The sequence below is a fragment of the Cryobacterium sp. Y29 genome, assembly GCF_002929825.1.
GTDB lineage: Bacteria > Actinomycetota > Actinomycetes > Actinomycetales > Microbacteriaceae > Cryobacterium.
On the sequence record NZ_PJJN01000036.1, the window covers coordinates 226,016 to 283,686 of the forward strand.

Genomic DNA, 57,671 nt, shown 5'->3' on the forward strand with positions numbered 1-57,671 from the left:
GACGAACGGCTTCGGTCATTCCCGCATGATGGCCTCTTTTGCACTTCTTCGTGCAGATTCTCCACAGGGCTTGTTTTTTTCTCCTCTGAACAGCAAAAAATGATCGCCTCCGTTTTAGCGGGCCGACCAGCCGCCATCCATCGTGTAGCTCGACCCGGTGACCATGGCGGCGTCATCCGAGGCGAGCCAGGCCACGAGCGAGCCGACCTCGGCCGGTTCAATTAGGCGTTTGATCGCGCTCTCGGTGAGCATGATCGTGCTCAACACCTCGGACACCGGAATGCCGTGCACGAGTGCCTGATCGGTGATCTGCTTCTCGACCAAGGGCGTGCGCACGTAGCCGGGAGCGACGCAATTGCTCGTCACTCCGTGCGCGCCGCCCTCGAGCGCGGTCACCTTGGACAGGCCTTCGAGTCCGTGCTTGGCCGACACATAGGCGCTTTTGTACGGCGAGGCCCGAATGCCGTGCACCGACGACACATTGATGATGCGCCCGAAGTTCGCCGCATACATCTGCGGCAGCACGGCCCGAATCAGCAGGAACGGTGCCTCCAGCATGAGGGTGAGGATGTTGTGGAAGTCGGCTGGCTTGAAGTCCTGGATCGGGTTGATGCGTTGAATGCCAGCATTGTTGACCAGGATGTCGACCCCCGCGAGCGCGGACGCGAGCGCAGCATCGGTGAGGGCGGCGGTATCCATGAGGTTCACGATCCAGATTGACCCACCGACCTCCTCGGCCAGGGCGGTGGCACCAGCGGTGTCGATATCGGCGACGACGACGTGCGCGCCGCGGGCAGCGAGCGCCCGAACGACGGCGGCGCCGATGCCGCTCGCACCACCCGTGACGAGAGCGCGACGCCCGGCGAGGGGCTGCGCACTGGTGCGAACGGGAGCGGCGGTGACACGGTCGGCGTTGGTGTCGGTGTCGGTGTCGGTGAGATCAGTCATGATGTTCCTTTGGTTGCGCGATCACTGCATGGGCCGGTCTTCGGGAGGCGAGGCCCCACCGGTGCGTCGCCTCGCTGGCCCCGTTGCTGCCTGGCCCGGTTGCTTCCTAACCCAATGGTTCGGGCGGGGTCAGTTACCGGTGGCGACCGGCTCGAGCCCGTGTTTGCGGGCGTCGACAGCGTCGACCTCGCGCAACGACGCTCCCGCGGTCTCCTTGAGGGTGACCACGGCGACCACCGTGATGGCGCAGGCGATCATGATGTAGATCGCGACCGGAACCCAGCTGTTGTATTGCTGCAAAAGCGCGGAGGCGACGATCGGCGCCATCGAGCCGGCCAGAATCGAGGTGACCTGGTAGCCGAGGGACACCCCGGAGTAGCGCATCCGGGTCGGGAACATTTCGCTCATGATCGCGGGCTGGCCCGCATACATGAGGGCATGGAAGCAGAGCCCGACAGTGACGGCCAGAATGATCAGCACCGGGTTGAGGGTGTCGAACAGGGGGAAGGCGAAGAACGCCCAGGAAGCACCGAGCACGGCGCCGGCCAGATAGACGGGCTTGCGGCCCACTCGGTCGGAGAGACGACCAACCTGGGGAATGACGATGAAGTGCACGACGTGCGCGATGAGCAGGGCGATCAGCAACTGGCCGGTGTCGTATTCATGCACGGTCTTCAGGTAGACGATCGTGAAGCTCACGATGATGTAGTACAAAATATTTTCGGCGAACCGCAGGCCCATGGCTCCGAGGATGCCCTTGGGGTACTTGCGTACGACCTCGAGCACGCCGTAGTTGACGGCCTTCTCGGCTTCGACCTGCGCGCGGGCCTCGAGAAAGATCGGAGCTTCACTGACGTGGGTGCGAATGTAGTAGCCGATGACGACGATGATCGCGGAGAGCCAGAAGGCCACACGCCAGCCCCAGCTGAGGAACTGCTCGGGCGAAAGGAGCCACGTCATGGTGAGCAACACCACAGTGGCGAGCAGGTTGCCCATCGGCACGGCGGCCTGCGGCCAGCTCGACCAGAAGCCACGGGACTGGTTCGGGCTGTGCTCGGCGACGAGCAGAACGGCGCCGCCCCATTCGCCACCAACAGCGAAACCCTGAATGAAGCGGAGGGCCACGAGCAAGGCGGGTGCCCAGTAACCGATGGTGTCGAAGCCGGGCAGACAGCCCATGAGGAAGGTGGCGGCACCCACCATGATGATCGTCACCTGCAGGGTGTGCTTGCGCCCGAGTTTGTCACCGATCTGGCCGAACACGATGCCACCGAGCGGCCGGGCGATGAATCCCACGGCATAGGTGAGGAAGGCGGCGATGATGCCGTCGAGTTCGCTGCCGGCGTTCGGAAAGAAGACCGTACCGAAGACCAGGCTCGCGGCGGTGGCATACAAGAAGAATTCGTACCACTCCACGACCGTTCCCACCATGGAGGCGGCGACGATCTTCTTGAGGCCGGATTTTTCGGTTTCGCTGCCAGCGGGGCGTGCGGCCTGACCGGAATTGGCAGCCCCCACGCGTTGATTGACACTCATTGTCTGTCTCCTTTGTGTCGTCGATGACACGTACTTGGCCGCAGCGGCGTGCGGTGAAGAATCGGTCGCCTTCACAAAAGTACGACGTGTTTGAGTCTTCACGCACAACGGGCGGGTAACAAGAACCAAAAAGACAGAGCGGATGTGCATAATCGCAGATCATGACTCGGCGGGGTGTCCGTCCCGAATTTACTCAGGCGCTGCACGGCCAGTTCATCTGCGATTCCTAAGAATTCACTCACTGTTTACTCATCCGTACCTCACGCGCAGGCCGGACTCTGATCTCACGACCACGAGGGTCGACGCCCGGGAGGAATGCCATGGTCACCAGGATTGTTTTGTACTCGCACGATTCGATCGGGCTGGGACACGTACGGCGGAACCTCGCCATTGCGCACGCACTGTCGATGTACCTTCCGTCCATCATCCACGAACCGGTGAGCGGACTTCTGGTCACCGGACAAAGTGCCGCAACGTCCTTCCCCACTCCCGCCGGTTGGGACTGGTTGGTGCTGCCCGGCATCACCACCGGTGTTGACGGCTACCGCCCGCGTCATCTCACACTGGGAATCGACACCATGACGTCGATTCGTGCCAGCATTCTGCGCGTCGCCCTGCGCGAGTTCGCCCCTGACCTGTTGATCGTTGATCGGCACGCACTCGGCGCTCGCCGAGAACTCGAAAGCGCCCTGGTGAGCCTGCGCGCAACCCGGCCCGAGTGCGCCATCGTGCTTGGTCTTCGTGAGGTGCTCGACCGTCCCGCTGTGGCCCTCGCCGAGTGGCGGGCTATCGGCGGCGCCACCGCCATCCGGCGGTTGTTCGATGCGCTCTGGGTGTACGGCGACCCGCGCGTGCACAACGCCTTCGAGACCGGGGAAATCCCGTCCTCGCTACTCAACCTCGCGGTACATACCGGCTACCTCGCCAACGGACGGCCGATCGGGCACGTAACGAGTGACAGCGAGCCCTTCATCCTCACCACCGTTGGCGGCGGTTCCGACGGTCATCGTCTCGCCTCGGCTGCAGCCCGTGCGATCGCGCCACCCGGGTACCGACATTTGGTCGTGACGGGCCCACAGATGCCCGACGCCCATCATGCCGAGATCACGTCCGTGGCACGCGAGGGCACGAGCATCCTGCGCTCGGTTCCAGATGCCCTCGCCTTGCTCCGCCGGGCTGCCGCCGTCGTGTGTATGGGCGGGTACAACTCGATCAGCGAAGTGATGACGACCGCTGCGCCCACCTTGGTCGTACCGCGCGAGGCCCGCCGGCAGGAGCAGACGATTCGCGCCGCAGCACTGGCCCGCCGCGGACTCGTCGAGACCGTGACGGCAGACACCGCGACTCCGGCCTTCCTATCGGCCTGGTTCGCAGCGAACGTCGGCCGGGTCGTTCCGCGAAGCACAGTGAACCTCGACGGCCTGGAGACAGTCGCCGTACTCGCGGCAGCACTACTCAATTCCAAACAGCGGGTTCGCGAACCCGCGGAGGTGCAACATGCTGTCTGACCATTCCCGATCCCCTCGGATCGGGTACGTGCTCAAAATGTACCCTCGGCTCTCGGAGACGTTCGTCGTGTCCGAGATCCTCGCCCGCGAGGCCGCCGGTGAGAATCTGGTCATCTTCTCCCTGCGTCCGCCGGTCGATTCTCGCTTTCATGCGGAACTGGCCCGCGTGGCCGCGCCGGTCGTCTATATCGACCGGCCGTGGAAGACCTCCCTGCTCTGGGCGGAATTTCAGTCCACGGCCAAGACCGGCGTCGGATCGGCAATGTCCGCCTGTCTCGACGAGCTGCTGCTGGCCGATGTCGACGACGCGGTGCAGGCGGTCAGCCTGGCCCGCGCCGTCAGGGAATACGGCATCACCCATCTGCACGCCCACTTCGCCTCGGTCGCCACAACGGTGGCCCGCCTGGCGTCGCTGCTCACGGGGGTGCCGTACTCATTCACGGCTCATGCCAAAGATCTCTTCCACGAGTCAGTGGACCCGGCGGACCTGGCTGTGAAACTGGCCGGGGCCCATCATGCCGTGACGGTGAGCGAGTACAACTTTGATTATCTGCGTCGCCGGTTCCCGGCCGAGACCTTACGACTGCACCGGGTTTACAACGGACTAGAACTCGCCCGTTTTCCATTCACCGAGCACCGACCACCCAGTGGCCCCCTCGCGGTGGTCACTGTCGGTCGCCTGGTCGAGAAAAAGGGCTTCAGCCTGCTGGTCGATGCGGCGCACGCACTGCACCATAGCGGTGTCGCGCTGACCGTGGACATCGTGGGCGGGGGCGAACTGACCGGGGCTTTGAGCGAACAGATCCATCGTCTCGGACTGTTCGGTATCGTGCGGCTGCACGGCCCGGTGTCGCAGACCGAGGTGGCCCTGCGGCTGGCCGCCGCTGACCTGTTCGTCGCGCCCTGCATCGTCGGCGGCGATGGGAACGCCGATGGGCTTCCCACCTCCATCCTCGAGGCGATGGCCCTCGGCGTTCCCTGCATTTCAACGGATGTGACGGGTATCCCCGAGATCGTCCGCGCGGGCGAAACCGGAATCCTGTGCCGCTCCGGCAGTCTTGACGACCTGGTGGCTGCCATGCGCGGAGCCGCTGATCCCGCCGCGAACCTCGGTCGGCTCGCCCGGAACGCCCGCCGGGTGGTCGAGGAGTCGTTCGATTCTGCCCGCCAGGCCCGAGTACTGGGCGAGTTGTGTGCCCACACCGACTCCGATGCGAGCCGACCGGCGTCACTCGAACCGATGGCGGTGGCCTGATGCGCGTCGCCTATCTGTGTGTCGACCCCGGTGTTCCCGTCTTCGGCACGAAGGGCTCCTCGGTGCACGTGCAGGAAGTGGTGCGCGCCTTCCGGGAACGCGATATGCCCGTGACCGTGTACTGCACCCGGCGTGGCAGCGACGTACCGGCTGACCTGCACGACCTCCCCGTCGTCGTGCGCACGGTAGCGGCCACCGAGTCACCAGCCGAACGGGAACGCGCCATCGCCAGCGCCGCGCAGAGCCTTGCCGACGCCGCGATCGAAGACGGATGCGACCTCGTCTACGAGCGCTACTCCTTGTTCAGCACAGCCTCGGCCGCCATCGCCCGCGCGACGGGGTCCCCCGTGATCCTCGAAGTCAACGCCCCGCTCATCGATGAACAGCGCACGCATCGTACCCTCGTCGACGAAGCCGGCGCCCGTGCCGACACCAGGCGGGTGGTGACGGCCGCAGCCGTTGTCGTGTGCGTCTCTGAGCCTGTCGCCGCCTGGATTCGACCCTTCACAACATCGCCTCGACGCATCACGGTCGTTGCGAATGGCGTGAACACCCGGCGTATCGTGCCCCCAGCACACTCGTCGGTGACGACCGGGTTCACCGTGGGCTTCATCGGCACCTTGAAACCGTGGCACGGCGTCGATGTACTGATCCGCGCCACCGCCCGGGCTGAATCTGCCGCACGCGCAAACTCCGGTCGGCTCGCCGCCGAACCACCCTGGCGCCTGCGCATCGTGGGCGATGGGCCAGAACGGGCGGCGCTGCGCCAGCTGGCTTCGAATTACCCACTCGACGTGGAGTTCACCGGGGCCGTGGCGCCGGAACGGGTGCCCGAGCTGCTGGCCGGCTTCGACGTGGCCGCCGCACCGTATCCGGCCGGCCAGGATCAGTACTTCTCCCCCCTCAAACTCTACGAGTACCTCTCCGCGGGACTCCCCGTGGTCGCTTCGGCGGTGGGCCAGATTCCCACCGTCATCGTCGACGACTGCACCGGGCTGCTCGTGCCGCCCGGCGATGAGGTAGCCCTCGCAAATGCACTCGGCCGGGTGAGCGAAGATCGTGCCCTGCGAGTGCGGCTGGGCCGCGCCGCACGCGCACTCGCCGTCGAGCGGCATGACTGGTGGGCTGTAGTGGGCCGGATCCTCGACCACCTCAGCGCGGCTGACCAGGCGCAGCTGAGAGCCGCCGCCTCGTTCGCACCGCAACCCGCGCTGCTGATCGGTGGCCGACGATGACGCGCTCACGCGAGCCCAGTGCCCTGCGCCAAAGCCTGCGCATCGTCCGCCCCCATATCGGACGGCATTGGAAACTGGTCACCGGCGGCCTCATCGCGCTGCTGATCGAGGTCGCGCTGTGCGTTCTCGAACCGTGGCCGGTGAAATTCGTGATCGATTCGGTCACGGCCAGCCTCGGCGCCACCCTTCCGCCCGGCTCAACCACGCCGCAGGCGACCATTGGGCTCCTGCTCGCCTGCGGAGCACTCGTGGTCGCACTGACGGCGGGGCGCGCGGCGAGCAGCTATCTGAGCACGGTGGCGTTTGCCCTCGTCGGGTCTCGCGTCGCGACCGACCTGCGTACGCGGGTGTTCACCCACGTTCAGGAACTCTCCCTGCGCTACCACGCCGCCGCCAGGTCCGGCGACACGGTGCAACGCCTGGTCGGAGACATCGGCCGGTTGCAGGAAGTCGCCGTCACGGCCGGACTTCCGCTTTTCGGCAACGTGCTGACATTCTTCGTCCTCGCGATCGTCATGGTTGTGTTGGATCCGCTCCTCGCCCTGGTCATTGTGGGCGCGGCCGTAGCGTACCTGTTGTCGTCGCGACGCAGTTCACGTGCCATCACCTCCGCTTCCCGCACCACCAGGAAGGGCGAAGGATCACTCGCTAATACCGCGGCCGAAACGCTCGATGCTATCCGGGTGGTACAGGCATACGGTCTAGAGCACACCGTCTCCGGAGCCTTCCGCAGCGGCAATGAGACCGCGCTGCGCGAGGGGATCAAAAGTCGCCGGCTGGCTGCCGGGCTCGAACGCCGAACCGACATCATCGTCGGAGTCGCGACCGCGCTCGTGCTCGCCGGAGGCGGATGGCGCGTCATCGACGGGCAGATGACTCTGGGCGAACTGGTCATGTTCATGATGTATCTCAAGATCGCCATGAAACCGCTGCGCGACCTGGCCAAGTACACCGGGCGCATCGCGCGGGCCACCGCCTCGGGCGAACGCATCGCCGAACTCCTCGACGAACCCATCGAGGTATTCGATTCGCCGACCGCTCGGCCACTCGACCACAGCATGGGCCGGTTGACGTTCCAGGACGTGCACGCCCCGGACGGCTACGGCCGGCCGTTGTTCGCCGGCCTGTCGCTCGAGATTCCGGCCGGGCAGAACGTGTGCTTGCTCGGTCCGTCCGGCTCGGGCAAGTCCACCCTGGTCGGTCTGATCCTGCGCATGGTCGACCCGTCCTCCGGCAGCGTGCGCATTGACGGCACCGACGTGCGGGAGGTGACGCTGCGCAGCCTGCGCGGGCAGGTGTCGATCCTGCTGCAGGACTCCGTGCTGTTCGCCACGACCGTGCGGGAGAACATCCGCTACGGTCGCCTGGACGCGACCGACGCCGAAGTCGAAGATGCGGCCCGAATTGCGAATGCCGAGGAATTCATCACCGCCCTTCCGAGCGGCTTTGAGACGATACTCGGCGGTCGTGGCAACACCTTGTCAGGCGGCCAACGCCAGCGCATCGCCATCGCTCGTGCAGTCCTGCGCGATGCCCCCATCGTCATCCTCGACGAGGCAACGACCGGTCTCGACCCCAGCGGTCGCAGCGTCGTCGAAGCCTCGATGGAAACCCTTACTCGGGGTCGAACGGTCATTACGATCACCCACGCTTCCCACGCCGTGCATCGCGCGGACCGGGTGCTGTGGCTCGAAGACGGTCGGATCGTCGAAGACGGGTCCCCGGCAGAACTTCTCAAATCACCCGGCAGTCGGCTGTCAAACTGGCTGGCCGAGCAGGAGACGACCGTTCGGATCCGGTCATGACGATCGCGGCCGGCACCAGCCCGCTGCCAAATGACCGCGTCACAGCGAGGTCTCACGCCGCTGAGCAGGATCTGATCTCTCGGGATCCCCGCGTGGCGGCGCTCCGAGTGGTTTTCAACGACGACGAGGAGCTGTCCGCTGCACTCAATCGCCCGGCACACGTCACCCGCATCCGCTACAAGCCAGCATCGAGCGTGGTGATCACCTATTCCAGTGACCGTTTCGCCGCACCGCACGACCGGTGGGGTGACCACGGCTGGCTCGCCAGCTATGTCGACGACAGCAAGGTGAGCAAGAGTCTGGTGAAGGCGCGACGCGGCAACGCCGCTGCCGCACGAGTGGGGGGCATCCGGGGAACCGTGCACGGCGCGGCATCAGCTGACCGCAGGCTCACCGGCACTCTCGCCCGGCTCGATCAGGCATGCCCTCAACTGACCGAAACAGCGACCCTGCTCCGGCACAACCCGCACCGGCGGTTGCTCCTGCGCACGTCGGGGGCGACCGATCTCGTCGTCAAGGTCACGCCGCGCACCCACCGCGCAAGTGCCGACCCGAAATTCCGTCAGGTTGAATTCCTTGATCACCTCACTTCCGAGGGGATCCCGGTCGTTCGGTTATGGCATCCCGGAGGCCTGCGTGATGTCGTCGCCGGTCAGTGGTGGGGTACCGGTGACCTCGCCGCCGTCCAAAGCACGGATGCGGCGGGTGCGGCCGGGGAGGCGCTGGCAGCGCTGCATTCCCTCCGCCTGGCACCCGGCCAGTTTGCGATCGGCGCCCGCAACGCCGACCAGGCGCTGGCCGGCTCCGAATCCGAATCCGGGCGCGCTGCGGGCGCCATTGCGGTCGTCCTGCCCGAATTCGCCCAGCGCGCGCACCGACTGGCCCAGGCGATCAACGATCGCCGTGCTGCATCGGACCGGCCCAGCGATCCAGTTCTCACCCACGGTGACTTCTCGCCCGATCAGGTGCTCGTCGGACCCGGCGGGATCCGCTTGATCGATTTTGATCGGGTCGGCTGGTCGGATCCGGAACGCGACCTCGGTTCGTTCGCCGCGGCCGCCATCATCCTCAGGAGCCCGGACCTCGCCGTGGCCCTGTTTGACGGCTACGTCGGGGCGGGCGGCGAACTGCACCCGGATGCGATCAACGACTGGCTGGCTCACGCGCTGCTCAGCCGCGCCATCGATCCGTTCCGGTATCGGGCCCCAGACTGGGTCGGTGACGTCGAACGCATTCTCACCGCCGCCGAACAGGTGCTGGAACGATGATGTTCTCACTGCCCCCCAGCGCCGACGACGACGGAACCACCTGGCAGATTGAACGCGCCTGGCCTGATCGTCGCAGCGGAGCGACCTTCGAGGCGCGGGCCGGACACGACGGTCAGGTACGCGGTGGCCGTTGGACACCGTCAAGCGGAGCCGTCCTCGGCCGCTTCGGCCACGATGACCAGCTCCCAGACCTCGCCGCTACCGCCCGATCGGGTTGGATTGTGGTACACCGCCCCGGCCGTCGCGCCGTCGTGCGTTCTGCAGATGGCTCGAATTACGCGAAGGTCTTTCGGCCCGGTCGCGCGGCCGCTGCAGTGGCGGGCATGCACAACGTCGAGGGGCTGGCATCCGCTTTCCTCCGGCCGCGCATCGTGGCGGTGACGAGAGATGTCGTCACCTGCACCACTGTTCCCGGGCGCTCACTGCATGATCTCGGAGCGGATCCGGCCGCTGGCCTCGAGTGGATTCGCGCCTGGTTTGCCTGGCGCAGCGCGTGGGTGGATTCGATCGGCTCCGCGCCGGCAGATCCGTCACTTCCCACACACGATGCGTTCGCCGAAGCGGCCATCGTACGGTCGTGGGCGGCGAAACTGACCAGTTTCAACCCGTCACCCGCGTCGCCTCGCCTCGTGCAGGTCGCAGATCGAGTTGCCGCCGGGCTGGTCGCTGGAACAGCCGACGCAGTGCGCCCAGCCCATCGAGACCTGCACGACAAGCAGATTCTGTGGGATTCCTTGCACGGTAGCGGTCTGATCGACTTCGACACCGCGGCGAATGCGGAGCCCGCTCTCGACCTGGGCAACTTGCGCGCGCACCTGGCGCTTCGCGAGCGCCAGGGGCTTCTCAGCTCCGCGCGCCGCACGCACGCCGCGGGCTTGATCGATTCGGTCGCCGACGAGCTTCACGTCGCCCCCGAACGCGTCAACGCATACGAAGCTGCAGCGTGGTTTCGTCTGGGCTGCCTCTACGCCTTCCGACCCCGATGGGCAGCCCTCGCCGCGGTGCTGCGCGCCGAGATCTGCCGGTAGCCGGGAGCCTAGGCATAATGGCGTATGACCTTTCCGCCGGCTGGCACCGCTCCCACTCCCGATGATCTCCTCATTTTTCTCGCGGTCGCACGCACCGGCCGATTCACCACCGCGGCTGAGAGCCTGGGCCTGAACCACACCACGGTGTCCCGGCGTATCACCGCCCTCGAAAAGGCCCTCGACGGCCGTCTCCTGGCCCGCGCCGTGGGCGGCTGGGAGCTGACCGAGCTCGGAGAACGCGCACGCACCGCGGCTGAGGGGGTGGAAACTGCGGTCAGCCTACTGCGTGGTTCCGACGCCGAACCCCAACAGATCTCCGGGGTGGTGCGCATGTCGGCGACGGACGGCTTCAGCGCCTATATCGCTGCCCCGGCCGTGGCCATACTGCAGCGCCGGCATCCGCTCCTGCGCGTCGAAATCGTCACCGTCACCCGGCGGGCCCTGCAGCACCGTTCGGGACTGGACATCGAAGTCGTCGTGGGTGAACCACAGGTGCACCGGGCGGAGTCGATTCTGCTCGGGTATTACAGCCTCGGAATGTACGCCTCGCGGCGCTACCTCAAGGCCCACGGCACACCGACCACCATTGCCGAGCTGACCGAGCATCCCCTCGTGTATTTCGTGGATTCCATGCTTCAGGTCGACGACCTCGATGCCCCCCGGCGGCTCGTGCCGCAGATGCGGGAGTCGCTCAGCTCCACCAACGTGTTCGTGCACGTCGAGGGAACCCGGGCCGGCGCCGGAATTGGATTTCTGCCCTGCTTCATGGCCGATCAGCATGCAGACCTGGTGCGCCTTCTTCCAGAAGATTTTCAGGAACGCCTGCCGTACTGGATGGTTTTGCGCACCGAGTCATTGCGGCTGCCGGCCGTCGCGGCGCTCGTCGCGGCGCTCCGCGCGCAAATGGAATCCTATGCGCCGGCGCTGCTCGGCCGTAACGTTATTGCAGGGACGGACATAGCCAACTAGACCCAGCCGCGCAGCTGGACAACTACACTAGGAAGGCGCCAGCGGGAGTGGTGGAATTGGCAGACACGCAGGATTTAGGATCCTGTGCTTTCGAGCGTGGGGGTTCAAGTCCCCTCTCCCGCACATGGTTCACTCTTCAGCCCTCTACTGCACATCGAACAACACGCTCCCCCACGGGGATACCGCTGGCTCCTTTCGGGTCAGGTGAGGGCCTGATTGTCGCCGTAAGGGCGTTTTCGCAGGGGCGTTCAGCACGGGTATCCTGCGCGGATGCCGCAGCCCGCAACCTCGACCAGCCCCACAACTGGCTGACGAGCCCCCTGTTTCAGGGGTCGGCGGCCCGGCGTTCTCTCACCATTTGACGCTACCGTGTGACTCGGCACCCGCCGTCGCTACCCGAACGTCTGCCCTTCGCCGACTGGAGTTCCCCGCGTGATTCACACCGCATTGATTCCCTGGCTCGACCCGACGCTTATCATTGAGTCGGCTGGTCCCTGGGCTTTGCTCGTCGTCTGCGCGATCGTCTTTGCCGAGACCGGTCTGCTGGTCGGGTTCCTTCTTCCGGGCGATACCCTGCTGATCATCACCGGCCTGCTCGCGTTCCCCGCCGCCGGAGTCATCCGGATTGACATCTGGTGGGTCGCCCTGGCCATAGGATTTGCCGCGTTCCTGGGTGGTGAAATCGGCTACCTCATCGGACATAAATTCGGTCCGCGCGTCTTTGAACGCAAGGAGTCGGGCCTATTCAGCATCAAAAACGTCGACCGCACGAATGCGTTCTTCGTGCGATTCGGCGGTGTCGCCGTCATCGTCGCCCGGTTCGTGCCGATCGTGCGCACCTTCGCACCGGTCGCGGCGGGCGTCGGCCACATGGACTACCGCAAGTACACGCTGTACAACCTGATCGGCGCGCTGCTCTGGGGAACCGGCCTGACCTTCGGCGGGTACTTTCTCGGCTACATTCCGCCGGTGGCCGAATTCGTCACGACGTACATCGACCTGATCTTGCTCAGCGCGGTGGTCATCACCCTCATTCCCACGGTATACCACTACGTGCAGTCAATCGTGAAAGCCCGCCGACTGCGCGCCCAGCCCACCACTGTCACGGGCAGTCACCTGCTCGACCCCGAAACGTTCAAGACCAACCACGCCGGCCGCCATGAGAACTGAGGCCGTCACCATCTGATTCGTTCAGCGGTGCTGGTGGCCTTCATGCTCAGCGTGCTCGGTCGGTTCCAGCTGAAAGGTTGAGTGAGCGACGTCGAAATGCTTGCTGAGGCATCCCGACAGCTCATCGAGCAAAGCGTCGGTGCCGTGTGCAAGCACGGTCGCCTCCACGACGATATGCGCGGTGAACACGTGCGCACCGCTGGTAATGGCCCAGACGTGCACATCGTGCACGTCGACCACGCCATCCGTGCCGAGCAGATGGCGCCGAATCTCGGAAATATCGGTGTCGGCCGGCGTGGACTGGCTGAACACGCGCACGACGTCACGTAACAGCACGAAAGCGCGCGGAACGATCATGGCGGCAATGACGAGCGAGGCGATGGCATCCGCTTGGGCAAAACCGGTTATCAGAATACTGATGGCGGCCACGATCACGGCAACGGATCCGAGGGCGTCGCCGAGCACCTCGAGGTAGGCGCCGCGCATGTTGATCGACCCGGCAGCCGCCGGACGAAGCAGCAGCATTCCGGCGATGTTCGCTGCCAGACCGATGATGGCCACGATGAGCATGGGAGCTGGCAGCACAGCGCTCTCGCTCGGGGCCATCAGTCGAGTGACCGCAGCGACCGAAACGACGCCGGCCACGCCAAGCAGGATCAACCCGTTGATCAGCGCGCCGAACACCTCGGTGCGCTGAAAACCGAAGGTGGCCCGGTCCGTCGCCGGGCGTGATGCCATGACGGTGGCCGTCAGGGCAACGAGGAGCCCGAGCAGGTCGGACAGCATGTGCCCAGCGTCGGCCAGCAGAGCGAGCGATCCGGTCAGCCAGGCACCGATCACCTCGAGCAGCAGCACGACGGACACAATGCCAATGACGAGGGTCAGTCGCCTCCGGTTCGAGTCGGAGCCGTGCGCGTGATCGTGACCCATGGCTCAACGTTAGAGCCGCGCGGACCCGCTCGCCAGCCCGCAGGCTAGATGGGAATGAATGCCGTTCTCAGCATCCGGGGGCGGCTCGATCTGACGCGGCGTCAGGAGGCGCCGAGCACCTCGCGTAGCACCGGAACGAGACCCTCGAACGCGATCGCCCGATGGCTGACCTGGTTCTTCACGTGGGCCGAAAGCTCGGCCGCCGAAATGGCATAGCCGTCGGGCAGAAAGATCGGGTCATATCCAAAACCGTTGGCGCCAGCCGGTTGGAACAGAAGCTGTCCCGGCCATTCGCCGGTCACGGCCCGCTCGGTGCCGTCGGGCAGAGCGAGAGCGGCCACACACGTGAAGTGGGCGTCGCGGTGCTCCTCGGGAACGTCGCTGAGCTGCCAGAGAAGCAGACGCAGGTTCTCACCGGCATCCTTGGCCGGTCCCGACCAACGCGCCGAGAAAATTCCCGGTGACCCGCCGAGAATGTCGACGCAGATTCCCGAGTCGTCTGCGATTGCCGGGAGCCCGGTGTGGGCGGCAGCGGCGCGCGCCTTGATCAGTGCATTCTCGGTAAAAGTGACACCGTCTTCGACCGGTTCGGGGCCGTCATAGGCGAGCACCTCGATGCCAGGCAGCTGCGCGGCCAGGATGCGCCGCAACTCCTCGACCTTGTGGGCGTTGTGCGTTGCGAGAACGATCTGCACCGCTCAGCGCTCCAGTGCGCTGGTCTGAAATTCGGTCAAGGTGATGGCGCCCTTCAAGGCGAGGTCGAGCAGAACGTCGAGCTCGCTGCGGTCGAACGGTGCAGCTTCGGCGGTGCCCTGCACCTCGACGAACTTGCCGCGACCGGTTACGACGACGTTCATGTCGGTGTCAGCGCGCACGTCTTCGGTATAGGCGAGGTCGAGCATGGGCACTCCGCCGATGATGCCGACAGACACGGCCGAGACGCTGTCGATGAGTGGCTGCGCCTTCTGCGAGATGAACTTCTTGGTGCGCCCCCACTCGAGCGCATCGGCGAGCGCGACGTACGCGCCGGTGATGGCCGCGGTGCGAGTTCCTCCGTCGGCCTGCAGCACGTCGCAGTCGAGCACCAGTGTGTTCTCACCAAGCGCCTTCATATCGACCACCGCGCGCAGGCTGCGACCGATCAAACGGCTGATCTCATGGGTGCGACCGCCGATCTTGCCCTTGACCGATTCACGGTCCATGCGGCTGTTGGTCGAGCGCGGCAGCATCGAATATTCGGCGGTGACCCAGCCCTTACCCTTGCCGCTCATCCAACGCGGAACGCCGTTAGTGAACGATGCCGTGCAGAGTACCCTGGTGCGGCCGTATGAGATCAGGGCCGAGCCTTCGGCCTGGTCGCTCCAGCCGCGCTCGATCGTGATCGGGCGAAGTTCGTCGTTGGTGCGCCCATCAGCGCGCAGGGTCTCGGTCACGGTGTGCTCCTAGTGATTCGGGTAGAGGGGGAATTTGGGGGTCCGCTTCGACTGGATGCTGCCAGTTCGGCAAGGTTGAGTGTGCCGGTCTCGATCAGGTCGACGCGGCTGACCTCGGGTCCGATCAAACGATGGGCCAGGGCCAGAAAATCCTCGGCACTGTCGCCGGTCGCCTCGTAACGGTAGCTGGGCGGGCTCGTGCGGGCGCGTTCCAGGCCCTGACTCACCAGTACCCGGTAGACGTCATTGGCTGTTTCGGTATCACTCGAGACCAGGGTGACGTTCTCTCCCATCACATACGAGATGGCACCACGCAAAAAGGGATAGTGGGTGCAGCCGAGCACGAGGGTGTCGACGCCTGCGGCGCGCAGCGGCGCAAGGTACTCCTCGGCGACGGCGAGCACCTCGGCGCCGGTCGTGACGCCGGCTTCGACGAACTCAACGAACCGCGGGCAGGCCTTGCTGAACAGCGTGATCTGGGGTGCGGCGGCGAAGGCGTCGTTGTAGGCACGCGAGTTGACAGTCCCGAGGGTACCGATGACGCCTACTCGCTGGTTGCGCGTGGTTGCGACGGCGCGGCGCACGGCCGGCTGAATGACCTCGATCACGGGCACGCTGTAGCGCTCACGGGCGTCACGCAGCATCGCCGCCGAAGCCGTGTTACACGCGATCACAAGCAGTTTCACGTCTTGCGCCACGAGATCATCGAGTACGTCCAGGGCGAACCCCCGTACATCCGCTATTTTCTTGGGCCCGTACGGCGAGTGGGCCGTATCGCCGATGTAGAGAATGGACTCGTTGGGTAACTGGTCCTTGATCGCCCGGGCGACGGTCAGGCCGCCGACTCCGGAATCAAAAATACCAATCGGTGCATCCGTCACGGAGACCAAGCCTAGCCCGACAAGCGGATAAGCTGTGCCGGGTGACCCCGTCCCCCACGTACCCCGTGCCAGCATACGGCGGCCCAGCCGCCCGCACCCCGGCTTTACGTACCGATCGGTACGAGCTCACGATGGTCGACGCCGCTATCCAGAGCGGAACCGCCGACCGTGAGTGCATGTTCGAAGCGTTCGCCCGCCGGCTGCCCACTGGCCGGCGCTACGGAATCGTCGCCGGTACCGGCCGCTTGCTCGAGCTGATTCGCCAATTCCGCTTCACCACCGAGGAACTGACCTGGCTTGCCGACAACGCCGTCGTGCGCACTCCCACCCTCGACTACCTGGCCGACTATTCCTTCACCGGCAACGTCTGGGGCTACCAGGAGGGCGAAGCGTACTTTCCCGGATCCCCCCTGCTGCTGGTCGAGAGCACCTTCGCCGAGGGTGTCATTCTGGAGACCCTTATCCTCAGCGTGCTCAACTACGACATCTCGGTCGCCAGCGCCGCCGCCCGCATGGTCTCCGTGAGCCTCGGCCGCCCGATCGCCGAGATGGGATCACGCCGCACCAACGAGCACTCGGCGGTCGCCGCCGCCCGCGCTGCATATATCGCCGGCTTTGCATCGACGAGCAACCTCGAAGCCGGCCGCCAATGGGGCCTGCCCACCATGGGAACAGCGGCCCACTCGTTCATTTTGCTGCACGACAGCGAGGAAGAAGCGTTCCAGGCGCAAGTGGATGCCTTCGGTACCGCCACAACCCTTCTCGTGGACACCTACGATGTGCCGGCCGGCATCGCACTGGCGGTCAAGATCGCCGGGCCCGAGCTCGGCTCGATTCGCATCGACTCCGGCGATCTACCCATAGTCGTCGCGGCGGCCCGAGCGCAACTCGATTCTCTCGGCGCCGTCAACACGAAAATCACCGTCACGAGCGACCTCGACGAGTTCGCCATCGCGGCTCTGTCGGCCAGCCCGGTCGACGCTTTCGGCATCGGCACCTCGGTGGTCACCGGTTCGGGAGAGCCGGCTGCCGGCCTGGTTTACAAGCTCGTCGCGCATAAGGGCCACGGCGACGACTGGATCTCCGTCGCCAAAACCTCCACCGCAAAGCTGTCTATCGGTGGCCGCAAGAATGCGCTTCGTCGAGTGGATGCCGCCGGTACCGCCCAGGAAGAGATCATTTTGCTCGGTGACGGCCCCGGCGGCAGTTTCGATTCCCGCAGCGGCCTCGAACGCGCACTTCTGGTTCCGTTGATCAGTGACGGCACCGTCGACGAACGATACGTGGGACCAGCCGGAACGCTGCGCGCCCGCGCGCACAACGCATCCGTCATGCAGGAACTACCAATCGAGGCTTTTCGTTTAGGGCGCGGCGAGCCCGTTATTCCGACCTCGTATCGATAAGCCCGGGCGGAATAGGCGCTACTTGGCCTTCATCTTCTCGTAGATGGCCTTGCACGTTGGGCACACCGGAAATTTTTCCGGGTCGCGTCCCGGCAGCCACTTCTTGCCGCACAGGGCTTTGACCGGTTTGCCCGAAATGGCCGATTCGAGAATCTTGTCTTTGGGCACATAGTGCGAAAAACGTTCGTGATCGCCGGGTTCGATCTGCTCCTGGTTCAGCAGTTCCTCGAGCTCACGATCCAGCGTGGACGTTCCGCCGCCGGGCTGGCCGGGTTCTGCAATGCTCACACGAAATTCAGTCATAGCACCAGTCTAAGCACTCTGCCTGCGACGGGTCAGGCCCGTTGAGCAGAAGCCAGCATCTCAGGACCGCGCCGGTCGAAGGCACGGGAACCGACCCAGATTCCCACGACCACCGCCACGAGTCCGAGGCCGACGCCGGCGCCAAGCGCGAGCAGATGCCAGGCCGGATCCTCGACGATTCCGAGATAGGCGAAGATGAGAGAGGGTAGCGCCACGATGATTGAGCCCGTGAAGGTGAGCGACTGCACCAGTCCTGCGGCGGTCTCTGTGGCCTGCGGCTGGGCGAACGGGCTGTCACCGGGTTTGGTGACCGGGTAGGGAAAACGAGTGGAGGTGTAGCTCGAGAAGCCCAAACCGGCCAAAAGGATGCACGTGCTCACGCCCAGCATCGACAACAGCACTGACCAGTCACCGTAGAACGAAATGCTGATGACCGAGCCAATGCCGATGAGCGGTATGCCCATGATGAGCGCGGGAAGAATCCGGCCGATACGGTCGGCCAGGCCGTGCGTTCCCGAAGCCACGTGCAGCCAGATTGCTGTGCTGTCGTAGGCAACGTCATTGTGCATGGTCCACCCGAGAAAAATGCACATGAGAGGCACCGGCACGAGCGCGAGGTAATGCAGCGGCACGCCGACGACACTCAGTGGCAGGATGGCGATGATGGGCACAATCGGAATCATGATCAGCGACACCCAATACCGTGAGTCGCGAGCCCAGTAAGTGAAGGTACGGGCGGCGATAGCGCCAACGGAACTGTGCGGTAGCCGGTCGAACCACCCCAGCCCGGAATACTGTTTCGCCGCTGCTTCACGGCCGGGCGATACCAGCATGCGGGCCACGACGAACTGCCAGATCAGCCAAAGCGCGTAGGTGGATCCCACGGCAATAAGCAGTTTGAGGATGGCCTCACCCCAGGCGCCGGTGGAGGCGTCACCCGGAACGGCCCACGCTGCCCCGAACGGAGTCCAGCCCAGAATCGTGGCGAGAGTGGCCAGCAGGGTGCGGCCATGTCGGTCCCAGTCCGTGCTGAACAGCACCACAACGAGCGGAGAAATCAAGACCAGCAAGACAACACCGATTAGCCCGGTGAACTCGCGGGAGCGTCTGGTCGACAGGAGAAAGGCTGCGAGGGATGCGCTCACTCGCGAGAGCAGAATGCAGGTCGCCAGGATCAGCGCAGCGGAGATGACAGCGAGCAGAGTCTGCCCGATGCCACGCGACCACGTGACCACGGTGCCGAGGAGCACGATCGTCAGGGTGACCGCCGGAACGCCGATGAGCGCCGAACCGGCCAGGCCAAGCGACAACGAACGGTTCGGAATTCCGAGGAATGCAAACTTACGGGGGTCCATGCTGTCATCGATGCCGACCACGATCGGGATGATCAGAAAGCCCAGCGCTACGGCCGATCCGGCCACAGTGAGCGAATCGCGAATCAGTGTGGGGTCACCGACGAACCGCAGGGTGATCAGTGCAACGAGAAGTGTGATGGAGACGCTCAGACCATAGAGCAGTCCTACGACCAGGCCGACAACCTGCCACGGGCTACGACGAAACAGGTTGGCGAGCAACCGGAGTTTCAGTCCGAAAAATTGTGCAACCATTCCATGCCCTCCGCGACCTTGCGCCCGCCGGCGAGCGCGACGAACCGATCTTCCAGCGACTTCGGGCCACGGACCTCGTCGATGGTTCCCGCTGCCAGGACACGGCCCTGCACGATGATGGCAACATGATCGCAGACGCGCTGAATCAGGTCCATACCGTGGCTGGACAGCACGACAGTGCCACCGGCGGCCACGTATTTCTGCAAAATCTCGGTCACATTGACCGCAGAAACCGGGTCGACGGACTCGAACGGCTCATCGAGCACGAGCACCCGCGGGGAATGAATCATTGCACAGGCCAGGGCGATCTTCTTCGTCATGCCAGCGGAGTAGTCCGCAACGAGACGGTTGAGGGCATCCTCGAGGCCGAAAGCCATAGCAAGGTCCGCCGACCTGCTGCGCACGGTGTCGTTGTCGAGGCCGCGCAGGGTGCCAGCGTAGTACAGGAGTTGTGCGCCGGTGAGGCGGTCGAAGAGCCGAAGTCGGTCGGGCAGAACGCCCATCACACGCTTGGCATCGTTCGGCCGAGCCCAGACGTCGATACCGTGCACCGTGACGTTCCCGGCGCTCGGCCGCAACAGGCCGGTGATCATCGACAGGGTCGTGGTCTTGCCGGCCCCGTTCGGTCCGACAATGCCATAGAACGAACCGGCTCGCACGGTCAGGTCAAGATCGGAGACCGCAACATTGTGACCGAATCTCTTCGCGAGTCCCCGGGCTGCAATGACTATTGGAGCTTCAACGACAGCGGGCTTCTTTGCCGACTTCACCGCCGGAGAAATGACGGCCTTCGCGGCTGGCTCTGAGATGCGGGGTGTGGTATTCCCGGGCATTTCCCGTGGACGTGGATCCATGCTCGGTTCGGGCAGCGGCGTGACGGGCGTTCCCAGTGGCTGTTCCGTTTCGCTCGCGACGAGCGCATCGCGGGTCGCGTACGGGCGCGTGGTTTCGTCGGTTGCGTTCTCGGCGAGTGTCTGTTCTGTCGCCCGGGTCGACGGGGCAACGTCCGGTAATTTTGGTGCCGTCAGTTTTCTCGGCGTCGTCGACGTGCGCACTGCTGGCTTACGCACTGCTGGCTTTCCTGCGCCTTCGTCCGGAACTGCCTGAGTGTCAGCCGACTTGACCGCCGCTGGCTTACGCACAGCTGGCTTACGCACGGCTGGCTTACCTGCGCCTTCGTCCGGAACTGCCTGAGTGTCAGCCGACTTGACGGCTGCTGGCTTGGGCACTGCCGGCTTTCGCACTGCAGGCTTGCGCACAGCTGGCTTACCTGCGTCTTCGTCCGGAACTGCCTGAGTGTCAGCCGACTTGACCGCTGCTGGCTTGGGCACTGCCGGCTTTCGCACTGCCGGCTTTCGCACTGCCGGCTTACGCACAGCTGGCTTGCTGGCTGCCGCCTTGCTGGCCGCCGGCTTGCTGCCTGTCGACTCCGCGGCGAGCGGTGCCATCGATTCGGCGGAACGGTCCACGACAGGCTCGTCGTCGCGTTCAGGATGGGGCGGCACAAAAGTCACTCCATTAATCTACCAAGGACCACCGACAGGAGGGCGCGATGGGGACGGCAGCGGCCGTTTCAACCTGTGAGTAGGCTCCGTGCCGGGTCACGAAATGGACACGTGCTGACCGAATTCTTTCCACATATTGAGGCAACAGGTTATGGTGAGACTGACATAACGGTGTGTCTTTACGTGAACATGTGGGTGAATCCTAAGCAAACTCTTCGCAATGAGAGCGGGTTTTGCGGCGTAACCCCAACCATTCTTGAGGAGATAATCGTGACGACGCAGTCGGCTAAGACGCACGCAATTAAGACGCAAGTGGTCATTCTGGCGGCCGGTATGGGCAGCCGTCTCGGGCGCTCATTGCCGAAGCCCCTCACCGAGCTGAGCGACGGCCGAACGATCATGCAGCAGCAGTTCGATAATATCGACCATGCCTTCGGCAACGCTGCCCAGGTCACGATCGTCGTTGGATACAAGCTCGAGCACATCATCGAAGCGTTCCCGCAGGCATCTTTCGTCTACAACGAGCAGTATGACCAGACCAACACCTCAAAGAGTCTGCTGCGTGCCCTGCAGGCTTCGAAATCCGGCGGCGTACTCTGGATGAACGGCGATGTGGTCTTCGACCCGGCCATTCTCGACCGCGCTGCCGCCATGATGGCCCGCGACCAGTCCTTCGTCACCGTCAACACTGACAAGGTGTCCGATGAAGAGGTCAAGTACACCACGAGCGCCGAAGGCTACATCAAGGAGCTGTCCAAGACCGTGAGGGGTGGCCTCGGCGAAGCCGTCGGCATCAACTACGTGTCAAGCGCGGACAAAGCAACCCTGATCCGCCAATTGGCCAAGGTCGCCGACCAGGACTACTTTGAACGCGGCATCGAGTTGGCTATCGAACAGAACCGCATGCTGGTGGAGCCGGTGAATATTTCCGACTTCTATGCCGTCGAAGTGGACTTCGCCGAAGACCTCGAGCGCGCTAACCTGTTCGTCTAACCAACGCACCCGCACCGTCCGAAACCCCGGCGCCTCGGCGTGGGGGTTTCGTCGTCGCTGCGTCGGGAACCAGCCCCGAGCAGAAGGAACCCAGCCCCGACTGGCACGGAACGCCGCCCGCGCTCCCATACGATAGACCGCGTGAGTAGTTACGCCCAGGTGCGCCCCGAACAGCGCACGCCGCTCGCCCGGTATCGGCATTCGCTGTGGTTGCTGACAGAGCGCGATCTGCGCGTGCGCTATTCGACCTCAGCGCTCGGCTACTTTTGGTCCATTCTCGATCCGCTCGTGATGGCCGGCATCTACTGGTTCGTCTTCACCCAGGTCTTCGACCGCAGCGTCGGCGACACCCCGTACATCGTGTTCCTCCTGGCTGCCCTGCTGCCCTGGATGTGGTTCAACGGCGCGGTCTCGGATTGCACCCGCGCATTTCTGCGCGAGGCGAAACTCATCCGCTCCACGCGCATCCCCCGCACCATCTGGGTGAACCGTTTGGTGCTGTCCAAGGGCATCGAGTTTCTGGCATCCCTGCCCGTGCTGGTGTTGTTCGCAGTTGTGTACGGCGCCGAACTCAGCATCGACGCACTGTTCTTCCCCCTCGCCATTGTGATCCAGGCAATGTTGACCGCCGGCGTCGGACTGCTCGTCGCCCCGCTCGTGGTGTTCTTCCGCGACTTGGAACGGGCCGTCAAACTCATCCTGCGATTTCTGTTCTACGCCTCCCCCATCATCTACGGCACCACCGACTTACCGCCCGAATTGCACTTCTGGGCTGCTTTCAACCCGCTGACCGGCATTTTCAGTCTCTATCGCTCGGCTTTCTTTCCCGAACAGCTCGACTGGTTCTCGGTCGTGATCAGCGCGGTCATGTCCTTCGTTTTTCTCGGTCTCGGATTGCTGGTCTTTCGATGCACCGAACGTGCTGTTCTGAAGGAGATCTAGTGGCCCAGGTGAGAGCGTCCACCACGGGAACGCCCGTGATCTCGCTGCAGAACGTCGGCATCCGCTTTCGCCGGAATCGGCGTGGGCGTCGAAATTTCAAGGATCTTTTTGGTGCTAGCAAACGGCGCAGTCGGCCCGGTGAATTTTGGGCCCTGCAGCACGTTTCCTTCACCGTGCAACCGGGCGAAGCCATCGGTGTCGTCGGGCGCAACGGTCAAGGCAAGTCGACCCTGCTCAAACTCGTTACGGGAGTCGTGCTACCCGACGAGGGGTCGGTACGCGTCACGGAGGGCGTGGCACCACTGATCGAAATCACCGGCGGGTTCGTGGATGACCTCAGTGTGCGCGACAACGTCTATCTGACGGCCGGCCTGCACGGCATGACACGCAAGCAGATCACGGAACGCTTCGACGAGATCATCGAATTCGCCGAGATCGCCGACTTCATTGACACGCCATACAAACACCTGTCGAGCGGTATGAAAGTACGAATCGCCTTTGCGGTGATATCCCGGCTGGAGGAGCCGATTCTGCTGGTCGATGAGGTGTTGGCCGTGGGCGACAAAGCTTTCCGGGAAAAGTGCTATCGCCGCATCGAGGAACTCCTCGCGGGCGGGCGTACCCTCTTTATCGTCTCGCACAATGAGCGCGATCTGCGACGTTTCTGCAGCCGCGGTCTGTATCTCGACAAAGGCGACCTGGTGCTCGACGGGCCGATCACGGACGTGCTTGCACGGTACAACACCGACTACGGCGTCAAACCAGCAGCCTGACCCAAGCCCGGCCGCCGACTCGCCGTGGCGTTCTGGGAACGTCGAAAATCGATCGCGATGTACGAGTCGCGAGTCGGGGGCAGCTGCTCGAGAGCGAGACCGGTCACGAGCTCACTCAACTCGAGTTGCAGCACGGCCGCCAGGCGAATGAGCGTGTACATCGTTGGGTTTCCGTGCCCCCGGTCGATGCGGGCGTAATTCGAGACATTGAGTCCGGCGAGTAGCGCAACAGACTCCTGATTGAACCCGAGCGCCAGACGGCGCTCTCGCAGGCGTAGGCCGAGTAGTCGAGAGGCTTCTGATTTGGGCTCAAGCATTCCTCATTTGTAGCGGCACAGGTGAGTCTTGACTAGCGGGTGGACTTTTGACGAAAGACAGTATTTGTATCCGGGCCCGCCCAGGTATCCCAGCGTGCGTCCCGGTGCACCACGTACACTCGACCAGACGCACCGAGAAAGGCGAGAAATGGCGAGGAAGAGCACACCGATGCTGTCATCGACCGGTGGCACTCCCCAAGGCGGAGCACTGCCCACCGGGCTTGTCAAGGGCTTTGATCGGGTGCTGGCCATTCACCGACCCGTCGTACTCGCACATATTCGCAGTATCCGACGGCGCAATCCCCATGCCGCCCCCGAACAAATCGTGCGCATTCTGGAAAAACGTTACCTCGCGGCGGTCACGACCGGCGGTGCCGCGGTGGGCGCCACCGCGGTTATTCCCGGAGTCGGCACCGGAATCACCCTCGCACTATCGGGAGTGGAAACCGCCGGTTTTCTCGAGGCGACGGCTTTGTTCACCCAATCGGTGAGCGAGGTGCATGGAATCGCAGTGGAAGACCCCGATCGCGCCCGCGCCCTCGTCATGACGATGATGCTCGGCCGAGAGGGCAGCGATCTGGTGCGGCAGCTCGCCGGTCAGGTGACCGGCTCGGGAACCGCAAGAAACACCTACTGGGGTGAACTCATCACCAACAGTCTTCCCCGCGCCGTTCTCGGTCCGCTCACCGACCGACTCAAAAGTACATTTCTGCGTCAGTTCGCCACCCGCGGCGGGGCGAGCTTGCTCGGCAAGGCCTTGCCGTTTGGCATCGGAGCGGTGATCGGCGGTGCGGGAAATCACATTCTGGGCACCAAGGTAGTGCGCGCGTCACGCCTCGCATTCGGCCCCGCCCCCGCCGGTTTTCGGCCGGATCTGGACCCGCAAGTGCGTGCCATCACGGTTCGCGAAAAGCGACGCGGTCAGTCGGTGGCGGCCGTATCGGCCGAGCCGACGGCATCCGCTTCGTGGCCGACCACGCCCGGAGCGACGTAGCGCCGGTGGACTACTCCGTGCCTGGACTCGTTGCAGAATCGGGCACAATCGCACGATCGGCATCGTGCACGGCCGCGAATCGGTCCCACTCATCCATCAGGTGCTGCACGGCCCTGTGGAAGAGGCCCGTCGCGACGCCAGGGGCGGTGTCACCGAAATAGCGGTGCACCCAGCCCTGCAGGCGATCGACCACCGCCTCATCGTGGGTCAGTCGGTCGACGGCGATCACGATATCGGCGGCGTGATCGGCCGGCAGCCACTCACAGTCGGAGAGATAGCCGCTCGTGTCGATCACGGCCGTTGGGTTGACGGGGCGGGTGATGATGAGCGGCTTGCCGGTGGCGAGCCGATCGTAGACCATGGCGGAGATGTCGACGATGGCGATATCTGCTGCGGCCAGCTGCCAGCCGAGGTCCGGGCCGGAGTCATAGACGTGCTGCGCGCGGGGGTCTCGGGCATTGGCCGCGGCGAGGGCGCCGATGATGGCCTTGTTGGCGGCCCCGTAGCTATGGTCGACGACGCCGCTGCGCGGGTGTGGTCGATAGATGACGCGGTGGGTTCCGGTGGCCAACAGAGCAGTGACGAGCGCAACACCGTGGGTGACGACAGAGCCGTAGGCCGCGGCGGCCCTATCCCCCTCCCAGGTAGGCGCATAGAGCACGACCTGGCGTTCATCGGGCAGGTAAGGCAGCTGACCGCTGAAGTAGTCGGCCTGGGGGCGCCCGATCTTGATGGCGCGCTTATCGAAGTCGTAGTCCCAGAGCACCCGGTCCAGCCGGGCGAGTGCAGCGTCCCCCGCAACGAACGAGTAGTCGTAGGCCTTGAACTGGTTGGTGATCATATACATCTTGTCGCTCTCACCGTGGTTGATGAAAACGTGCCAACACCGCCCGTAGCGCATCATCTGAAAGTTGCGCGGGTTCTGGTTGACGTAAAACACGATACGAATATCCTGCTCAGCGACGATCTGCTCGAGCTGCGGCACCGTGCGGGCGTAGGCGACGGGAATGGGCGCCTCGTCCATGAGCTTGAGGGTGCCGCCGCCGGTACGACTGATCACGAGTACCGGCCACGTCTTGGCGAGCGTTGCGAGCGGCTGGTACCACTGCCGCATTTGGTACATGTTGACGGGTCCGTCAGCAAAGTACACGGCAATCTTGAAGTGATTGTCTTCGCGCAGTTCCCGCGCTTGCAGCGGCCCACGCAGCTCGTGTTGGGCCTTGCGGGAGGCCATAACATCTTTGACCAGCTTGACTGCACGCCTGACATCTTTCCGAATTGCCACCGGCTAAGACTACCTTTCGTTAGATGATCGGAGGGCGCCCTGCGCGGGTCATCCGCCAGACCGTGCGTACTCGAAGCGGATGCCGCGGCCCCGGGTCATGACGCCACCCTTCGCGCCAGCCGTCGAACCAAGCGTGCAGCGCCGGCCGGTTGCTCGGGCCCCAGCGCAGCACCTGAATCGCCGTCCAGGCGCCCACGTACAGCGGCACTAAGAGCAGTGGCAGGTTGCGGCGAGCCAGCCACACCCGGTTGCGAGCGTTCAGCCGGTAGTAGTCGGCGTGTCGGGTGGGCAGAATGACCGGATGGTTGGCCACGAGGTCGCCGGCGTACCAGACGACCCGGTCCTGGTCCCAGACCCGCCACGCCAGTTCGATGCCTTCATGCGCGTAGAAGAATGGTTCGCCCCAGCCTCCGGTCGCGTCGAAGACGCTGCGCGGCAGCAGAACGGCGCCCTCCCAGACGGAGAACACCGGTCCGGGCGTACTGGCCTCGCCCTTGCGGATGCGGGGAATCCACCGACGCGGCGATTCGATTCCCGCCGGGTCTTCGACCCGAGGCTGCAGCAGCCCGATTGTCGGGTCGGCGCGCATTTTGCCGATCGCGTCGATCAAAAAATTCGGGTCGGGAATGCTCGCATCGTCGTCGAGGAAGAACAGGAATTCCCCGGTGACACGCGACACGCCGCGGTTACGGCCGGCTGGAATGCCCAGGTTGGTCGGAAGTCCGAGGGACTGTACGCCGACCGGCAGGCCGGTCGGTTGCCAACCGTTGCCGACGCAGACCACGTCGAGGGTCACTCCCTGCTGGGCCAGCACCGAGCGGATGCCCCGCTCGAGATCAGCCGGACGGGTGCCCTGAGTGAGCACCACCACGCCGACCGTCACAGCGCCGGCCGGTGCAGCGCCGGCCGCTGTGTCAGGAACGGACACGCTTGGACGCCATGATGGCCACAAAATGACCGATGAGCGATAGGAACGCGAGCGGTACCAGTACGATCAGCACGGTCCGGTCAACGAGCGGCTGCTCGAGAAACAGTCCGACGACGGCGGCAGCGAAGATGACCATGGTCAGTTCGACCGAGTGGTACAGGCGATGGAAGGGTACGAAACGGGCGAGTCGGCGCACCCGCGCGATCACGCTCGAGGTCGGAGTCTTCTCGCCATGCGTGTCGGCGAGCTTCGTCAATCCGGCATTGGCCCGTGCGACGTGCACCATATCGTTGAGCGCCTTGTTCAGCACGATGATCAAAGCGAGCAGCAACGCCAGGCTGCTCCACAAAAAGTCGTCGGGCGAGTCGAATGGGTACGCAGCCGCCCGAATTCCGAGGGCGATGGGAATGAGTGACTCGGTGGAGTAGTGTCCGACCTTGTCGAGGAACACGCCGGCGGGCGAGGACGTGCCGCGCCACCGCGCCACTTCACCGTCGCAGCAGTCGATGAGCATCTGCACCTGGCTGAACGCGAGGGCGAGCAGTGCCCCCCAGATTCCGGGGATCAGCAGGGCTGCGGCAGTCGACCAACCGGCGAGGATCATCAGCGCGGTCACGCCGTTGGCGGAGATGCGGGTCTTCAGCAGCACCCAGGTCAGGTACGGCGACAGGTCGCGCAGGTACAGACTTGCCGTCCAGTGCTCGGCATTGGCACGCAGGCGCACTTCGGGCGGCTGGGCCACCGCGCGCAGCTGAGCGATCGATTCCGGTCGGGCCAAGCGCCGATGTGAGGTCTCGGGCGAACTGGTCATCTGCTCACCTTCCCGTGTGTGCCGTGATGTTGCTGGTGAGTTTGAGATACCCGAGCACAAACCCGACCCCCCAGCAGAAGTGAATGCAGGGCAAGACTACGAGAAAATTCAGGGAGGTACGAATTCCGTCCGGCCTGGCCACCGTGAGCGTCGCGGCCACCACGATGACCAGATACCCGATGGGAACTATGAGACCGAGGGACAACCACGGCGCCGCGCCGAAGGCCACCTGCACGATTCCGCCCACTCCGAGGAGCAGCCCAAGAGCTACCGCCAGAACCATGGCCGGTGGCACAAAATAGCGGATGCCGTTGGCCGCCGGATACCGACGGGCCAGTTCGCCGCGCCAGAGCCCGGTCGAGAGCATCTGCCGGGCGAGCTGGGGCAGGGTCGGCCGCGGACGATAAAGCACGCGCAGTTCGGGGGTGAACCAGACAAGTCCGCCGGCTTCACGGAGGCGCCGATTGAGGTCCCAGTCCTGACCGCGTTTGACGCCCTCGTCGAACAATCCGACAGCCAGGATGCTCGCGGTGCGAAAACAACCGAGGTACACGGTTTCGGCGGCGCCCGCAGCCCCGCCAACATGGTGCGGGGTACCTCCGAGGCCGATGCGGGTACCGTACGCGCGGGCTACTGCGCGCTCGAATGCGCTGATGCCGCGGGCATCCATGATGCCACCGACGTTGTCGGCACCGGTGCGCTCAAGCGTTTCCACGGCGATACGGGCGTAATCGGGCGGTAGCACCGAGTGCGCGTCGACGCGAATGACCACCGCGTACTGCGACGCACGGATGGCGATGTTCAGGCCCGCCGGAGTCGAGCCGATGTCGTTGGGCACGACCCGAATGCGCGAGTCAACCGCGGCCATTTCTTCGACCAGTTCGGTCGTGCCGTCGATGCTCGGTCCGAGCGCCAGGGTGACCTCAAACAGGCCCTCGAAGTCTTGTGCCAGCAGGCTCTCGACGGCGGCTCGCACGTGCGTCGCCTCGTTGAGCACCGGCATCACGTACGACACCCCGGGAAGAAATCCCTCACCACGTTGGTGCACCTGGCTGGCCAGCTTTCCGGTTGATGGGTAGGACGATTGAGCCTACCAGCCCACGAAACGCTAATCACCTCGGAAGGTGTCAAACAGCACCGCTGACCATCATCGCGTCGCCGGCGAGCCGGCGACGCGATGAGAAAGGAGGAGCAGAGTGCGGTTAGCTGGTGTACTCGCCCACCGTGACCGAGACGGTGGTCGTCTTGCCGTCTCGCACATAGGTGAGGTCGGCGGTGCCACCAGCGGGGAGCACCCGCACTTGGGCGGTGAGGTCGATCGAGTCTGTGATCGGCACGCCGTTGAAGTTGGTGACGACGTCGCCCTCGGCCAGACCGGCCTTGTCGGCGGCACCGCCCGAGGTTAGCTTGCTCATGAGGGCGCCCACAGTGCTGCTGGTCGAACTGGACGCATCCTTGACGCCCGCACCGAGCAGGCCGTGGGTGGCCGTTCCGTTGGCGATGATCTCCTCGGAGATGCGCTTGGCAAAGTTCGACGGAATGGAGAATCCGACGCCGATGCTGCCGGCAGCGGACGACGAGGTGGTGCTGCCGGCGCTGGCGATGGCCACGTTGATGCCGATCAGTTCACCGCTGCCGTTGAGCAGGGCGCCTCCGGAGTTGCCCGGGTTGATGGCGGCATCCGTTTGAATCACCGGGAGGGCAATATTCGCCGTAGCGGCCTGGGTGCCCTTCGACGGCGTTCCGTCCTGGTTCGGAAAGTCGAAGAAGAAGGGGTTCTGGCTCTGTCCTTCGTCGGGCGCTGTGGTGTCGGGTGAGCTCGGCGCTGCCGAACTCGCGACGGTAATGCTGCGGTTGAGGGCGCTGACGATGCCGTCAGTGACCGTGCCGGCGAGGCCGAGGGGGGCACCGATGGCGATGGCGCTGTCACCGACGTTGAGCTCGGAGGAATCGCCCCAGGTAACCGGGGTGAGTCCACTGGCGTCGGTCAGTTTGATCACGGCGAGGTCGGAGACCGGGTCGGTACCCACGAGCGTGGCGGCGTACAGCTTGCCATCGTTGCTTTTAACCTCGATTTTCACGTCGGACGCGGCCCCGTCGAGGGTGACGACGTGGGTGTTGGTGAGAACGTAGCCATCGTCGGTGAGGATCACGCCGGACCCGGTTCCGCCCGAGGAACTGCTGGAGACGTCGATGGTCACGACGCTCGGCGAGGCTTTGGCCGCGACGGCGGTGATCTGGTTGACGCTCTTGGCGTTGTTCACCACGACATTGCTGGGGCCGGAGACCTGGCTGACCGGTACGCCGTTGTTTTGGCCATTGAGTATGAGCGCGGTAATCCCGGCACCGGACGATCCGCCGACGAGAGCACCAATGGCGAGCGCTGCGATCAACGCGACACTGCCTTTGCGGCGACCGGGTTCCTTCGTCGTACTTGAGGCGAAGGGCTGGCCGGGGAACGCAGCCGTCGGATAAGAATCAGCGGTCGCATACGCCTGCGACGAACCGCTTGGAGCGTTGGTAGAGCTTGAAGCGTAAGTGGAGTCCGAGGCTGCCGGGGTCTCGACCGGGCGACCGAAAGCATCCGTCGGGTAGGCAACGGTTTGGGCGGTGTCGGGGACATCGTGAGTCGGCAGGGTCGGTGCGTTGACGACCGGGACAGCGGGCTCGACACTCGCCGGCGGCGCGGTCGGGGTCTCGGCCGGGGCATCGGTGGGTGGGGTAGCCGGTGGAGCAGTGGGTGGGGTAGCCTCGCCGGACTCATTCACAGCAAAAGCGGCGGTGTCATCAGCAGGATCAGGGGTGGTGCCAAAATCCTTGGTGTTGTCGGTCATCGGGTGCTCCTTCCAAGCGTTGCAAGCTTTGCGCCCAAACCTGAACGTTCAATATGTACGAGCTGAGAGCAGTCAATGATCATGCCCCGACATTGCCCAAGCGATAGTTTGGAAACCATGAAGAAATCTACTCAGGCAAGCCAGCGATGACCATGTCCGGCGCGTGGCGACGCACGGCGCGCGGGGCCGGACTTCTCGCCGCTGACGGCACCGTTGCAGCTAGCATCTTCGCCGAGATGAGCGCGCTCGCAATGCGCACCGGTGCGATCAACCTCGGGCAGGGTTTTCCCGATGAAGACGGGCCAGCCGTAGTGCTCGAGGCGGCCCGCCAAGCCATCAGCGACGGGGTCAATCAGTATCCACCCGGCCGGGGCCAGCCGGTGCTGCTGGAGGCGATCGCCCGGCACCAGCACCGGTTCTATGCGTTGGACCTCGACCCAGGCAGCGAAATTCTCGTCACTGCGGGGGCCACAGAAGCTCTCGCGGCCACCATTCTGGCGTTGATCGAGCCGGGTGACGAAGTCGTCACCTTTGAGCCGTTCTACGACGCTTACGGCGGTCTGATCGGCCTCGGTGGCGGCATCCATCGACCAGTGCCGCTGCGGGCACCCGACTACCAACCAGACCTCGACGCGCTGCGGGCAGCCGTCACCGACCGCACCCGGCTGATTATCGTAAACGATCCGCACAATCCCACCGGCTCGGTTTTTGCCCGGCACACCCTGGAGCTGATCGTCGAGCTCGCGCAACGGCACGACGCGATCATCGTCACCGACGAGGTGTATGAGCACCTCACGTTTCAGGCGCCGCACATTCCAATCGCCACCCTGCCGGGAGCGTGGGATCGAACGGTCACCATTTCTTCGGGCGGCAAGACGTTCAGCCTCACCGGGTGGAAGGTGGGCTGGGTCTGTGCCCCTTCTTCGATCATCACGGCAATCCTCGCGGTCAAACAGTTTCTCACCTATGTGAATGCGGCGCCGTTCCAACCCGCGATCGCAGCGGGGCTCGACCTCCCCGATTCGTACTTCACCCGTATTGCCGCCGAGCTGGAGCACAAACGCGATGTGCTTGCCACAGGGCTGCGCGCGGCCGGCTTCGAAATCACGCTGCCGCAGGGCTCATACTTTATCGTTGCAGATGCGACACCGCTCGGGTACACGGATGGCGCAGAGCTGTGCCGACGCCTGCCGGAGCTGGCTGGTGTGGTCGCGGTGCCGATCACCGCGTTCTGCTCCCCGGCGAACCGAGCCGATTATGCGCCGCTTGTTCGGTTTGCCTACTGCAAGAAGATAGAACTTCTGGAGCAGGCGTCGAACCAGCTCGCGACCCTGTCCCGACGCTAACCGCACACCCCCGTGAGCATAACTCCTGCAACCCGACGCTAACCGCGCGCCCCCGCGAGCATAACTCCTGCAATTTCTGTGGCAGCGCGTTCTGAACCCCGGAATGACGCGGAATTCTCGCCGACGGCCCACGAATTGCAGGAGTTATGCGCCCGCCCCGGGTGAGGTGGGCTCCGCGAGGGGCTAGGAAGCGAGGGCGGGGTAGTCGGTGTAACCCTCTGCGCCGTCGGCATAGTACGTGAGCGGGTTGGGCTCGTTCACCGGCAGGTCGTCACGCCAGCGGCGCACGAGGTCAGGATTGGCGATGGCCGCACGACCAACGACGACAGCGTCGGCGACACCGTCGTGAACGATGGCCAGAGCCTCGTCACGCTCGGTGATGGTGCCAAATCCACTGTTGATCAGGAAGACACCGCCGAAACGGGACCGCAGATTCTGTACGAATTCACCGCGCGGGTCGGCATGAAGCACGCTCAGGTACGCCAAGTCGAGCGAGGCGATCCCGTCGAGGAGAACACCGTAGGTGGCCGTGACGTCGGCGGCATCCGTTTCGAGCGCGTCTTGAATGTTGTGTTCGGGTGAGATACGCAGGCCCACCCGGTCGGCGCCGATCGCCTGAGCGACGGCGGTCACCACGTCGATAACGAACTGAGCGCGCTTTTCGGGCGAGCCGCCAAAGGAATCGTCACGCACGTTGGAGGCCGGCGACAGGAACTCATGCAGCAGGTAACCGTTGGCGCCGTGCAGTTCGACGCCGTCGAATCCGGCCGCGATGGCGTTCTTCGAGGCCAGCACGAATTCATCCAGGATGCCGCCCAGCTCGGCGATAGTCAGAGCGTGCGGCACCGGGTAGTCCTTCTTGCCGTCATAGGTGCGCGTGGTGCCGTTAACGGCGATGGCACTCGGCGCGACGACCGGGTAGCCACCGGTGGTCGCTTCGTGGGTGACCCGGCCGGCGTGCATGACCTGGGCGACGATACGGCCTCCAGCAGTGTGCACCGAGTCGGTGACCGCTTTCCAGCCGGCAAGCTGTTCCGGCTCGACGAGCCCTGGCTGGCCGGGGAAACCCTGGCCCGCGTGGCTCGGGTAGGTACCTTCGCTCACGATCAGGCCGAGGGTGGCGCGCTGCGTGTAGTACCGGGCAACGAGTTCACCGGGAACACCCGACTGGCCGGAGCGGATGCGGGTCAGCGGCGCCATGACGAGACGGTTGGGAAGTTCGAGGTCGCCAACGTTCAGCGGAGAAAAGAGTTTCACGGACACTTCTTTCTAAATCATCCGGTCAGTCAGACCGGACATGTTCTTCTGGGAGGCACCAGGGAAGTCCTGTGCACCCGTAGGCAGAACGGAACGCAGCGGCGCGATATTCCTGCCTGCCAATCAACTGTAAATTCGGGTTCCCGAATCATTCGAATCGGCAATCCGGTTCGACTGCGGCACCGAACTACCTCCATGAGCACCTTGATGTACCGACCAGCGACCCGCAACCGCCCCGTGGCACCGCTCGGTAGCATGGATGCTCCCGCGTCCGGCCCACAGGTGCCCATTCGACCACAGCCAGCCCCACCGGCCACAGCGCTGGGGTATAGTCCCTTTCCCCTCGACGCCGATGCTCATCACTTCGGCCTCACCACAAGTACCATGCGTCTTCGGGGCGGAACGGTCGTGGTTCGGCACGGACGCCGCACCGCGAGCGACACGGCAACCGTTCTGCTGCACGGCGCCGCCGGCTCGTGGACGACGTGGACGCCACTGCTGCAGGCTGCCGATGCGACAGGCCGCGACCTGATCGATCTCATCATTCCCGACCTGCCAGGGTGGGGTGACTCTCCCGCGGCCACCGACGAAACGCCATCTGGCGTCGAGTCGATGGCCGAGCTGGTCGCCGACGCAGCCCGCTCCCTCGGCTACGAACGCTGGAACGTTGTCGGTCACTCCATGGGTGGCTTTATCGCGCTGCAGCTGGCGGCAAGCGAAAAGCGCGCGACGACATCCGTTGGACTGGTCTCGGCCACCACGTTCTCGATTCAGAACAGCGTTCGTCACCCGATACGCCAGTTTTCGATGCTGCCTGCGTTCACGGCGCTGCTCCTGACCATGCGGATGCTGCAACTCGCCGGCCCCCTCGGCCGCGGACTCGTGCGGGCTGTCGCGCGCCTGGGTTTACTCCGCGCCCTCGTAGCCCCGTTGTTCAGCCGTCCGGGGGCTGTCGCCGCGACGGTCGTCGCTGCGCTCGGCACCGAGGTCAGACCAGCCCGTTTCGTTCGCGCGGCCGTGCGGGCCGGCGCCTACGACACGGCCGCCCGGTGGGCGCATATCTGCTGCCCGGTGCGCTCAGTGCACGGTGACCACGATGTGTTTGTGACGGCTGACGATGACGAACGACTGCGCGCTGCGGTACCGAACTGCGTGATCAGCACCATCGCAGGAGCCGGGCATTTCGGCCAGATCGAACGCCCGCTCGAGGTCTTGCTCCGGCTACAATTCGCCGATCCCCGGCCGCCCCTGGCGCCCGCGAGCCAGCCGAACACGTCCGCAAAACCTTGAATTTACCCCCCGAATGGAGGACAGTAGAGGTAGCACTCGGTTCTCCGCTAACGGGCAGGCCGCGCTTTCATTCGCTCCCGGTCAGCACAACCGAGCAACGCGTAACCGATAATCGAAGTGGAAGTGGCGATCGTGGGTTCCCTCACGTATGACCGTGTCGTCGTGGAATTCGACGACCGAATGCTGGCACACCTGCAGCTCGTGATCATTCAAAAGCTGCGCCGCGGCGAAAGCTTTCTGCTGTCCTGGCGGGACGCCGCTGTGGTCGGTGACGGCCGAAGCTCAGCCTGGCTGCACCCGGCCATTCCGCTGTACTTCAAGTTTGCCGGCGGCCACGCACCGACCATCAACCCGAAGTGGATTGCCCAGCTGACCCGTTCGGCCAACAGCGCGCAAGGACTAGTCGTCACCGCCGAAGAAAGCGCCGCCGTCGACACCGACGCGGCTGCCAGGGTCGAACCGTCCATCGGCATTCGAGTCGCCGCACAGACCCGCGCAACCAAGGCCAGCGTCACCGAACACTGAGTATTCAGCGCGGAACGACGGCGAAGCGACGCAGTGCGAGGGCCGGATTGATCGCCCGTACAGCGGCGACCCGCTCTGGCGCCAGGAACGCGACGGCGACATCCGCGCTTTCACCAAGACTGACCAGGGCAACGCCCATCGGATCGATGATAAGGCTCGTGCCGACGCCGATCGGCTGTGTGTGATCGGCTGCGGCCAGAAAAACGGTATTCTCCAGAGCCCGGGCCGTGAGCAGGGTGCGCCAATGGTGTTCTTTGAGCGGGCCCCGCACCCACTCAGACGGCACGAGCACGAGGGTGGCCCCAGCATCGACGAGCCGACGCGTGACCTCGGGAAAACGCACGTCGTAGCAAGTCTGCAGGGCCACTCGCAGCCCGCCGACGTCAAAGATCTCCGGATCAGTAACTGCGCCCGGCAGCACCCACTGTGATTCGCGATCGCCGAACGCGTCGTAGAGGTGCATTTTGCGGTAGGTCGCCACGCGGCGTCCGGTTGGGTCGACGGCGACGAGGGTGTTGGAAAACCGGGCCGGGTCTGCGGTCGTTTCGAGCATGCCAGCCACAATATGAACGTTCAGCTCTGCGGCGAGCGCGGCCAACGCCGTAACGAATTCTCCATCGAGTGGCTCGGCTGCCGCCACAAACGACGGCCCGAGTTTCGGCTCAAAGAAGGCGGAGTACTCGGGAAAGACCACGAGGTGGGCGCCGCGCCCGGCGGCCGTGGTAGCGAGCTGTCGCAGCACGGCGCGATTGTGCGCCCGATCAGGCCCCGGCGCGAACTGGGCGACAGCCACGCCGACCATGCTCGCTTCGGCGGTGCTGGCTTGATCACTTGCGGCGCCTGAAGTCATGGCGAAAGCCTAGCTGTTGGCTCGATACCGGCACCCCTGCCGAGGCCGACCAGTGAAAGGATTGCTCTTGGCAGGCAACTCGGGGGGTTTCGAAGGCTTCCGTTAATAATTGCTGGGTAGGTTCATAGGGTGACTTCCGTTCTCGCTTCGCACCTCACGGCATCTCCGGTACCCGGACGATCCCTGTGGATGCGGCGCTCACCCGGCTGGTCGGCAGGTCTCGTCGGCCTGGTGGCTTGTCTAATCTCGTTCGCCTGGTCCTGGCAGCCGTCGTATTGGGGCGATGAGGCTGCGAGCATCATGTCGGCTGAACGATCGCTGCCCTCGCTGTTCGGCATGCTCAACAACGTCGATGCCGTGCACGGCGCGTATTACCTGTTTCTACACGGCTGGATCGATCTCTTCGGCAGTTCAGAGCTCTCCACCCGGCTGCCGAGTGCGATCGCGATCGGTGTTGCCGCGTCGGGGACTGTCGTTCTGGCTCGCTTCTTCATGGCGTCGCGGGTGGCCATCGGCGGTGGCCTGGTCTTCGCTCTGATTCCCCGGGTCACCTATATGGGCTCCGAAGCACGATCCACCGCTATCGCGACGGCCATCGGGGTCTGGCTCACCGTGCTGCTCGTGCACGCGGTGCGCAGTACAGGCGCTCGTCGAAGCCACCAGATCCTGCTGTGGGGCGGATATTCCCTGCTGCTCGCGCTCGGCATCTACGTCTTTCTATTTCTGGCTTTGCTGCTGCCGGTGCACGTGGTGGTGGTTCTGGTGCTGGCGCGAGCGCATCTTCTGTGGCGCAGCGCCGTCCTCTGGGTGAGCGCGAGCGCGCTCGGGCTGCTACTGGCCATCCCGATATTTCTGGCGGGTTCCGCGCAGCGGGAACAGATCGCCTTCATCGGCCGACGGCCACAGGTGACGGTCTCAGAGGCGGCGGTGATGCAGTGGTTCGACACTATTCCGGTGGCGATCGCGGCATGGGCGCTCATCCTCGTGGCAGTGCTCGGGGTGTTCCTGCGCGGTCCCGTTACCCATCGGTTCACCGGATTGCCCGGACGCGCTGGACTGACAATTTTTTTAGCGTGGATGGTGATACCCAGTGCCATTCTGCTCATCGGCACCCAACTGGTACCGATGTATTCGTTGCGCTACCTGTCGCTCTGTGCCCCGGCGGTGGGCATCGTCATTGCCGTCGGCGTTGCAGCACTCGCCAACAACTGGTTGCGGGCAGCGAGCGTGCTGGCACTGGTGGCCGTGATCGTGCCTGCTTACGCCGCGCAACGCGGTGACTTCGGCAAGAACGAGGGAAGCGACTGGCGCCAGGCCGCCGACATCATCGCCACCGAAGCGACGCCCGGTGATGGTGTTGTCTTCGACCAGAGCGTGCGCCCGTCACGCATCCCGCGGCTGGCCATGCATCTCTACCCCGAGGCCTTCGTCGGCCTGCGTGATGTGACCCTCACCCGCCCATACGACGCCACGACCTGGCTGTGGGACGAGGTTGAACCACTGACCGACGCGCTCCCGGCCGTAACGGCCCTGGACCGCGTCTGGCTCCTGCAATACTCGGGAAGTGGAGATTCGAAAAGAGAAACGAATGTCCGCACGCTCACCCTTCAAGGATTCCACGTCGCCCAGTCGACACTGGTAAACCGCACCCGCATCATTGAAATGACGAGGTAACGTCGTGCCGACCAACTCTGTGCCCACCACCCTGGTACTCGTGCCGACCTACAACGAGGCAGAAAATATTGCCTCGATCGTGGGTCGACTGCGTTGCAGTGTGCCCGACGTGCACATCCTGGTCGTCGATGATTCGTCCCCCGACGGCACGGGCGCACTCGCCGACGGCCTGGCGGCCCGGGATCCGAGCGTTCACGTGCTGCATCGCACCGAGAAGACCGGGCTCGGGGCTGCGTATCTCGACGGCTTCGGCTGGGGCCTTTCCCGCGGTTATACACAGCTGGTGCAGATCGATGCCGACGGCTCCCATCTGCCAGAGCAGCTCACGAGTCTGCTGGCGGCGGCCGACACGGCCGACGTCGTGATCGGGTCACGCTGGGTGCCCGGCGGGGCCATCGAGAATTGGCCGTGGCACCGGCGAGCGCTCTCCCGCGGAGGGTCGTTCTATTCCCGGTTGCTATTGCGGCTGCCCCAACGAGACGCTACCGGTGGCTACCGGGTTTACTCGGCCCAGGCCCTCGAACGGATGAACCTGTCCAGCGTGGACAGCCTCGGCTATTGCTTTCAAATCGAAATGCTTCTGCACGCCGTGCGGGCCGACCTGCGCGTGGTCGAGGTACCGATCACATTCGTCGAGCGGGTACGGGGAGCGTCGAAGATGAGTCCACGCATCGCCGTGGAGGCGATGGCCCGCGTAACACTGTGGGGCGTGATGGGTATGGGTATCAGCCGAACTGGCGCACGCGAGGCCGCTGCGGCCGCACGTCAAGCCTGAATTTGACATATTTCGGTGTTTGAGTCGATTTGACTATATGATGATCCCAGCAGATAAAGTCACTTCGACCTTTACGACTGGATCCCCGTGCTGGAGCATCATCTGACCGAGCAGAGCCCGCTCGAGCCTGGAAGTGCCCGAGCAACCCTGGCCGTCTCAACGGTAATCTTCACCCTGCGCCGGGACGACACGTCGGGACGCGAGACTTTGTGGCTGCCCCTCGTGCGCCGCACCCGCGAGCCACATCTCGGCCTCTGGGCGCTGCCGGGCGGCTGGCTGCCGGCCGACGAGGAACTCGCGGCGGCCGCAGCACGTACCCTGCGTGAGACAACCGATCTCTCGCCGCGGTACCTCGAGCAGTTGTACACCTTCGGTGATATGGACCGCTCCCCCGGGCTGCGCGTGGTCTCCGTCGTCTACTGGGCGCTCGTGCGTTCCGAAGTCGCGGAGCGGGCATCCGTTGGAGAGAACGTGCGCTGGTTCGCCGCGGACAGACTTCCACCGCTCGCCTTCGACCACAACCGCATCGTGGAATACGCGCTCTGGCGGCTACGCACCAAGGTGGAATATGCCCGCATCGCCCACGCGTTCCTCGGCGACACGTTCACCCTCGCCCAACTGCGCGGGGTACACGAGGCCGTCCTGCAGAAAGCACTCGACCCGGCCAATTTTCGCCGGTCGATCGAGGCGAGCGGCAGCCTGATCAGCACCGACCAATATGTGGCTGGGGCCCGGCATCGCCCAGCACGGCTCTACCGCTACGACGATCGGGCCACCGCGCACGACCCACCCGGACCAACTGTCTGACCCACTGTGTCGCACTTTCCACCCCACCACTTTCAAGGAGCACGGCCATGAATATTCCCTCGGTCGAGACCACCATCCGTCTCATCAGCACCGGCAAAGTCGCCGGCAGCACGTGCAGCACCGACCTGGCGACGCCTCCGTGGGAGCTCGACGCCGGCACGCCCGGCTACGGACCCGGTTCGTCGATGGGCGACGTGATACCGGCCGGGTCGCCCCGTCAGGGCGCGCTGCCGGAGCGCTACCGCACCGCCTCACCGGAGGAACTCAGCGCACGCATCGTCGAAGCCAAAAACGTGCTCGGCGATTCGGTGGTCATCCTCGGTCACTTCTACCAGCGCGATGAGGTGCTGCGCCACGCGGATTTCGTCGGCGATTCCTTTCAGCTGGCCCAGGCCACGCAGAGCCGTCCCGACGCAGCTGCGATCGTGTTCTGTGGCGTGCACTTCATGGCAGAAACCGCCGATCTGCTCTCCGGCGGCGACCAGGCCGTGATTCTGCCCAACCTCGCCGCCGGCTGTTCCATGGCCGACATGGCCGACATCGACTCCGTCACCGAGTGCTGGGAGCAGCTCGTGGACCTCTACGGCACGGCTCCGGATGCTTCCGGCCGAGTTCCCGTGATTCCCGTCACCTACATGAACTCCTCCGCGGCGCTCAAAGGCTTTTGTGGAGAGCACGGCGGCATCGTCTGCACCTCCTCGAACGCCCAGGCCGTGCTCGAGTGGGCGTTCGAACGTGGCCAGCGGGTTCTGTTCTTTCCCGACCAGCACCTCGGCCGCAACACCGCCAAGGCCATGGGCGTTCCGCTGGCACAGATGCCGATGTGGAATCCGACCAAACCGCTCGGAGGCAACACGGCCGAGCAACTCGATGACGCCCGGGTCGTGCTCTGGCACGGCTTCTGCAGCGTGCACCGCCGCTTCACCGTGCCGCAGATCCAGGCCGCCCGCGCTGAACACCCAGGCGTGCAGGTCATCGTGCACCCGGAATGCCCGATGGAGGTCGTTGACGCCGCCGACTCGGCCGGATCCACCGACTTCATCGCCAAGACGATCGCCGCCGCTCCGGCCGGCACGACCTTTGCGATCGGAACCGAGATCAACCTCGTGAACCGTCTCGCCGCCGAGCATCCCGAGCACGAGATCTTCTGCCTCGACCCGGTGATCTGCCCCTGCTCGACCATGTACCGAATCCACGCCGGCTACCTGGCCTGGGTGCTCGAGGCACTCGTCGGCGGTGGCGAAGCGCCCGGTCAGGTTCTCAACCAGATCACGGTCTCGGCCGATGTCGCCGGGCACGCGCGACTTGCCCTCGAGCGGATGCTCGCAGCCCGGCCACCGGTTCTGGTCGGCGCCTGACATGGCGTCGATCCTCGTCATCGGCAGCGGCCTCGGTGGCTTGCTGGCCGCCGTGCGCGCAGCGGATGCCGGACACCATGTGGTCCTCGTCACCAAGTCGGTACTGCCAGAGAGCAATACCCGCTATGCGCAGGGCGGCATTGCCGCTGCCCTGTTTCGGGACGACTCGGTCGACGCGCACGTGCTCGACACCCTGCGCGCCGGTGCCGGACTGTGCGAGCCGGCCGCGGTACGGGTGCTCTGCGAAGAAGGCCCGGCCCGGGTGCGCGACCTCATCCGCTTCGGCGTGGACTTCGACCGGGACGAGTCGGGCGTGGCGCGCGGACTGGAAGCGGCACACTCACGCTCGCGTGTCGTGCACGCCGGCGGCGACGCGACCGGGGCCGCCGTCGAGGCTGCCCTCGTGGCGACCGTGCGACGCCGGGCCTCGATCGACGTGCGCGAACATACGATGCTCGTCGACCTGTTGGTCGACGGCGGCGTCGTGGGGGGCGCCCGCGTTCTCGGCCCGGACAACGTGCAGCGAACCGTCGAAGCCGACGCCGTGATCCTCGCCACCGGCGGTGCCGGCGCCCTCTACACCCACACCACCAATCCCTCGGTCGCGACCGGTGACGGAGTAGCGGCGGCGTACCGTGCCGGCGCAAACGTTGTCGATCTGGAGTTCTACCAGTTTCACCCGACCGCCCTGGCCGTGCCCGGCACCCCGCTCGTGTCCGAGGCGGTGCGGGGTGAAGGCGCCGTTCTGCGCAGTCTCCTCGCCGATCGCTTCATGCTCGCCGAACACCCCGACGCCGAACTCGCGCCACGCGATGTCGTCGCCCGTGCCATCGCCCGCCAGATGGAACGACAGGGCGGCTCCCCGGTACTGCTCGACGCGACCGCGCTCGGACGCGAGCTGCTCGAAACCCGGTTCCCCACCATCACGACAGCCTGCCGGGCGGCAGGTCTCGACTGGGCGATCGAGGCCATCCCGGTGGCGCCGGCCGCGCACTACTGGATGGGCGGCGTCGCAACGGATACCTGGGCCCGCACCAGCCTGCCCGGGCTCTTCGCCGTCGGCGAGGTCGCTCACACCGGAGCGCACGGCGCCAACCGGCTCGCCTCCAATTCTTTGCTCGAAGCGGCGGTTTTCGCCGACCGCGCAGTGCGCGCGCTCGGCCAGCCGTGGCCAACCGGCGCGACCCGCACCGCAAAGCGCCCCCATCCGCCGGTCGAAATCTCGACCAGCTCGATCCCTGGCCTGCCCGACGAGACCGCCATAAAGTTACCGTCCGCTGACGCCAGCACGCTGGTTGATCGCCCAACGCTCCAACAGCTCCTCTGGGACCTCGCCGGGGTGCACCGTTCGGGTGGCGGCCTGGCTACCGCCGCCGCCCTCCTCGCCGGGTGGACCGCACCGGAACAGACCAGCACCTCGGTCGCCGCCCTCGAAGACCGCAACCTGCTCGGTCTCGGCCGGCTGCTCGTGGCCGCCGCCCTGGCCCGCGAAGAGTCCCGCGGCGCGCACTACCGCTCGGACTTTCCCGAACCCCGGCCCGAACTGGCCCGCTCAGTTACGCAAGCACGACACATACAACCACTCCCACTCGTTGCGGCCCAGGAGGCCATCGCATGCTGACCGACCATTCCATCACCGTTGTAGTGCAGGCCGCCCTCGACGAGGACGCCCCGTGGGGCGATCTCACCTCGGCCGTGCTCATTCCCGAAGACGCTGTCGCGACGGCCCGGCTCGAAGCGCGCGAACCGGGCGTATTCAGCGGAGGCGCCGTGTTCGCCGCCGCCTTCGCCCTGACCGACGCCCGCATCGAGGTACGCCCGTTCGTCACCGACGGCGACCCGTTCGCTGCGGGTGCAACGCTCGCCGAAGTGACCGGCCCGGCCCGCGGCATCCTGCAGGCGGAGCGCATCGGCCTGAACTTCGTGCAGCGGATGAGCGGAATCGCCACCCTGACCGCCCGGTACGTGGCCGAGACGGCTGGCACCCAGGCCCGCATCGTGGACACCCGCAAGACCACCCCCGGGCTGCGCGCCCTGGAGCGGCAGGCCGTTCGCGATGGCGGCGGCCACAACCACCGGTTCAGCCTCTCCGACACCGTCATGGCCAAGGACAACCACCTCGCTGTGCTCGCGGCCGGGCCACTCAGCCTGACCGAGGCGCTGCTGGCCGTGCGCGCCCGCCTCTCGCACACCACCCACTTCGAGGTGGAGGTCGACCGCCTCGACCAGATCGAAGACGTAATCGCCGCCGGCATCGACACGATCATGCTCGACAATTTCAGCCCCGACGACCTGCTCGCGGGCGTCGCTCAGGTCGCCGGGCGCGCGATCGTCGAGGCGAGCGGCGGTGTGTCGCTGGCGACGGTGCGCGAGATCGCGGCATCCGGTGTCGATGTCATCTCGGTGGGAGCGCTCACACACAGCGTGCACTCTCTCGACCTCGGCCTCGATATCGCCATTCGAGTGAACACGCCGGCCGGGTTCGCGCTCTAGACCCATGATCTACCTGGACAACGCCGCGACGACCCCGGTGCGCCGCGAAGCACTCGAGGCCCTGTGGCCGCATCTGACCGGCAGTTTCGGTAACCCGTCGAGCCACCATCAGGTTGGCGAAGCTGCGGCGGCCGCACTGCTGGAGGCACGGCGCAGCGTGGCGCAGTCGCTCGGGTGTCGTCCCGGCGAGGTTGTGTTCACGAGCGGCGGCACCGAGAGCGACAACCTCGCGATCAAAGGCATAGCGCTGGGCACCCCGCGCGGCCGCCACGTGGTCACCACCGCGATCGAGCACGAAGCCGTACTGGAATCCTGCGACTACCTGCACCGCCTGCACGGTTTCGAGATCACACTGCTGCCGGTGGATGCCGCCGGCCGCGTCGACCCCGCTGGCCTGGCCCGTGCGCTTCACCCCGACACGACCCTGATCTCCGTGCACTATGCCAACAATGAGGTCGGCACGGTGCAGCCCCTGGCCGAACTGGCCGCTGTAGCTCACGCCGCTGGCGTTTCGTTCCATACCGATGCGGTGCAAGCCGGCGGCTGGCTCGACCTTGACGTGACGAGGCTCGGCGTGGATGCGCTGAGCCTGTCCGGCCACAAACTCGGCGCTCCCCCCGGCATCGGTGCCGTCTTTCTGCGCGGGCGTCTGCCGATCGAACCGCTGCTGCACGGTGGCGGGCAGGAACGCGGCAAACGCAGCGGTACCGAGAACGTCGCCGGGGCGGTGGCTCTGGCCGTGGCGCTACGTCTGGCCGTCGCGGAACGCGCTCTGGCCGCCAGTCGAACCGGCGCTCTGCGCGATGAATTTATCGCCACCGTGCTGGGCGAGACCCCGTCGGCCCGCCTCACCGGACACCGCACCGAACGCCTGCCGGGCACCGCGTCGTTCGTGTTTCCAGGCACGAGCGGCGAGGCGGTGCTGCTCGAGCTCGAACAACGCGGCATCGTCTGTTCGAGTGGGTCCGCCTGCGCGGCCGGAAGCAGCGAGCCCTCGCACGTGCTCACAGCGATGGGCCTGTCGGCCGACGTGGCTCAGACAGCGGTGCGGTTCACGCTGGGCGCTGGTACGACGGCGGAGGAGGCGGCCGCGGGCGCAGCATCCGTTCGTGCAGCAGTCGCCGCGGTGGCCCGGCTCGGCGTGTGAATTACTGACGACCAACAGCATGACCTGATATTGTCATGACAATTGGCCAAACCGGTTGGCTTGTCAGTGAGGTGCCTTTTGAGCGCGAAGGAAGAAAACACCCTCCCCATGGGAATGTTCATGGATCTAGAACGGTCCGGCCCGATTCCCCTATATTTCCAAGTCTCCCAGCGCATCGAGAAGGCCATTCTCAGCGGCGAACTGCCAGCCGGATCACGCCTCGAGAACGAGGTCGCCCTCGGCCAACGCCTGGGCCTCAGCCGCCCAACCGTGCGCCGCGCCATCCAGGAAATCGTTGACAAGGGCCTGCTGGTGCGTCGTCGCGGCATCGGCACCCAGGTCGTGCACGGCCAGGTGACGCGCAAGGTCGAGTTGACCAGCCTCTACGACGACCTCACTAGCACGCACAAGGCGCCCTCGACCCACCTGCTGACCCTCGAATCGCAGGCAGCGGATGCGAAAACAGCCGAGCGCCTCGGAATCGAGGAAGGCACGCCCACGCTCCACTTGCGCCGGGTGCGCTTGGCCGACGACGTGCCAGTGGCCGTCATGGAAAATTGGCTGCCCGAGGAGTTCATCGGCATCGAACCCGAGGACCTCGTCGCGCACGGCCTCTACCAGGTGCTGCGCTCGCGCGGAGTGACGATGCGCGTCGCCCGCCAGCACATCGGTGCCCGCAAGTCCACCAACGAAGAATCCGCCTTGCTGGAGATCGAGAAGAACTCGGCCCTGCTTACGATGGACCGCACAGCATTCGACAACTCAGGTCGCGCTGTCGAGTTCGGCCAACACTGCTACCGCCCCGACTTGTACTCCTTCGAAGTGACGCTGGTCGAGAAGTAGCGCAACGTCGTCTGGCCGCCTGAACCCCCACAGGGTCAGCCGGCCAGATCTTTTCCTGAGGCGAGCTAGGAGCGAGCGAGCTCGTGCGCCAGCGCGTCGAGTTCTGCTCCGCCCGCCATGAGCTTGGTCATTTCCTCGATCGTGATCTCGCTCTTCTTGAAATCGCCGAGGCTGGTTCCGCGCTTGAGCAGCAGGAACCGGTCGCCGACGGGATAGGCGTGGTGCGGGTTGTGCGTGATGAAAACTACCCCGAGGCCGCGGTCGCGGGCCTGCGCGATGTACTTGAGCACCACACCGGCCTGCTTGACGCCCAGAGCGGAGGTCGGCTCGTCGAGGATGACGACCTTTGCGCCGAAATACACGGCGCGTGCGATGGCCACCGACTGGCGTTCACCGCCCGACAGGGTGCCGATCGGCTGGTCGACATCGCGCAGGTCGATGCCCATCTTGGCGAGCTCTTCCTTGGTGATCCGGCGCATGCCCTTGACGTCCAGCTGGCTGAACGGGCCGAACCCACGAGTCACCTCCGAGCCCAGAAAGAAGTTTCGCCAGACCGGCATCAGCGGAACCACGGCGAGATCCTGGTAGACCGTCGCGATCCCCAGATCCAGGGCCTCACGTGGGCTGCCGAAGGTGCGCTCGATCCCGTAGGCGAGCAGTTTGCCCTGGGTGTGGGCGTGCGCCCCGGACAGAATCTTGATGAACGTCGACTTTCCGGCACCGTTGTCCCCCAGCACACAGAGGACTTCACCGACCCCGACCGAGGCCGACACACCCTGCAGCGCCAAAATGGAACCGTAGGTCTTGCCGATGTCCCGAACTTCGAGAATGGGCGCGGCAGCGGATGCTTCTGCGTGCGTCATGAGCGAACTCCTGCCTGGCGGCGTACATAGAGGTTGACGAGCACGGCCAGCAGCAGCATCCCACCGAGGAAAGCCTTGAGCCAGTTGTTGTCCCACTGGGCGAACACGATGCCCTGCAGGGTCATGCCGTAGATGAGGGCACCGAGCGCCGCACCGATGGCCGAACCGTAGCCGCCGGTCAGCAGGCAGCCGCCGACCACGGCACAGATGATGTAAATGAACTCCTGGCCGATGCCGGTGGTGGCCTGCACGGTCGATACATCGAACAGCTGCAGCATTCCGACCAGCCACCCGGCACCGGCCGTGGTCATGAACAGGCCCATTTTGACCTTCATGACCGGCACGCCTACCTGGCGGGAGCTGGTGATCTGTCCACCGACCGCGAAGATCCAGTTGCCAGCGCGGGTACGCAGCAGAATCCAGGTGGCGAGGGCGGTAATAGCGAGCCACCAGACGATGGAGATCTTTACGTCCATGCCGAACAGGCTGAAGGAAGAGCCAAAGAACACCCTGACGGCATCGAAGCCGGGCACGGCGCTCATGCCCTGAATTGATACGGTGCCGGTGATGATCTTCGTGACGGCGAGGTTCACTCCCTGCAGAATGAAAAAGGTGGCGAGCGTCACGATGAAGCTCGGCAGTCCCGTCTTCATGACCACGAAGGCGTTCGCAGCACCGATGGCGAGGGCAATAGCCAGGGCCATGACCAGGGCGAGCCAGATATTGACGCCCCATTCGGTCGTGACGATCCCCACGATCAGTCCCGTTGTACCGACCATGGCACCGGCGGAGAGGTCGAACTCTCCGCCGATCATGAGCAGGGCCACCGCGACGGCCATGATGCCGAACAGGGATGCGGAGTAGAGCCAGGTGGCCACGCCCGCCGGTGTCAGAAACGCCTGCGTTGAGACCGAGAAGAAGATGAAAATGGCGAGGGCGGCAACCGCCGCGCCGACCTCGGGTCGGCGCAGCAGCGTGATGATCAGGCCGGCGGGCTTGATCCGTTCATCGATCACCGCAGGTGCGGTGAGGGTCATCGCGTTCCATTCTTCGCGAACTTCGCGACCTGATCTGCGTTCTCCTTGGTAACGAAGCCGGGGCCGGAGTAGACCGGAAGACCGCCGCCGACAACGTCGCCGTTGCGCGCCTGCAGGGTGAGGAAGGTCACGGGGAGGTAGCCCTGGGAATAAGGCTGCTGATCGACGGCAAACAGGATCTTGTCGTCGAGGATCAACTGGGTGACGTCGGAGGACACATCGAAGGTCGCCAGTACGGCTGTGCTGGCGGCTTCCTCGATGGCTTGGCTGGCCGCGACGGCGATGCCCGGGTTCAGGGTGAGCACGCCATCGATGGACGCGTCCGCCAGAAGGCTGCTCTTGATGGTGTTCTGAGCGTCCGCGACGTTCGCGACGTCGACCTGAACGTTGGTGACCGTGCCGCCGAGGGTGTCCGCTGCACCATTGCAGCGTTCTTCCAGTCCGGTGTTGCCGGCCTCATGAATGACGCAGATGACGTTGCTGACGCCGCCTTCGGCGAGCTGCTCCCCCGCGCCCTGGCCGGCGATGAACTCACTCTGACCGATGTGGGTCTGTGCACCGAATTCCTTGGACTGGTCGAGACCGGAGTTGATGGTGATCACCGGGATTCCAGCGGCGACCGCCTTTTCAACCGCGTTCTGGACACCGTCGGGGTTGGCCATCGAGACGATGAGACCGTCCGGCTTCGTGGCGATAGCTGCGTCGATCAGCTGGCTCTGCTTCACCGGGTCGCCATCGCCTTGGTACGTGACGGTGACTCCCAAATCGGTGCCGGCCTGCTCCGCACCGCTCTTGACGACGTCCCAGAAGGTATCTCCCGGGGAGCCGTGGGTGACGACCGCGATCGTGACCTTGTCGCCGGATGCCGCAGCGTCGGTGGTCGTGGTGTCTGCAGTGTTGGTGGTGGCCGTGCAACCGGTAAGCGCGAGGGGCAGGACGACGAGCGCCGTCATCCAGCGATATTTGAACTTCATGAGTGAATCCTCCATTGGATACATGTGAATAGTGCTGTGTGTGGTGCGGGTGGTGCTGTCGGGACTGAGATGTTTTAGGGAGTCGCCAAAGCGGCGATAAAGTCTATGCTGGTGCGCACATCGGAGAGCGGGCCCTGGCCGACGGGTGGGTTTTCGGTCAGGATGGTGTCCTGCTCGAGCACGTAGTAGCCCGCATAACCGGCCGCCTCCAGCGAACGAACGATCGATGCGATGTCGATATCGCCGGATCCGAGCGGCGCGTACAGGCCCAGGCGCACCGCGTCGGTGTAGCTCAGGTCCTTGCGCTGTACCCGCTCGGCCAGTTCCCGGCGCACGTCCTTGAGGTGTACGTGGCTGATCCTGGCGGCGCTGCTGCGAGCCAGCTCAACCGGGTCGGTCCCACCGATGAGAAGGTGCCCGGTGTCGAGGCAGAGCCCGATCTGGGAGCCGTTCAACACCCGCGCAACATCGTCGCTCGATTCGATCATCGTTCCGACGTGCGGGTGGATCGATGCCACCACGCCACGTGCGGCCGCCGTTTGCACCAGACGATCGAGGTTGACGAGCAGCGTGACCCATTCCTGCTCGCTCAGCGTCGGCCTCGAGTCGTAACCGACCTGGCCGGTGTCGGCCGAGAGAACGAGCCGGGTTGCCCCGGCCGCGACGAACGAGTCGAGTTCAGCTTCGATAGCCGGAACGGGATCGATATCCACGTCGTGCAGCACAATCGGCACGAATCCGCCGACGGCCTTCAGCCCGGCATCGGAGAGAGTCGCCGATTTGTCGCTGGGACTGGCCGGAAGAAAACCTTCGGGGCCGAATTCCGTGGCCACGACACCGAGTTCTCGCATCTCGCCAAGAACGCGCTCGGGGGTGAGCTGAAATCCCCAACCGGGAACTTCGCACACGCCCCAGGAAATCGGTGCGGCGGCGATGCGGCTCAAGAGATTAGCGGATGCCTCGACCACGTTCAGCCCTTGACTTCGTCGAGGCGCACCGGGCGACCTTCGGCACGGGACTGCTCGGCGGCCTCGGCGATATAGAGCGCTTCGAGGGCGTCCCGCGGGGTGCACGGACTTGCGGTTTCACCCGCAGCGACGGCGACGAATCGGGCGAGCTCTGCTGCATAGGCGGAAGCGAATCGTTCCTGAAAGTTCGGCCAGGCCGACTCAGTGGGAAAGCTAACGCCCGGCTCAGCGCTGGTCAGTGGAACGCGCTCGTCGAGTCCGACCGATCGGTTTCCGAGGCTTCCGGCGAGTTCCATGCGCACGTCGTAGCCCGCGCCGTTGTAGCGCGAGCCCTGCACCGTGACCAGCGTGCCATCGTCAAGGGTGAGCAGGGCGGCGGACTCGTCGACGTCGCCGGCGTCGGCGAAGAAGGAGGCACCGCGGTTGGCGCCGGTCGCGAATACCGTAGCGACCTCGCGGCCGGTGACCCAGCGCAGAATGTCGAAGTCATGGATGTGGCAGTCGCGGTAGATTCCCCCGCTGTTGGGAATGTACTCCGCCGGCGGTGGAGTCGGGTCGCAGGTCAACAGATGCATCCGACGCAATTCGCCGATGTCACCCGCCTGCAGGGCACGCTTGGCTTCCACATAACCAGCGTCGAAGCGGCGCTGGAATCCGATCTGCACCGGAACGTCGTGACGCTCGACCTCTTCAACGAGCGCGATGCTCGAAGCGAGGCTTTCGGCGAGCGGCTTCTCACAAAAGGTGGGGATACCGGCGCGCACGGCCCGCACGATGAGCTCGGCGTGGGCCGAGGTCGGGGCGGCAATCACAATGCCGTCCGGCTTCGAGGCGAATGCATCGTCGATCGTGGCGGATTCTGAGCCGACCGAAGCGGCAGCGGCAGCGGCGCGGGCTGGATCGAGGTCGGCGATCAGGAGGTCGGTGACACCGGACTGTGCCTTCAATGTGCCGACGTGGGAGAGCCCGATCCTGCCGGCACCCAGAACTACGAATCGCACTTTATTGCCTCCACATTGAATTTGTTTTATTGTCCTGATGTTGTCGCTTTTGACCACGGTATACGGTTGCGAAACCGCCGTCAAGTGTTTGTCTTGACATACGAACAAATCTTTTCGACATGGGCTAGGCCCCTAGATAGGGGCGCTGACTTTCACGCTGCGCTACGTATTCCGCGCGTGCTTGTGTCGTGCTCTCGAGGGCAGAGGCTTCGGCCACCGGCACGTCCCACCAACTCTCCGTATCGGGCGAAAACAGGAGGGGGTCGCTATTGATATGGATCAGGGTCGCCGTTGTGGAAGCCTTCGCCGTTGCCACAGCCGCGGCCAGTTCAGCGATGGCGTCTGGCCCGGGCTCCACCCTGATCACGGCTATCCCGAGACTTGCCGCGTTGGCAGCCAGGTCGATCGGCAGCGTCACATCCGTTTCGAAATTGTTGTGGGACTTGTCCTGAAAACGGTATTGCGTGCCATAGCGCTGCGAGCCGACCGTGTCGCTCAGATGGCCGATGGACGCGTAGCCGTGATTTTGCACGAGCACGATGATGAATTTCAGGCCCTCCGCCACAGCCGACACGATCTCCGTGTGCATCATGAGATACGAACCGTCGCCGACCATGACGATCGAGTCGCGATCCGGGGCAGCCCGCCGCACACCGATGCCTCCGGCGATCTCGTACCCCATGCAGGAGAAGCCGTATTCCACGTGGTAGCCGAGTTCGTCGCGGACCCGCCAAAGCTTGTGCAGATCGCCAGGCAGCGAACCGGCCGCGCACACGACGACATCGCGCGGGTCGGAGGCCTGTTGCACCGCACCAATGATCTCGGACTGGGCTGGCAACGGCCGCCTACTCGGGGCGATGGCCGCATCGACGACCGAATTCCACTCCGCCTTCTCCAAGCGGATGCGATCGGCGAATTCAGCGTCGACCCGGTACCGATCGAGACCCACGGTGAGTTCAAGGAGTGCTTCCCGGGCATCCGCTACCACCGAAATTGCCGCGCCATGCTTGATCGCGTCGAAGGACGCTACGTTGATGTTGACGAAGCGCACGCCGGGGTGCTGGAAGGCGGTGCGGCTGGCGGTCGTGAAGTCGCTGTACCGCGTGCCGATCCCGATGACTAGGTCGGCGTCACGGGCGATGCGGTTGGCGGCGGTGGTGCCGGTAGCCCCCACCGCGCCGAGGCACTGTGGGTGGTCCCAAACCAGGGATCCGACGCCAGCCTGTGAGGTTCCGACAGGAATGCCGGTCAGCTCGACGAACGCCGCGAGCGCCGCAGCCGCATCGGAGTAGATGACGCCGCCGCCGGCGACGATCATGGGGCGTTTGGCCTCGTGAATGGCGCGCACGACCTGGTCGATGATGCCGCGATCCGGCCGGGGGCGACGGATCGGCCACTCGCGGTCGGCGAGAAACTCCACCGGCACGTCCAACGCCTGCGCCTGCACGTCCTCGGGAAGGCACAACGTGACCGCGCCGGTTTCGACCGGATCAGTGAGCACCCGCAGGGCGCCGATGGCCGCCGAAAACAGCTGTTCAGGGCGCTGCACCCGGTCGAAGAACCGCGACAAGGGCTTGAAAGCATCGTTCACGCTGATGCTCGCGTCGTTCGGAAGCTCGAGCTGCTGCAGCACCGGGTCAGCCGCCCGGGTAGCAAACGTGTCGGAGGGAAGGAGCAGAACGGGCAAACGGTTGATTGTCGCGAGGGCGGCACCGGTGAGCATGTTGGTGGCACCCGGCCCCACCGAGGCAGTGCAAGCGAAGGTCGACCGACGCCGACGCATCCTGGCGAAAGCCACCGATTCGTGCACCATCGCCTGCTCGTTGCGCGCCTGGTGATACGGCATCAGCGTCGGGTCCTCAACGGAGAGCTGTTTGAGCGCCTGGCCGATTCCCGCGACGTTTCCGTGGCCGAAGATGCCGAAGGTTCCCACGATGGTGCGTTCGCGCACGTCGCCGTCGACCGTGTACTGGTGCGCGAGAAACTCGATGAGTGCCTGGCTGACTGTCATACGACGAGTAGTCACTGCGTTGTGTCCTTTCGGGTGCTGCGGTGAAGTTAAGCAGTGTAGGGAAGCCGCGAGTCGAATTCCTGGCCCACCCAGGTGTCCCGAATCCAGCCGTGCGCCGGGTCATCGCTGATGCGCCACGAGCGGTCGGGATCCGGCCCGGCCATCACGTTGAGGTAGTAGAGGTCATAGCCGGGGGCTGCGACGCAGGGGCCGTGCCAGCCGAAGGGTACGAGAGCGACGTCGCCGGTGTGCACCTCCGCCATAATGTCGATGTCTCCGGCCTCCGAGGAATACGTGCGCATAAGGCCGAACGGACTCGCCGTCTCCGGCGCGCTCTGGCCGCGGGTGACGGCGGTCTCGAAGTAGTAGATCTCCTCGAGGCTCGACTCCACGCCGGGTGTGTACTCGTCATGCTTGTGCGGCGGGTAACTCGACCAATTCTCCGCCGGGGTGATCACCTCACACACGATCAGCCGGTCGGCCGCGAGGCTGCCCGGGGTACCGAAGTTGTGCACTTGGCGGCTGGAGCGACCAGCTCCGCGCAGCTCGATCGGGACATCCGCTTTCGGAATGTAAGCCACTGGAAGTGCCTGGTCGGTCGGCGCTTCAGCCACAGCCACCCGGCCTGCACCTTCGATCGAGAGCGCGGTACCGGTGGGCAAATACAGGGTGTCGGTGGGTCCGTGAAAAACGGATGCCCGCCCCGCGAGCACCTGGGAGCGTTGCTCGGTCTCGCCCGCGAGCGTGTAGCGCACCGTGAACGACCCGGCCAGGGGAACCACGATGCGTTCGACGGCTTCTGCGGCCAGCGACACGGAGTCTCCTGCGGCGAGGGCGGCGACGCGGATACCGGTGTAGCGCCATCCGCTGATGGACTTATCGACGACGGATTCCCAGCCGTCGTGTTCGAGGGAGCCCCGGGCGTAGAACCAGTCAGTGGATTGTGTTGTCATAGTCTGCTCTAAGCGTTCTGCGGGAAGCCGAGGTTGATGCCGCCGTGACTCGGGTCGAGCCAGCGGCTGGTGATGGCCTTGCCACGGGTGAAGAAGTGCACGCCCTCGACGCCGTGCGCTTTGGTGTCGCCGAACAGCGAGTTCTTCCAGCCGCCGAAGGAGAAGTACGACACGGGCACCGGGATCGGTACGTTGATGCCGATCATGCCCACCTCGATCTCGTTCTGAAAACGGCGAGCCGCGCCCCCGTCGTTGGTGAAGATGGCCGTTCCGTTGCCGAAAGCACCGGAGTTGATCAGATCGACGCCTTCCTCGTAGCTCGCCACACGCACCACCGACAGTACCGGCCCGAAGATCTCTTCGGTGTAAGCCTTGGACGTCACTGGCAGGGCATCGATCAGGGTCGGACCGAGCCAGAACCCATTCGGGTCCCCGTCGACCTCGATGCCGCGGCCGTCGACGACGATGTTGGCGCCGTCTTCCTTCGCGATCTCGATGTAGCTCGCGACCTTGTCTCGATGCACCTCGGTAACGAGTGGACCCATGTCGCAGGAACGGCGTCCGTCGCCCACGGTGAGGGTATTCATACGGGTGACGATCTTCTCGATCAGCACGTCGGCGACGGGCTCGACCGCGACGATCACGCTGATGGCCATGCAACGCTCCCCCGCGCTGCCGAAGCCGGCGTTGATAGCGGAGTCGGCCACGAGGTCGAGGTCGGCGTCGGGCAGCACCAGCATGTGGTTCTTGGCGCCACCGAGGGCCTGAATACGCTTGCCGTGGCGGGTGCCGGTTTCGTAGACATACTGGGCGATCGGGGTCGAGCCCACGAAGGAGATCGCCTTCACGTCGGGGTGTTCGAGCAGGCCGTCGACGGATTCTTTGTCGCCCTGCAGCACGGTGAACACGCCGTCGGGGAGGCCGGCTTCCTGGAGCAGCTTGGCCATCCAGATGGCCGCGCTCGGGTCTTTCTCACTCGGCTTCAGGATCACCGAGTTTCCGGCCGCGAGAGCGAGCGGAAAGAACCACATGGGCACCATGGCCGGAAAGTTGAACGGGCTGATCACGGCGACGACGCCGAGCGCCTGGCGGGTGGAGTACACGTCGACGCCGGTGGAGACGTTTTCGGAGTAGTCGCCCTTGAGCAGGTGCGGAATGCCGCAGGCAAATTCCACGACCTCCTGGCCGCGGGAGATCTCACCGAGGGCGTCGGAGAGTACCTTGCCGTGCTCGCTCGTGATGATCTCGGCCATCTCACCCTTGCGGGCGTTCAGCAGTTCGCGAAAGCTGAACAGAACCTGCTGGCGCTTGGCCATGGACAGGTCGCGCCAGGCTGGGAAGGCGGCCTTGGCGCTGGTGATGGCGGCCGCAATCTCGGCCTGGTCGGCGAGCGAGACATTCTTGCTCACCGTTCCCAGCGCCGGGTCAAAGACCGGCGCGGTACGGCCGGAGGTTCCCGGCTGTTCCTTTCCGTCGATCCAGTGCGCGACGAGGGCTAAATCCGTGGCTAGTGCGGGCATGGGTGCTTCCTTCTGTACGAGAGTGGATGAGAGTTTTTAGGTGCCGTGCACGAGTTCGGCGGCGGTATCGATGGCCGCCTCGACGTTGCCGTCGTTCGGGTAGAGCAGGCTACGGCCCACGACGAGGCCGCGCACGCCGGGAAGCCCGAGGGCTTGGTGCCAGGATTCGAAAGTTTCGTCCTGGTCACCTACCGGGTCACCGCCGAGGAGCAGCGTCGGCAGCGTCGTCGCTGCCATCACACGCTCCATGTCGGCAACGACCGGCAGCTTCAGCCAGGAATACGCGCTGGAGTTGCCGAGGCCCTCGGCGATGGCAATCGAGAGGATGACGGCATCCGCCGTGAGGTCGTTCTTGACGCGACCGTCGACCCAGGAGCTCATGAACGGCTCCAGCATGATCGGGATGCCGGCCGCAGCCGCTTCGCTCACGGCGAGAGCTGTGGCCTCGAGGGTGGCGAGCGAGCCGGCATCCTCGAGGTTGATGCGCACGAGGTTCTTGGCGAAGTCGAGGCGGTCGCGCTTGATGTTGTCGATGTCGTAGGCGGTGTAGCGGTCATCCATTTCGAAGGACGACCCCCAGAGCCCGCCACGGTTCATCGACCCGACCACGATCTTGTCATCGAGCAGACCGAGCAGGGCCAGGTCGTCGATGATGTCTGGGGTGCCCAGCACGCCGTCAACGCCCGGGCGGGAGAGCGCCGTCGCGAGGCTTTCGAGCAGCGCATAACGGTTGGCCATGGCGTTGGCGTCGTTTCGCACGCCGAGGGCGCCACGGGCGCGGTGATCGGCGGCCACGATAAAAAGTCGGCCGTCACCGCGAATCAGCTCTCGGCGGGCGCGGCTGGCCAAAATCTCGCCGATGCGTTCGGGGTGCGCCGCACGGGCATCGCGCAGCGCGTCGAAGTCAAGCCTGGTCATCCCGGCAGTCCCTTCATGATTTCTTCAACCTCACTGGTCGTGGGCATGGCGGTCGAGCATTCGCGGCGGCTGGCGACGATGGCGCCGGCTACGTTAGCGAATTGCAGGATGCGGCGCAGCGGCCAGTTCTGCAGCAGTCCGTAACAGAGCGCCCCGCCGAAACTATCTCCGGCGCCGAGGCCGTTGACGACGTCGACGAAGTACGGCGGCACTTCGACGGTCTCGGTGCGAGTCTTCGCGAGCACACCCTTTGGGCCCTGTTTGACGATGGCCAATTCGATGCCACGTTCCAACAGCGCATCGGCGGCGCGTAGTGGTTCGGTCTCGCCGACGGCGACCTCGCACTCCTCCTTATTGCCGACCGCGACCGTGGCGTGGTCGAGGGCGAAGGTCACTTGGGCGCTCGCCTCCGCGGGCGATGCCCAGAACATCGGCCGGTAGTCGAGGTCGAGAATGGTCAGCGGGCTGCGCCCCCGGGCCCGCCAGGCCGCGAAGTGAGCGGACCGGCTGGGCTCTTCAGAGAGGCCGGTCACGGTCGACCAGTAGATGCGGGCGTTCTTGATGGCTTCAAGGTCGAGTTCGTCTGCGTTAATGACGAGGTCAGGGGCTTTCGGCGCACGGTAAAAGTAGAGCGGAAAGTTGTCGGGCGGAAAGATCTCGCAGAACACGACGGGGGTGTTGAGGTCGGGCACGCCAGAGACGTACTCATCGCTCACACCGAGGCGGCGCAGCTCCTGGTGAATGTAGTTGCCGAACGGGTCGTTTCCGGTGCGCGTGACGACCGCTGAGTTCAAGCCGTGGCGCGCAGCAGCGACGGCGACGTTAGTGGCGCTGCCACCGAGGTACTTGCCAAAGGTCGAGACGTCTTCCAGGCCGACACCGTCTTGCAGCGGATAGATGTCAACGCTGACGCGACCGATGGTCAGCACGTCGTGTGGGGTGCGGGGTGAAGTCGTCATACGTCGATGGGCAACTTTCAGAACTGGGAGCGGTCGGCGTTGCGCCGTTTCTCCACAGTAGCGCTCTTTGCGCTTAATGTCATGACATATTCACAATCACATTTTTCAAAGCGGATACGGCATGGCCGGGTCGGCAGAATTGCGCGCGTTGGTCCGATCAGCGAAGAGGCACGCTCGATCGACGGGATGGCCGGGTCCGCAGTATTGTTCCCGTTGGTCGATGGCGATCTCGACGGGCTCGATCAGCGGCGTGGGTGGGGCGCTCAGCGGAATGGGCAGAACTCACGTCGCCCAATCCGTCGGTCGAGCTCGCCGAGACCAGCGTGAAACTGGCGTGACCCGATCTCGAGAACGCGACAGTTGCGACGCAGCATGGCACAGTCACTGAGGCTGGGTACGTCGTCCTGACTAGCGAAGACACGAAAAAGCCCCCGGAACCTAAGGTTCCGGGGGCATCTGTTGCGGGGGCAGGATTTGAACCTACGACCTCTGGGTTATGAGCCCAGCGAGCTACCGAACTGCTCCACCCCGCGCCGTTGACCGCTTCGCGGCGGTCATCCTTCGAAAGAACCTTATCAGGTCCAGGTTTCTCGACCCAGCTGCTTTCCTTGGTCTTACTAGACTACCTCACTCTCCGTGGTCACTCGAGCCACCTCGGCCTCGTTTGGGGCGCCACATAGCTGTCCGTGCCGAGCACGACAGCCCGGCCCCGGCATCCGTCGTGCCGCCGTTCTGGCATCGGCACCCCGAGCTCGTCTGACGGATGAGTACATTCGTTACCCCACCTCGGGTGGCGTGGCTCAAACCGCACCCCTCGACGTCGATAACTGTCTCAGTTGGTTGTGACTGTGGAGGCAGACGTCACCAGCGAACCCGCCTGGCCTAGGTATCCGACTGCACTCAGTCGAGTTGCTCGATCAGCTCATCCACGGCGGCCGCGCACAGGCGCTCGTCGAGCACCATGAGCCCGGCTCCTCGGATTCCCGCATCGGGACCGCCCCGGGCTGGCACAATGTTGAGGTGCTGATTCGCTAGGGGAATCGATCGCCGGTATACCACTTCGCGTATACCCGCGATGATCTCCTGCACGTTGACGCCCAACCGTCCACCAATGACAACGACAGATGGGTTCAAGACGCTCACGCACATAGCCGTGACCTCGCCGATGGCTCGCCCCGCCTCGCGCGCGGCGGCAATCGCTGTAAGGTCACCCATTCTGATGCGATTGGTGACGTCACCGGGCTCGATGTTCGCGGCGCCATCCCGACTGAGATACGCCGCTATCGCCGGGGCGCTGGCCGTCGCCTCCAGGTCACGGTCGTTGGCGGTACCAGGAACCTGCACATGTCCAATGTCGCCTGCGGAACCCCGGGAACCGCGCTGCAGCACTCCGCCCAAGATGATTCCCGCGCCGATTCCCGTAGACACCTTGATAAAGAGC

General features: G+C 64.8%; 53 protein-coding genes and 2 tRNA genes (2 of these 55 running past the window's edge). 25 read left to right on the forward strand and 30 right to left on the reverse strand.

Features of this window, described 5'->3' with window-relative positions; genetic code table 11:
* The 3 genes from CXY74_RS14260 to CXY74_RS14270 all read right to left on the reverse strand — a co-directional run.
* Positions 1 to 19: the 5' end (the start) of a CpaF family protein gene (locus tag CXY74_RS14260; protein WP_104201027.1), read on the reverse strand. 1,214 nt of this gene lie to the left of the window's left edge; the window shows 19 of its 1,233 coding nt (coding positions 1–19); it begins with the start codon at positions 17 to 19; the stop codon falls past the left edge of the window.
* Positions 20 to 114: 95 nt separating this feature from the next.
* Positions 115 to 948, reverse strand: a complete 834-nt coding sequence (locus CXY74_RS14265; RefSeq protein ID WP_104201028.1) for a 3-hydroxybutyrate dehydrogenase — start codon at positions 946 to 948, stop codon at positions 115 to 117.
* A gap of 129 nt (positions 949 to 1,077) precedes the next feature.
* A complete protein-coding gene (locus tag CXY74_RS14270; protein WP_104201029.1) occupies positions 1,078 to 2,484 on the reverse strand; it encodes an MFS transporter in 1,407 nt (468 codons plus the stop codon).
* Positions 2,485 to 2,804: 320 nt separating this feature from the next.
* Here CXY74_RS14270 and CXY74_RS14275 point away from each other — a divergent pair, with 320 nt between their 5' ends.
* The 9 genes from CXY74_RS14275 to CXY74_RS14315 all read left to right on the forward strand — a co-directional run bounded on the left by CXY74_RS14275 (position 2,805) and on the right by CXY74_RS14315 (position 12,722).
* A complete protein-coding gene (locus tag CXY74_RS14275) occupies positions 2,805 to 3,992 on the forward strand; it encodes a glycosyltransferase family protein (protein WP_104201030.1) in 1,188 nt (395 codons plus the stop codon).
* Positions 3,982 to 5,247 carry a glycosyltransferase family 4 protein gene (locus tag CXY74_RS14280; protein WP_104201031.1) on the forward strand — a complete coding sequence of 422 codons (1,266 nt, stop codon included), beginning with the start codon at positions 3,982 to 3,984 and terminating at the stop codon, positions 5,245 to 5,247. Before CXY74_RS14275 ends, CXY74_RS14280 begins: the two co-directional genes overlap by 11 nt.
* Positions 5,247 to 6,482: a glycosyltransferase family 4 protein gene (locus CXY74_RS14285; protein ID WP_104201032.1), complete on the forward strand. Its 1,236-nt coding sequence runs from the start codon at positions 5,247 to 5,249 to the stop codon at positions 6,480 to 6,482. Before CXY74_RS14280 ends, CXY74_RS14285 begins: the two co-directional genes overlap by 1 nt.
* Positions 6,479 to 8,287 carry an ABC transporter ATP-binding protein gene (locus CXY74_RS14290; protein WP_104201033.1) on the forward strand — a complete coding sequence of 603 codons (1,809 nt, stop codon included), beginning with the start codon at positions 6,479 to 6,481 and terminating at the stop codon, positions 8,285 to 8,287. The genes CXY74_RS14285 and CXY74_RS14290 overlap by 4 nt, the downstream gene beginning before the upstream one ends.
* The gene (locus CXY74_RS14295) at positions 8,284 to 9,555 is read left to right on the forward strand and encodes an aminoglycoside phosphotransferase family protein (protein WP_104201034.1); all 1,272 of its coding nucleotides are present in this window, start codon (positions 8,284 to 8,286) and stop codon (positions 9,553 to 9,555) included. Before CXY74_RS14290 ends, CXY74_RS14295 begins: the two co-directional genes overlap by 4 nt.
* Positions 9,552 to 10,583, forward strand: coding sequence for a phosphotransferase (locus tag CXY74_RS14300; protein ID WP_104201035.1), 1,032 nt, complete (start codon positions 9,552 to 9,554; stop codon positions 10,581 to 10,583). The genes CXY74_RS14295 and CXY74_RS14300 overlap by 4 nt, the downstream gene beginning before the upstream one ends.
* Positions 10,584 to 10,607: 24 nt before the next feature.
* Entirely contained in the window at positions 10,608 to 11,552 is a 945-nt protein-coding gene (locus tag CXY74_RS14305; protein ID WP_104201036.1) for a LysR family transcriptional regulator, read from the forward strand.
* Positions 11,553 to 11,593: 41 nt separating this feature from the next.
* A tRNA-Leu gene (locus CXY74_RS14310) sits at positions 11,594 to 11,675 on the forward strand.
* A 309-nt stretch (positions 11,676 to 11,984) separates the two neighbouring features.
* On the forward strand, positions 11,985 to 12,722 hold the full coding sequence (locus CXY74_RS14315) for a VTT domain-containing protein (protein WP_104201037.1): 738 nt from the start codon (positions 11,985 to 11,987) through the stop codon (positions 12,720 to 12,722).
* 21 nt (positions 12,723 to 12,743) lie between these two features.
* Here CXY74_RS14315 and CXY74_RS14320 read toward each other — a convergent pair whose 3' ends face one another.
* From CXY74_RS14320 to murI, 4 genes are all read right to left on the reverse strand, one after another.
* Complete coding sequence (locus CXY74_RS14320) at positions 12,744 to 13,652, reverse strand: cation diffusion facilitator family transporter (protein WP_104201038.1); 909 nt, start codon at positions 13,650 to 13,652, stop codon at positions 12,744 to 12,746.
* A gap of 101 nt (positions 13,653 to 13,753) precedes the next feature.
* Complete coding sequence (rdgB, locus tag CXY74_RS14325) at positions 13,754 to 14,347, reverse strand: RdgB/HAM1 family non-canonical purine NTP pyrophosphatase (RefSeq protein ID WP_104201039.1); 594 nt, start codon at positions 14,345 to 14,347, stop codon at positions 13,754 to 13,756.
* A 3-nt stretch (positions 14,348 to 14,350) separates the two neighbouring features.
* The gene (gene rph, locus CXY74_RS14330) at positions 14,351 to 15,085 is read right to left on the reverse strand and encodes a ribonuclease PH (RefSeq protein ID WP_104201040.1); all 735 of its coding nucleotides are present in this window, start codon (positions 15,083 to 15,085) and stop codon (positions 14,351 to 14,353) included.
* Positions 15,082 to 15,966 carry a glutamate racemase gene (murI, locus tag CXY74_RS14335; protein ID WP_104201041.1) on the reverse strand — a complete coding sequence of 295 codons (885 nt, stop codon included), beginning with the start codon at positions 15,964 to 15,966 and terminating at the stop codon, positions 15,082 to 15,084. Before murI ends, rph begins: the two co-directional genes overlap by 4 nt.
* Positions 15,967 to 16,007: 41 nt before the next feature.
* On the opposite strand from murI, the gene CXY74_RS14340 reads away from it, so the two are divergent.
* Positions 16,008 to 17,369, forward strand: coding sequence for a nicotinate phosphoribosyltransferase (locus CXY74_RS14340; protein WP_255409544.1), 1,362 nt, complete (start codon positions 16,008 to 16,010; stop codon positions 17,367 to 17,369).
* Between the two features lie 18 nt (positions 17,370 to 17,387).
* Here the strand turns inward: CXY74_RS14340 and CXY74_RS14345 are convergent, their stop codons facing one another.
* The 3 genes from CXY74_RS14345 to CXY74_RS18445 are packed head-to-tail and all read right to left on the reverse strand — an operon-like array spanning position 17,388 to position 20,793.
* Positions 17,388 to 17,672: a DUF3039 domain-containing protein gene (locus CXY74_RS14345; RefSeq protein ID WP_104128156.1), complete on the reverse strand. Its 285-nt coding sequence runs from the start codon at positions 17,670 to 17,672 to the stop codon at positions 17,388 to 17,390.
* A 32-nt stretch (positions 17,673 to 17,704) separates the two neighbouring features.
* Entirely contained in the window at positions 17,705 to 19,279 is a 1,575-nt protein-coding gene (locus tag CXY74_RS14350) for a hypothetical protein (RefSeq protein WP_146070152.1), read from the reverse strand.
* On the reverse strand, positions 19,255 to 20,793 hold the full coding sequence (locus CXY74_RS18445; RefSeq protein WP_370446156.1) for an ATP-binding cassette domain-containing protein: 1,539 nt from the start codon (positions 20,791 to 20,793) through the stop codon (positions 19,255 to 19,257). Before CXY74_RS18445 ends, CXY74_RS14350 begins: the two co-directional genes overlap by 25 nt.
* A gap of 291 nt (positions 20,794 to 21,084) precedes the next feature.
* Here CXY74_RS18445 and CXY74_RS14360 point away from each other — a divergent pair, with 291 nt between their 5' ends.
* The 3 genes from CXY74_RS14360 to CXY74_RS14370 all read left to right on the forward strand — a co-directional run bounded on the left by CXY74_RS14360 (position 21,085) and on the right by CXY74_RS14370 (position 23,492).
* Positions 21,085 to 21,777 (forward strand): NTP transferase domain-containing protein, encoded by a 693-nt coding sequence (locus CXY74_RS14360; RefSeq protein ID WP_104201164.1) that lies wholly within the window; start codon positions 21,085 to 21,087, stop codon positions 21,775 to 21,777.
* 141 nt (positions 21,778 to 21,918) lie between these two features.
* Complete coding sequence (locus tag CXY74_RS14365) at positions 21,919 to 22,719, forward strand: ABC transporter permease (RefSeq protein WP_233193415.1); 801 nt, start codon at positions 21,919 to 21,921, stop codon at positions 22,717 to 22,719.
* A complete protein-coding gene (locus CXY74_RS14370) occupies positions 22,719 to 23,492 on the forward strand; it encodes an ABC transporter ATP-binding protein (RefSeq protein ID WP_233193416.1) in 774 nt (257 codons plus the stop codon). Before CXY74_RS14365 ends, CXY74_RS14370 begins: the two co-directional genes overlap by 1 nt.
* Here the strand turns inward: CXY74_RS14370 and CXY74_RS14375 are convergent.
* Positions 23,468 to 23,809 (reverse strand): helix-turn-helix domain-containing protein, encoded by a 342-nt coding sequence (locus CXY74_RS14375; RefSeq protein WP_104201044.1) that lies wholly within the window; start codon positions 23,807 to 23,809, stop codon positions 23,468 to 23,470. The two genes, CXY74_RS14370 and CXY74_RS14375, sit on opposite strands and share 25 nt — an antisense overlap.
* A 148-nt stretch (positions 23,810 to 23,957) precedes the next feature.
* Here CXY74_RS14375 and CXY74_RS14380 point away from each other — a divergent pair, with 148 nt between their 5' ends.
* On the forward strand, positions 23,958 to 24,803 hold the full coding sequence (locus tag CXY74_RS14380) for a hypothetical protein (protein WP_370446157.1): 846 nt from the start codon (positions 23,958 to 23,960) through the stop codon (positions 24,801 to 24,803).
* Between the two features lie 10 nt (positions 24,804 to 24,813).
* On the opposite strand, the gene CXY74_RS14385 is transcribed toward CXY74_RS14380, so the two are convergent.
* From CXY74_RS14385 to CXY74_RS14405, 5 genes are all read right to left on the reverse strand, one after another.
* The gene (locus CXY74_RS14385; protein WP_104201045.1) at positions 24,814 to 26,088 is read right to left on the reverse strand and encodes a CDP-glycerol glycerophosphotransferase family protein; all 1,275 of its coding nucleotides are present in this window, start codon (positions 26,086 to 26,088) and stop codon (positions 24,814 to 24,816) included.
* A gap of 19 nt (positions 26,089 to 26,107) precedes the next feature.
* Entirely contained in the window at positions 26,108 to 27,016 is a 909-nt protein-coding gene (locus CXY74_RS14390) for a glycosyltransferase family 2 protein (RefSeq protein WP_233193417.1), read from the reverse strand.
* Positions 27,003 to 27,827, reverse strand: a complete 825-nt coding sequence (locus tag CXY74_RS14395) for a CDP-alcohol phosphatidyltransferase family protein (protein ID WP_104201046.1) — start codon at positions 27,825 to 27,827, stop codon at positions 27,003 to 27,005. The genes CXY74_RS14390 and CXY74_RS14395 overlap by 14 nt, the downstream gene beginning before the upstream one ends.
* Positions 27,828 to 27,831: 4 nt before the next feature.
* Positions 27,832 to 28,830 carry a glycosyltransferase family 2 protein gene (locus CXY74_RS14400; RefSeq protein WP_199183254.1) on the reverse strand — a complete coding sequence of 333 codons (999 nt, stop codon included), beginning with the start codon at positions 28,828 to 28,830 and terminating at the stop codon, positions 27,832 to 27,834.
* A gap of 199 nt (positions 28,831 to 29,029) precedes the next feature.
* Positions 29,030 to 30,661, reverse strand: a complete 1,632-nt coding sequence (locus CXY74_RS14405) for a S1C family serine protease (RefSeq protein ID WP_104201048.1) — start codon at positions 30,659 to 30,661, stop codon at positions 29,030 to 29,032.
* Between the two features lie 146 nt (positions 30,662 to 30,807).
* Between CXY74_RS14405 and CXY74_RS14410 the strand changes: the two genes are divergently transcribed.
* Positions 30,808 to 32,007 carry an aminotransferase class I/II-fold pyridoxal phosphate-dependent enzyme gene (locus CXY74_RS14410; RefSeq protein ID WP_104201049.1) on the forward strand — a complete coding sequence of 400 codons (1,200 nt, stop codon included), beginning with the start codon at positions 30,808 to 30,810 and terminating at the stop codon, positions 32,005 to 32,007.
* Between the two features lie 183 nt (positions 32,008 to 32,190).
* Here CXY74_RS14410 and CXY74_RS14415 read toward each other — a convergent pair whose 3' ends face one another.
* A complete protein-coding gene (locus tag CXY74_RS14415; RefSeq protein ID WP_104201050.1) occupies positions 32,191 to 33,264 on the reverse strand; it encodes an alkene reductase in 1,074 nt (357 codons plus the stop codon).
* A gap of 195 nt (positions 33,265 to 33,459) precedes the next feature.
* On the opposite strand from CXY74_RS14415, the gene CXY74_RS14420 reads away from it, so the two are divergent.
* Together CXY74_RS14420 and CXY74_RS14425 are read left to right on the forward strand one after the other, a co-directional pair.
* The gene (locus CXY74_RS14420; RefSeq protein WP_104201051.1) at positions 33,460 to 34,554 is read left to right on the forward strand and encodes an alpha/beta fold hydrolase; all 1,095 of its coding nucleotides are present in this window, start codon (positions 33,460 to 33,462) and stop codon (positions 34,552 to 34,554) included.
* A 132-nt stretch (positions 34,555 to 34,686) separates the two neighbouring features.
* Positions 34,687 to 35,079, forward strand: a complete 393-nt coding sequence (locus CXY74_RS14425; RefSeq protein WP_233193418.1) for an ATP-dependent DNA ligase — start codon at positions 34,687 to 34,689, stop codon at positions 35,077 to 35,079.
* Positions 35,080 to 35,083: 4 nt separating this feature from the next.
* Here CXY74_RS14425 and CXY74_RS14430 read toward each other — a convergent pair whose 3' ends face one another.
* Entirely contained in the window at positions 35,084 to 35,929 is an 846-nt protein-coding gene (locus tag CXY74_RS14430; protein ID WP_199183243.1) for a carbon-nitrogen hydrolase family protein, read from the reverse strand.
* Positions 35,930 to 36,058: 129 nt separating this feature from the next.
* Between CXY74_RS14430 and CXY74_RS14435 the strand changes: the two genes are divergently transcribed.
* The 8 genes from CXY74_RS14435 (at position 36,059) to CXY74_RS14470 (ending at position 45,026) form a co-directional block, all read left to right on the forward strand.
* Positions 36,059 to 37,603 carry a glycosyltransferase family 39 protein gene (locus CXY74_RS14435; protein ID WP_146070153.1) on the forward strand — a complete coding sequence of 515 codons (1,545 nt, stop codon included), beginning with the start codon at positions 36,059 to 36,061 and terminating at the stop codon, positions 37,601 to 37,603.
* A 4-nt stretch (positions 37,604 to 37,607) separates the two neighbouring features.
* Complete coding sequence (locus tag CXY74_RS14440) at positions 37,608 to 38,378, forward strand: polyprenol monophosphomannose synthase (protein ID WP_233193419.1); 771 nt, start codon at positions 37,608 to 37,610, stop codon at positions 38,376 to 38,378.
* Between the two features lie 87 nt (positions 38,379 to 38,465).
* The gene (locus tag CXY74_RS14445) at positions 38,466 to 39,185 is read left to right on the forward strand and encodes an NUDIX domain-containing protein (protein WP_233193420.1); all 720 of its coding nucleotides are present in this window, start codon (positions 38,466 to 38,468) and stop codon (positions 39,183 to 39,185) included.
* Positions 39,186 to 39,232: 47 nt separating this feature from the next.
* Positions 39,233 to 40,543 (forward strand): quinolinate synthase NadA, encoded by a 1,311-nt coding sequence (gene nadA, locus CXY74_RS14450; RefSeq protein ID WP_104201053.1) that lies wholly within the window; start codon positions 39,233 to 39,235, stop codon positions 40,541 to 40,543.
* A 1-nt stretch (position 40,544) separates the two neighbouring features.
* Entirely contained in the window at positions 40,545 to 42,164 is a 1,620-nt protein-coding gene (gene nadB / locus CXY74_RS14455; protein WP_104201054.1) for an L-aspartate oxidase, read from the forward strand.
* The gene (gene nadC, locus CXY74_RS14460) at positions 42,158 to 43,036 is read left to right on the forward strand and encodes a carboxylating nicotinate-nucleotide diphosphorylase (protein WP_104201055.1); all 879 of its coding nucleotides are present in this window, start codon (positions 42,158 to 42,160) and stop codon (positions 43,034 to 43,036) included. The genes nadB and nadC overlap by 7 nt, the downstream gene beginning before the upstream one ends.
* Before the next feature lie 4 nt (positions 43,037 to 43,040).
* Entirely contained in the window at positions 43,041 to 44,183 is a 1,143-nt protein-coding gene (locus CXY74_RS14465) for a cysteine desulfurase family protein (protein WP_104201056.1), read from the forward strand.
* A 120-nt stretch (positions 44,184 to 44,303) separates the two neighbouring features.
* Positions 44,304 to 45,026: a GntR family transcriptional regulator gene (locus CXY74_RS14470; protein ID WP_370446158.1), complete on the forward strand. Its 723-nt coding sequence runs from the start codon at positions 44,304 to 44,306 to the stop codon at positions 45,024 to 45,026.
* A gap of 65 nt (positions 45,027 to 45,091) precedes the next feature.
* On the opposite strand, the gene CXY74_RS14475 is transcribed toward CXY74_RS14470, so the two are convergent.
* The 12 genes from CXY74_RS14475 to CXY74_RS14530 all read right to left on the reverse strand — a co-directional run.
* Complete coding sequence (locus tag CXY74_RS14475; protein ID WP_104201058.1) at positions 45,092 to 45,889, reverse strand: ATP-binding cassette domain-containing protein; 798 nt, start codon at positions 45,887 to 45,889, stop codon at positions 45,092 to 45,094.
* Entirely contained in the window at positions 45,886 to 46,926 is a 1,041-nt protein-coding gene (locus CXY74_RS14480; protein WP_104201059.1) for an ABC transporter permease, read from the reverse strand. The genes CXY74_RS14475 and CXY74_RS14480 overlap by 4 nt, the downstream gene beginning before the upstream one ends.
* Positions 46,923 to 47,900 carry a sugar ABC transporter substrate-binding protein gene (locus tag CXY74_RS14485; RefSeq protein WP_104201060.1) on the reverse strand — a complete coding sequence of 326 codons (978 nt, stop codon included), beginning with the start codon at positions 47,898 to 47,900 and terminating at the stop codon, positions 46,923 to 46,925. Before CXY74_RS14485 ends, CXY74_RS14480 begins: the two co-directional genes overlap by 4 nt.
* Positions 47,901 to 47,974: 74 nt before the next feature.
* Positions 47,975 to 48,844 carry a TIM barrel protein gene (locus CXY74_RS14490; RefSeq protein WP_104201170.1) on the reverse strand — a complete coding sequence of 290 codons (870 nt, stop codon included), beginning with the start codon at positions 48,842 to 48,844 and terminating at the stop codon, positions 47,975 to 47,977.
* A 26-nt stretch (positions 48,845 to 48,870) separates the two neighbouring features.
* Positions 48,871 to 49,869 (reverse strand): Gfo/Idh/MocA family oxidoreductase, encoded by a 999-nt coding sequence (locus tag CXY74_RS14495; protein WP_104201061.1) that lies wholly within the window; start codon positions 49,867 to 49,869, stop codon positions 48,871 to 48,873.
* 124 nt (positions 49,870 to 49,993) lie between these two features.
* Entirely contained in the window at positions 49,994 to 51,880 is a 1,887-nt protein-coding gene (iolD, locus tag CXY74_RS14500) for a 3D-(3,5/4)-trihydroxycyclohexane-1,2-dione acylhydrolase (decyclizing) (protein ID WP_104201062.1), read from the reverse strand.
* Between the two features lie 47 nt (positions 51,881 to 51,927).
* Complete coding sequence (gene iolB, locus CXY74_RS14505; protein WP_104201063.1) at positions 51,928 to 52,833, reverse strand: 5-deoxy-glucuronate isomerase; 906 nt, start codon at positions 52,831 to 52,833, stop codon at positions 51,928 to 51,930.
* Between the two features lie 8 nt (positions 52,834 to 52,841).
* Positions 52,842 to 54,353 carry a CoA-acylating methylmalonate-semialdehyde dehydrogenase gene (locus CXY74_RS14510; RefSeq protein ID WP_104201064.1) on the reverse strand — a complete coding sequence of 504 codons (1,512 nt, stop codon included), beginning with the start codon at positions 54,351 to 54,353 and terminating at the stop codon, positions 52,842 to 52,844.
* Between the two features lie 36 nt (positions 54,354 to 54,389).
* Positions 54,390 to 55,271 carry a class I fructose-bisphosphate aldolase gene (locus CXY74_RS14515; RefSeq protein WP_104201065.1) on the reverse strand — a complete coding sequence of 294 codons (882 nt, stop codon included), beginning with the start codon at positions 55,269 to 55,271 and terminating at the stop codon, positions 54,390 to 54,392.
* Positions 55,268 to 56,230, reverse strand: a complete 963-nt coding sequence (gene iolC / locus CXY74_RS14520; protein WP_104201066.1) for a 5-dehydro-2-deoxygluconokinase — start codon at positions 56,228 to 56,230, stop codon at positions 55,268 to 55,270. Before iolC ends, CXY74_RS14515 begins: the two co-directional genes overlap by 4 nt.
* A gap of 459 nt (positions 56,231 to 56,689) precedes the next feature.
* Positions 56,690 to 56,763, reverse strand: a tRNA-Met gene (locus tag CXY74_RS14525).
* Between the two features lie 367 nt (positions 56,764 to 57,130).
* Positions 57,131 to 57,671 carry the 3' portion of an ROK family protein gene (locus tag CXY74_RS14530; RefSeq protein ID WP_370446159.1) on the reverse strand. 503 nt of this gene lie beyond the right edge of the window, so only the last 541 of its 1,044 coding nucleotides appear in the window; the start codon falls outside the window, past its right edge; it ends in the stop codon at positions 57,131 to 57,133.

Coding starts and splice junctions, on each gene's coding strand:
- CXY74_RS14265 (WP_104201028.1), bottom strand. CDS start 948: ATGACTGATCTCACCGACACCGACACCGACACCAACGCCGACCGTGTC.
- CXY74_RS14270 (WP_104201029.1), bottom strand. CDS start 2,484: ATGAGTGTCAATCAACGCGTGGGGGCTGCCAATTCCGGTCAGGCCGCA.
- CXY74_RS14275 (WP_104201030.1), top strand. CDS start 2,805: ATGGTCACCAGGATTGTTTTGTACTCGCACGATTCGATCGGGCTGGGA.
- CXY74_RS14280 (WP_104201031.1), top strand. CDS start 3,982: ATGCTGTCTGACCATTCCCGATCCCCTCGGATCGGGTACGTGCTCAAA.
- CXY74_RS14285 (WP_104201032.1), top strand. CDS start 5,247: ATGCGCGTCGCCTATCTGTGTGTCGACCCCGGTGTTCCCGTCTTCGGC.
- CXY74_RS14290 (WP_104201033.1), top strand. CDS start 6,479: ATGACGCGCTCACGCGAGCCCAGTGCCCTGCGCCAAAGCCTGCGCATC.
- CXY74_RS14295 (WP_104201034.1), top strand. CDS start 8,284: ATGACGATCGCGGCCGGCACCAGCCCGCTGCCAAATGACCGCGTCACA.
- CXY74_RS14300 (WP_104201035.1), top strand. CDS start 9,552: ATGATGTTCTCACTGCCCCCCAGCGCCGACGACGACGGAACCACCTGG.
- CXY74_RS14305 (WP_104201036.1), top strand. CDS start 10,608: ATGACCTTTCCGCCGGCTGGCACCGCTCCCACTCCCGATGATCTCCTC.
- CXY74_RS14320 (WP_104201038.1), bottom strand. CDS start 13,652: ATGGGTCACGATCACGCGCACGGCTCCGACTCGAACCGGAGGCGACTG.
- CXY74_RS14345 (WP_104128156.1), bottom strand. CDS start 17,672: ATGACTGAATTTCGTGTGAGCATTGCAGAACCCGGCCAGCCCGGCGGC.
- CXY74_RS14350 (WP_146070152.1), bottom strand. CDS start 19,279: ATGGTTGCACAATTTTTCGGACTGAAACTCCGGTTGCTCGCCAACCTG.
- CXY74_RS14375 (WP_104201044.1), bottom strand. CDS start 23,809: ATGCTTGAGCCCAAATCAGAAGCCTCTCGACTACTCGGCCTACGCCTG.
- CXY74_RS14380 (WP_370446157.1), top strand. CDS start 23,958: ATGGCGAGGAAGAGCACACCGATGCTGTCATCGACCGGTGGCACTCCC.
- CXY74_RS14395 (WP_104201046.1), bottom strand. CDS start 27,827: ATGACCAGTTCGCCCGAGACCTCACATCGGCGCTTGGCCCGACCGGAA.
- CXY74_RS14400 (WP_199183254.1), bottom strand. CDS start 28,830: ATGCCGGTGCTCAACGAGGCGACGCACGTGCGAGCCGCCGTCGAGAGC.
- CXY74_RS14405 (WP_104201048.1), bottom strand. CDS start 30,661: ATGACCGACAACACCAAGGATTTTGGCACCACCCCTGATCCTGCTGAT.
- CXY74_RS14410 (WP_104201049.1), top strand. CDS start 30,808: ATGACCATGTCCGGCGCGTGGCGACGCACGGCGCGCGGGGCCGGACTT.
- CXY74_RS14420 (WP_104201051.1), top strand. CDS start 33,460: ATGAGCACCTTGATGTACCGACCAGCGACCCGCAACCGCCCCGTGGCA.
- CXY74_RS14430 (WP_199183243.1), bottom strand. CDS start 35,929: ATGACTTCAGGCGCCGCAAGTGATCAAGCCAGCACCGCCGAAGCGAGC.
- nadA (WP_104201053.1), top strand. CDS start 39,233: ATGAATATTCCCTCGGTCGAGACCACCATCCGTCTCATCAGCACCGGC.
- nadB (WP_104201054.1), top strand. CDS start 40,545: ATGGCGTCGATCCTCGTCATCGGCAGCGGCCTCGGTGGCTTGCTGGCC.
- nadC (WP_104201055.1), top strand. CDS start 42,158: ATGCTGACCGACCATTCCATCACCGTTGTAGTGCAGGCCGCCCTCGAC.
- CXY74_RS14465 (WP_104201056.1), top strand. CDS start 43,041: ATGATCTACCTGGACAACGCCGCGACGACCCCGGTGCGCCGCGAAGCA.
- CXY74_RS14470 (WP_370446158.1), top strand. CDS start 44,304: ATGGATCTAGAACGGTCCGGCCCGATTCCCCTATATTTCCAAGTCTCC.
- CXY74_RS14475 (WP_104201058.1), bottom strand. CDS start 45,889: ATGACGCACGCAGAAGCATCCGCTGCCGCGCCCATTCTCGAAGTTCGG.
- CXY74_RS14480 (WP_104201059.1), bottom strand. CDS start 46,926: ATGACCCTCACCGCACCTGCGGTGATCGATGAACGGATCAAGCCCGCC.
- CXY74_RS14485 (WP_104201060.1), bottom strand. CDS start 47,900: ATGAAGTTCAAATATCGCTGGATGACGGCGCTCGTCGTCCTGCCCCTC.
- iolD (WP_104201062.1), bottom strand. CDS start 51,880: ATGACAGTCAGCCAGGCACTCATCGAGTTTCTCGCGCACCAGTACACG.
- iolB (WP_104201063.1), bottom strand. CDS start 52,833: ATGACAACACAATCCACTGACTGGTTCTACGCCCGGGGCTCCCTCGAA.
- CXY74_RS14510 (WP_104201064.1), bottom strand. CDS start 54,353: ATGCCCGCACTAGCCACGGATTTAGCCCTCGTCGCGCACTGGATCGAC.
- CXY74_RS14515 (WP_104201065.1), bottom strand. CDS start 55,271: ATGACCAGGCTTGACTTCGACGCGCTGCGCGATGCCCGTGCGGCGCAC.
- iolC (WP_104201066.1), bottom strand. CDS start 56,230: ATGACGACTTCACCCCGCACCCCACACGACGTGCTGACCATCGGTCGC.